The organism is Streptococcus sp. HMSC072D03 (assembly GCF_001812855.1).
In the GTDB taxonomy this organism is placed as follows: Bacteria; Bacillota; Bacilli; order Lactobacillales; family Streptococcaceae; genus Streptococcus; species Streptococcus salivarius_D.
The window spans coordinates 1-57,671 of record NZ_KV810679.1 but is presented as its reverse complement, the minus strand read 5'-3'; the positions used below and the strand labels follow the sequence as shown (position 1 = coordinate 57,671).

General features: G+C 40.3%; 46 protein-coding genes and 3 pseudogenes (1 of these 49 running past the window's edge). 45 read left to right on the top strand and 4 right to left on the bottom strand.

Annotation, left to right across the window (positions count from 1 at the left end; all coding sequences use genetic code 11):
- From HMPREF2877_RS07145 to mprF, 4 genes are all read left to right on the top strand, one after another.
- Positions 1 to 378, top strand: partial view of an ABC-F family ATP-binding cassette domain-containing protein gene (locus tag HMPREF2877_RS07145; RefSeq protein ID WP_014633287.1) — the 3' portion only. The gene continues 1,542 nt to the left of window position 1, outside the view; the window shows 378 of its 1,920 coding nt (coding positions 1,543-1,920); the start codon falls outside the window, past its left edge; it ends in the stop codon at positions 376 to 378.
- Positions 379 to 513: 135 nt separating this feature from the next.
- The gene (locus HMPREF2877_RS07140) at positions 514 to 726 is read left to right on the top strand and encodes a YiaA/YiaB family inner membrane protein (RefSeq protein WP_014633286.1); all 213 of its coding nucleotides are present in this window, start codon (positions 514 to 516) and stop codon (positions 724 to 726) included.
- A gap of 194 nt (positions 727 to 920) precedes the next feature.
- The gene (locus HMPREF2877_RS07135; protein ID WP_013990774.1) at positions 921 to 1,640 is read left to right on the top strand and encodes an alpha/beta fold hydrolase; all 720 of its coding nucleotides are present in this window, start codon (positions 921 to 923) and stop codon (positions 1,638 to 1,640) included.
- The gene (gene mprF / locus HMPREF2877_RS07130; protein WP_014633285.1) at positions 1,637 to 4,192 is read left to right on the top strand and encodes a bifunctional lysylphosphatidylglycerol flippase/synthetase MprF; all 2,556 of its coding nucleotides are present in this window, start codon (positions 1,637 to 1,639) and stop codon (positions 4,190 to 4,192) included. The genes HMPREF2877_RS07135 and mprF overlap by 4 nt, the downstream gene beginning before the upstream one ends.
- 52 nt (positions 4,193 to 4,244) lie before the next feature.
- On the opposite strand, the gene gatD is transcribed toward mprF, so the two are convergent.
- Positions 4,245 to 5,033 carry a lipid II isoglutaminyl synthase subunit GatD gene (gene gatD / locus HMPREF2877_RS07125; RefSeq protein WP_004182704.1) on the bottom strand — a complete coding sequence of 263 codons (789 nt, stop codon included), beginning with the start codon at positions 5,031 to 5,033 and terminating at the stop codon, positions 4,245 to 4,247.
- The gene (gene murT, locus HMPREF2877_RS07120) at positions 5,033 to 6,376 is read right to left on the bottom strand and encodes a lipid II isoglutaminyl synthase subunit MurT (protein ID WP_070579417.1); all 1,344 of its coding nucleotides are present in this window, start codon (positions 6,374 to 6,376) and stop codon (positions 5,033 to 5,035) included. The genes gatD and murT overlap by 1 nt, the downstream gene beginning before the upstream one ends.
- Positions 6,377 to 6,477: 101 nt before the next feature.
- On the opposite strand from murT, the gene cdaA reads away from it, so the two are divergent.
- The 35 genes and pseudogenes from cdaA to HMPREF2877_RS06950 all read left to right on the top strand — a co-directional run bounded on the left by cdaA (position 6,478) and on the right by HMPREF2877_RS06950 (position 36,909).
- Positions 6,478 to 7,329 carry a diadenylate cyclase CdaA gene (gene cdaA / locus HMPREF2877_RS07115; protein WP_070579414.1) on the top strand — a complete coding sequence of 284 codons (852 nt, stop codon included), beginning with the start codon at positions 6,478 to 6,480 and terminating at the stop codon, positions 7,327 to 7,329.
- A complete protein-coding gene (locus HMPREF2877_RS07110) occupies positions 7,326 to 8,291 on the top strand; it encodes a CdaR family protein (protein ID WP_004182701.1) in 966 nt (321 codons plus the stop codon). The genes cdaA and HMPREF2877_RS07110 overlap by 4 nt, the downstream gene beginning before the upstream one ends.
- A 220-nt stretch (positions 8,292 to 8,511) precedes the next feature.
- Complete coding sequence (glmM, locus tag HMPREF2877_RS07105) at positions 8,512 to 9,864, top strand: phosphoglucosamine mutase (RefSeq protein WP_004182700.1); 1,353 nt, start codon at positions 8,512 to 8,514, stop codon at positions 9,862 to 9,864.
- 2 nt (positions 9,865 to 9,866) lie between these two features.
- Positions 9,867 to 10,307, top strand: coding sequence for a GtrA family protein (locus tag HMPREF2877_RS07100; RefSeq protein ID WP_037605588.1), 441 nt, complete (start codon positions 9,867 to 9,869; stop codon positions 10,305 to 10,307).
- Between the two features lie 98 nt (positions 10,308 to 10,405).
- Complete coding sequence (locus HMPREF2877_RS07095; protein ID WP_070579411.1) at positions 10,406 to 11,092, top strand: tRNA (adenine(22)-N(1))-methyltransferase; 687 nt, start codon at positions 10,406 to 10,408, stop codon at positions 11,090 to 11,092.
- Positions 11,082 to 11,870, top strand: a complete 789-nt coding sequence (locus HMPREF2877_RS07090) for a Nif3-like dinuclear metal center hexameric protein (RefSeq protein ID WP_070579407.1) — start codon at positions 11,082 to 11,084, stop codon at positions 11,868 to 11,870. The genes HMPREF2877_RS07095 and HMPREF2877_RS07090 overlap by 11 nt, the downstream gene beginning before the upstream one ends.
- 12 nt (positions 11,871 to 11,882) lie before the next feature.
- Positions 11,883 to 12,711 (top strand): annotated as a pseudogene (locus HMPREF2877_RS07085) (ZIP family metal transporter).
- Between the two features lie 64 nt (positions 12,712 to 12,775).
- Positions 12,776 to 13,864, top strand: a complete 1,089-nt coding sequence (locus HMPREF2877_RS07080) for an NAD(P)/FAD-dependent oxidoreductase (protein ID WP_070579405.1) — start codon at positions 12,776 to 12,778, stop codon at positions 13,862 to 13,864.
- A gap of 184 nt (positions 13,865 to 14,048) precedes the next feature.
- Positions 14,049 to 15,395 carry an acyl-CoA thioester hydrolase/BAAT C-terminal domain-containing protein gene (locus tag HMPREF2877_RS07075; protein WP_070579402.1) on the top strand — a complete coding sequence of 449 codons (1,347 nt, stop codon included), beginning with the start codon at positions 14,049 to 14,051 and terminating at the stop codon, positions 15,393 to 15,395.
- Positions 15,396 to 15,608: 213 nt separating this feature from the next.
- Positions 15,609 to 16,478, top strand: a complete 870-nt coding sequence (rfbA, locus tag HMPREF2877_RS07070) for a glucose-1-phosphate thymidylyltransferase RfbA (RefSeq protein WP_002883992.1) — start codon at positions 15,609 to 15,611, stop codon at positions 16,476 to 16,478.
- Entirely contained in the window at positions 16,478 to 17,071 is a 594-nt protein-coding gene (locus tag HMPREF2877_RS07065; protein ID WP_004182693.1) for a dTDP-4-dehydrorhamnose 3,5-epimerase family protein, read from the top strand. Before rfbA ends, HMPREF2877_RS07065 begins: the two co-directional genes overlap by 1 nt.
- 269 nt (positions 17,072 to 17,340) lie before the next feature.
- Positions 17,341 to 18,387: a dTDP-glucose 4,6-dehydratase gene (gene rfbB, locus HMPREF2877_RS07060; protein WP_002884100.1), complete on the top strand. Its 1,047-nt coding sequence runs from the start codon at positions 17,341 to 17,343 to the stop codon at positions 18,385 to 18,387.
- Between the two features lie 64 nt (positions 18,388 to 18,451).
- Positions 18,452 to 19,537 carry a hypothetical protein gene (locus HMPREF2877_RS07055; RefSeq protein WP_070579400.1) on the top strand — a complete coding sequence of 362 codons (1,086 nt, stop codon included), beginning with the start codon at positions 18,452 to 18,454 and terminating at the stop codon, positions 19,535 to 19,537.
- A 210-nt stretch (positions 19,538 to 19,747) separates the two neighbouring features.
- The gene (locus HMPREF2877_RS07050; RefSeq protein ID WP_070579425.1) at positions 19,748 to 20,488 is read left to right on the top strand and encodes a hypothetical protein; all 741 of its coding nucleotides are present in this window, start codon (positions 19,748 to 19,750) and stop codon (positions 20,486 to 20,488) included.
- Positions 20,489 to 20,583: 95 nt separating this feature from the next.
- Positions 20,584 to 21,720 carry a radical SAM family heme chaperone HemW gene (hemW, locus tag HMPREF2877_RS07045; protein ID WP_070579397.1) on the top strand — a complete coding sequence of 379 codons (1,137 nt, stop codon included), beginning with the start codon at positions 20,584 to 20,586 and terminating at the stop codon, positions 21,718 to 21,720.
- The gene (locus HMPREF2877_RS07040) at positions 21,721 to 22,464 is read left to right on the top strand and encodes an acyl-ACP thioesterase domain-containing protein (RefSeq protein ID WP_045768869.1); all 744 of its coding nucleotides are present in this window, start codon (positions 21,721 to 21,723) and stop codon (positions 22,462 to 22,464) included.
- Position 22,465: 1 nt separating this feature from the next.
- Complete coding sequence (locus HMPREF2877_RS07035) at positions 22,466 to 23,239, top strand: TIGR01457 family HAD-type hydrolase (RefSeq protein ID WP_070579394.1); 774 nt, start codon at positions 22,466 to 22,468, stop codon at positions 23,237 to 23,239.
- Entirely contained in the window at positions 23,229 to 23,873 is a 645-nt protein-coding gene (locus HMPREF2877_RS07030; RefSeq protein WP_045772108.1) for a TIGR01906 family membrane protein, read from the top strand. Before HMPREF2877_RS07035 ends, HMPREF2877_RS07030 begins: the two co-directional genes overlap by 11 nt.
- A gap of 8 nt (positions 23,874 to 23,881) precedes the next feature.
- A complete protein-coding gene (locus HMPREF2877_RS07025) occupies positions 23,882 to 24,616 on the top strand; it encodes a PHP domain-containing protein (protein WP_070579420.1) in 735 nt (244 codons plus the stop codon).
- 23 nt (positions 24,617 to 24,639) lie between these two features.
- Positions 24,640 to 25,902, top strand: coding sequence for a tryglysin-associated MATE efflux transporter WgkD (locus HMPREF2877_RS07020; RefSeq protein ID WP_045772107.1), 1,263 nt, complete (start codon positions 24,640 to 24,642; stop codon positions 25,900 to 25,902).
- 81 nt (positions 25,903 to 25,983) lie between these two features.
- Positions 25,984 to 26,340 (top strand): annotated as a pseudogene (locus tag HMPREF2877_RS07015) (peptidylprolyl isomerase); the annotation flags it as partial.
- 155 nt (positions 26,341 to 26,495) lie between these two features.
- Entirely contained in the window at positions 26,496 to 27,419 is a 924-nt protein-coding gene (locus tag HMPREF2877_RS07010) for a phosphodiester glycosidase family protein (RefSeq protein ID WP_070579391.1), read from the top strand.
- The gene (locus HMPREF2877_RS07005; protein ID WP_045772105.1) at positions 27,400 to 27,789 is read left to right on the top strand and encodes a hypothetical protein; all 390 of its coding nucleotides are present in this window, start codon (positions 27,400 to 27,402) and stop codon (positions 27,787 to 27,789) included. Before HMPREF2877_RS07010 ends, HMPREF2877_RS07005 begins: the two co-directional genes overlap by 20 nt.
- Before the next feature lie 771 nt (positions 27,790 to 28,560).
- On the top strand, positions 28,561 to 29,613 hold the full coding sequence (hisC, locus tag HMPREF2877_RS07000; RefSeq protein WP_070579388.1) for a histidinol-phosphate transaminase: 1,053 nt from the start codon (positions 28,561 to 28,563) through the stop codon (positions 29,611 to 29,613).
- The gene (locus HMPREF2877_RS06995; RefSeq protein ID WP_070579385.1) at positions 29,610 to 30,590 is read left to right on the top strand and encodes an ATP phosphoribosyltransferase regulatory subunit; all 981 of its coding nucleotides are present in this window, start codon (positions 29,610 to 29,612) and stop codon (positions 30,588 to 30,590) included. Before hisC ends, HMPREF2877_RS06995 begins: the two co-directional genes overlap by 4 nt.
- Entirely contained in the window at positions 30,583 to 31,233 is a 651-nt protein-coding gene (hisG, locus tag HMPREF2877_RS06990) for an ATP phosphoribosyltransferase (protein ID WP_002883998.1), read from the top strand. The genes HMPREF2877_RS06995 and hisG overlap by 8 nt, the downstream gene beginning before the upstream one ends.
- Positions 31,230 to 32,513, top strand: coding sequence for a histidinol dehydrogenase (hisD, locus tag HMPREF2877_RS06985; protein ID WP_004182681.1), 1,284 nt, complete (start codon positions 31,230 to 31,232; stop codon positions 32,511 to 32,513). The genes hisG and hisD overlap by 4 nt, the downstream gene beginning before the upstream one ends.
- A gap of 19 nt (positions 32,514 to 32,532) precedes the next feature.
- A complete protein-coding gene (gene hisB / locus HMPREF2877_RS06980) occupies positions 32,533 to 33,117 on the top strand; it encodes an imidazoleglycerol-phosphate dehydratase HisB (RefSeq protein ID WP_014633264.1) in 585 nt (194 codons plus the stop codon).
- A complete protein-coding gene (gene hisH, locus HMPREF2877_RS06975; RefSeq protein ID WP_002884066.1) occupies positions 33,114 to 33,722 on the top strand; it encodes an imidazole glycerol phosphate synthase subunit HisH in 609 nt (202 codons plus the stop codon). The genes hisB and hisH overlap by 4 nt, the downstream gene beginning before the upstream one ends.
- A gap of 48 nt (positions 33,723 to 33,770) precedes the next feature.
- Complete coding sequence (gene hisA, locus HMPREF2877_RS06970; protein ID WP_070579382.1) at positions 33,771 to 34,490, top strand: 1-(5-phosphoribosyl)-5-[(5-phosphoribosylamino)methylideneamino]imidazole-4-carboxamide isomerase; 720 nt, start codon at positions 33,771 to 33,773, stop codon at positions 34,488 to 34,490.
- Position 34,491: 1 nt separating this feature from the next.
- Positions 34,492 to 35,250 (top strand): imidazole glycerol phosphate synthase subunit HisF, encoded by a 759-nt coding sequence (hisF, locus tag HMPREF2877_RS06965; protein ID WP_070579379.1) that lies wholly within the window; start codon positions 34,492 to 34,494, stop codon positions 35,248 to 35,250.
- Positions 35,247 to 35,585: a phosphoribosyl-AMP cyclohydrolase gene (hisI, locus tag HMPREF2877_RS06960; RefSeq protein ID WP_070579376.1), complete on the top strand. Its 339-nt coding sequence runs from the start codon at positions 35,247 to 35,249 to the stop codon at positions 35,583 to 35,585. Before hisF ends, hisI begins: the two co-directional genes overlap by 4 nt.
- Positions 35,586 to 35,593: 8 nt before the next feature.
- Positions 35,594 to 35,908 (top strand): phosphoribosyl-ATP diphosphatase, encoded by a 315-nt coding sequence (hisE, locus tag HMPREF2877_RS06955; protein WP_002884043.1) that lies wholly within the window; start codon positions 35,594 to 35,596, stop codon positions 35,906 to 35,908.
- A 205-nt stretch (positions 35,909 to 36,113) separates the two neighbouring features.
- Complete coding sequence (locus HMPREF2877_RS10980) at positions 36,114 to 36,260, top strand: hypothetical protein (RefSeq protein WP_004182676.1); 147 nt, start codon at positions 36,114 to 36,116, stop codon at positions 36,258 to 36,260.
- Complete coding sequence (locus HMPREF2877_RS06950; protein ID WP_070579374.1) at positions 36,250 to 36,909, top strand: hypothetical protein; 660 nt, start codon at positions 36,250 to 36,252, stop codon at positions 36,907 to 36,909. The genes HMPREF2877_RS10980 and HMPREF2877_RS06950 overlap by 11 nt, the downstream gene beginning before the upstream one ends.
- A 135-nt stretch (positions 36,910 to 37,044) precedes the next feature.
- On the opposite strand, the gene HMPREF2877_RS06945 is transcribed toward HMPREF2877_RS06950, so the two are convergent.
- A complete protein-coding gene (locus tag HMPREF2877_RS06945; RefSeq protein ID WP_004182674.1) occupies positions 37,045 to 37,728 on the bottom strand; it encodes a DUF4956 domain-containing protein in 684 nt (227 codons plus the stop codon).
- Positions 37,721 to 38,500, bottom strand: coding sequence for a polyphosphate polymerase domain-containing protein (locus HMPREF2877_RS06940; RefSeq protein WP_004182673.1), 780 nt, complete (start codon positions 38,498 to 38,500; stop codon positions 37,721 to 37,723). The genes HMPREF2877_RS06945 and HMPREF2877_RS06940 overlap by 8 nt, the downstream gene beginning before the upstream one ends.
- 489 nt (positions 38,501 to 38,989) lie before the next feature.
- On the opposite strand from HMPREF2877_RS06940, the gene HMPREF2877_RS06935 reads away from it, so the two are divergent.
- From HMPREF2877_RS06935 to HMPREF2877_RS06910, 6 genes and pseudogenes are all read left to right on the top strand, one after another.
- Positions 38,990 to 40,252 (top strand): carbohydrate-binding domain-containing protein, encoded by a 1,263-nt coding sequence (locus HMPREF2877_RS06935; protein WP_070579371.1) that lies wholly within the window; start codon positions 38,990 to 38,992, stop codon positions 40,250 to 40,252.
- Between the two features lie 33 nt (positions 40,253 to 40,285).
- Positions 40,286 to 41,308, top strand: a complete 1,023-nt coding sequence (locus HMPREF2877_RS06930; RefSeq protein ID WP_070579369.1) for a glycosyltransferase — start codon at positions 40,286 to 40,288, stop codon at positions 41,306 to 41,308.
- 264 nt (positions 41,309 to 41,572) lie between these two features.
- Positions 41,573 to 46,048, top strand: a complete 4,476-nt coding sequence (locus HMPREF2877_RS06925) for a glycoside hydrolase family 70 protein (RefSeq protein WP_070579367.1) — start codon at positions 41,573 to 41,575, stop codon at positions 46,046 to 46,048.
- 429 nt (positions 46,049 to 46,477) lie between these two features.
- The gene (locus tag HMPREF2877_RS06920; protein ID WP_070579366.1) at positions 46,478 to 51,034 is read left to right on the top strand and encodes a glycoside hydrolase family 70 protein; all 4,557 of its coding nucleotides are present in this window, start codon (positions 46,478 to 46,480) and stop codon (positions 51,032 to 51,034) included.
- 209 nt (positions 51,035 to 51,243) lie between these two features.
- The gene (locus tag HMPREF2877_RS06915; RefSeq protein WP_070579362.1) at positions 51,244 to 56,043 is read left to right on the top strand and encodes a glycoside hydrolase family 70 protein; all 4,800 of its coding nucleotides are present in this window, start codon (positions 51,244 to 51,246) and stop codon (positions 56,041 to 56,043) included.
- 140 nt (positions 56,044 to 56,183) lie between these two features.
- A pseudogene (locus HMPREF2877_RS06910) lies at positions 56,184 to 57,353 on the top strand (FtsW/RodA/SpoVE family cell cycle protein); the annotation flags it as partial.
- Positions 57,354 to 57,671: the final 318 nt, after the last annotated feature.

The following is a 57,671-nucleotide window of genomic DNA, read 5'->3' as shown; positions in this document are numbered from 1 at the left end:
GAGGATGGAGCAACCATTTATCTTGGAGACTACGATTACTACCTTGAGAAGAAGGCGGAGCTTGAAGAGTTAGCACGTCTTGAGGCAGAGGAAAATCAAGTATCAGAGGAAGTCCAAGTGGCTTCAGCGGGTGCTAGTGATTATCAAGCTCAAAAAGCCAATCAAAAAGAGATGCGTAAACTAAGTCGACGCATTGAGCAAATTGAAAATGAGCTAGAGACAATTGAGGAACGCTTGGAGGAAATTTCTGCTGCCATGCTTGAAACAAATGAAGTGGTGGAATTGTCTGACTTGCAGAAAGAGCTGGATGACTTATCAGTTTCTCAAGAAGCTCTGATGGAAGAGTGGAGTGATTTATCAGAACAATTGGAAGGTTAAGGGATGATGAGAACCTTTTCATGTTTTGAGTTGTGAAAGGCTTACATGTTGGTATAATAGTCTTAGTATATAAAAGGAGACTAACTTTATGAACAAAGTAAAGAAAAAGTGTATCGTAACACAACATCTTTCAACATGATGGCATGGGGATCATTTGCCTTCTTCGTAATCTTGATGTTGGTAGGCCTCTATACCCTTAAAGAGCTTTTGATGGTTAAGGGTTACTACCTCATGGGATGTGTAGGATTGATTTCATCATCATTTACAGTATCTAAGGTTGTCCGTGATAACCAAGAAGATGAAGAAAACTATAACAAACTCATCGCTCAACAAACTTTCGAACAATAAGAAGAGAAGCCTGAAAAGGCTTTTTCTTTTTGCAGAAAATGCACAAATATTCTGACTCTTTCCTAGTGGAAGTGTTATAATGGAGTGAAGAGGGTTAGATGATTTTGGAATGAGTAAGTCCAATTCATCAGCCTCAATGCCTTATAAGACTAATTATCGTATAAGAATGCGTTAGTGAAAAGGTAGGTAATATTATGGAATTCAAAGTGAAAGATGGTCAAATCATCTATTATCGTGATCTCGGTAAAGGCTTTCCAATTGTTTTTTTGCATGGCAATAATTTGTCAGGAAATTACTTTGGTAAGCAAGGAATTCTGTATCGAGACTATCGTTTAATTTTCATTGATAGTCGTAATCACGGCAGGTCCAGTCGTCAAAGTGTTAAGATGACCTTTGAACAGATGGCTGCCGATTTGGAGGAAATTTTGCAATATTTGAATATCAAGAAGGCCTTATTTGTCGGTCATAGTGACGGTGCCAATTTGGCTATGGTTTATGCTAGTCGTTATCCTGACCGGATTGCAGGGCTCTTGCTTAATGCGGGAAATATGACCTTTAATGGGTTGACGAGACGCTCAAGATTCGCGGTCTATATACAATATCTTTGCTTAAAAGCCTTGTCACCATTTTCATCTAAAATGGATATCATGGCTCAGGTAACGGGGCTTATGCTTCATGACTTGCCACTAGATAGGGAACGTCTACATCAGGCTGCCTATCCTGTTTGGGTAGTTATGGGGCAAAGGGATGTTATCAGTATCAGGCATTCTAGGGAGATTTCGGAACTCTTTCCAATTCATAAGCTTTATGTCCAACGTCGAGAAGGGCATCGTCTAGCTCAACGTAAATATAAGATTTTCAATCAAATGATTCGTGAGCTTGTGAGAATTAGTCGAAAAGAGGTGGTGGCATGAAGCGTCTTTTAGAGAGACTTCAACCTTTAAAAGCGGCCGTTAAATCTATCTTCTTTATCTCGATTACGGTTCTTGTCGTCATAGAATTGGTTCGCCTCAAACGGACCATCACTTTAGAGTCACTTGAGTCAGCTCTGGGCGGTTTGTCTATTTGGCATCTTGTTTTGATGGCTATCATCGGACTAGTCGCTGTCTCCCCTATGCTCTTTTATGACATTATACTGAATAAGGAGCTAGAAACGGATTATTCCAAATCCTATATCTTAGAAACTAGTTGGGCTGTTAACACCATTAATAATTTAGCTGGTTTTGCTGGTTTGGTCGATGTGGGTCTGAGATATTCCTTTTATTCTGAGGATGGGCAGGAAAAGACGGGTGTTAAGGCACTTTCTCGTTTATTGCCTTACTTTATGTCGGGCCTATCCCTTTTAAGTGGTTTGGTATTCGCTGTCTTTTGGTTCTTCCCTCTAAGTCCAGATTTAAGAAAGTATTGGTTACTGTTATTGGGGATTTTCCTTTATCTGCCTTTTATTTTCTTTGTTTCTAGTCGTGAAAAATTAGCCTATTTTGGTCAAGTACCATTGAAAACGAGGCTAAGTCTTCTTTTAGCTTCGACAGCTGAATGGGGAACGGCCCTTGGAAGCTTTGTAAGTGTAGCTTATTTAATGGGCTTGCATGTTCCTCTTTATAATTTGATTCCTCTTTATTTCCTAGCAGTTATTATTGGTATCTTCTCTATGATTCCGGGTGGGATTGGTAGTTTCGATTTGATTGTGATTACCGGTCTGACCTCTATGGGGGTTAGCAATGCTCTAGCGGTTAGTCTGCTCTTGCTCTTTCGTTTAACCTACTACATTATTCCTTTCTTGTTAGGTGTTGTCTTCTTTTTCAAACACATGGGAGGGCGTATCAACGAGAAATACTTCAAACTTTCTTCACGAGTATTTGGTGGAAGTCTCCACCGCTTTCTTGTGTATTTGCTACGTTTTTCAGGGATTTTCTTGATTTTGTCAGCCTTAATCCCAGAACGCTTGGCAAATGTCTACTTTATTAGCCGTTTTAATCCTATTCAGGAACAGTTGATTTGGCAATTCCCAAGTATCCTATTTGGAACTCTATTCATTTTCATGGCTCGGCTCATCAGGCGTCGGGTTAAGGGAGCTTTCATTACTTCCTTAATAACCTTTGTCTTGACCTTGATTTATGTCAATCTCAATGGTATTTCTTGGGCCATGTCTTTCCTAATTGTACTCTCTTTGGTGCTTATGTTGATCATCAGAAAGAGGTTGTATCATCGTTACTTTGTTTATAGTTGGGAAGACAAAACAAAGGATTTCCTTTTCCTAGCCTTTACTATTCTGGTTCTTCTTGTTCTGGGTGGCAGCGGTTTTTGGTCTCATTTATTGCCACCTAAGAACCGGGATGTTCTTGGACATTTTGTTCATATTTGGTTTGATATTTTACTGGCATCAGTTATCATTGCAACTATTGTTTGGGGAGTCTTGAGAATTTTGGCACCCCGCAGGACTTTTGGTCAAAGTATGGATGATGAGCGCTTCACAGCTCTCCTTGAGAAATATGGGGGTGCATCAGAAAGTGCCTTGGCTTATTTACATGATAAACGCCTCTTTTGGTATCGTGTCGATGGACAAGACCAGGTAGTTTTCCAATTTGCACAAACCAGCAATAAGTGTGTGGTTATGGGAAATCCAATTGGTAATGAAAATTATTATCGTCCAGCTTGGGAATCTTTCTTGAAGACACTATCAGATTGGAATTTACAAGCCTTGTTTTATGAGGCAGACGAGAGTATTACCCTGATGCTTCATGATTATGGCTTTGATTTTATGAAATTTGGGGAAAACGCCATGGTTGATTTGACGACATTCTCTGTCGATGGTAAGCATGGTAAGAAGTTCCGTAAACCAACCAATCGTGTCGAAAAAGCAGGTTTCCAGTTTAAGTTACTTGATCCTCCATTTTCAGAGACTCAGATGCAAGAAATGAAGGCTGTCTCAGATATTTGGCTTAACGGTCGTAAGGAGAAGGGGTTCTCTCTTGGTTTCTTTGATGAAGCTTATCTGCAGCAGGCACCGATTGCTATTGTTGAGAGTGAGGATGGAGAAATTGTAGCCTTTGCTAATATCATGCCAACCAAAAACAAACGGGTGGCGACGATAGACCTTATGCGTTATGATTTTGAAAAGGCACCTGAAGGTATTATGGATTACCTCTTTGTCAAACTCTTCCAGTATTTCCAAGCAGAAGGAAAGCAATACTTTGATATGGGGATGGCTCCACTCGCGAATGTGGGTACTGAAGAAGATAGTTTCTTGGAAGAGAAGGTTGCCAATTTGGTCTATGTCTTTGCGCAGCGTTTTTACTCTTTTAGTGGGCTCCAACGTTATAAGGAGAAGTTTTCTCCAATATGGTCTCCAAAATACATTGTTTATCCTAAACGAACTTGGCTCTTGTTTGATATGATTGCCATTTTAAGGATTGATAATCGTAAAATTGAAGACAGATTGAAGAAAAGACGTCTTTGGAAATAGATATAAAAAATAGCGAAACCCCAGGGTTTCGCTATTTTGCTATGTTCTAAAATTATTTCTCAAATTCTGCTTTTGATTTAGTATCTGCGTATTCTTCAGCAATCTCACTTGAGAGAATGTCATCGTAACTTGGCAATTCAATGTCTTGGCCATATTTGTTACGAAGGGCAGTTGTAACCAAACGGTAGGCAAGGTTGGCGTTACGAGAAAGAATTGGTCCATGGAAGTAGCTACCATAAACATTTTTATAGTGGACACCCTCAGTACCATCTTCCTTGTTATTACCATTACCGTAGACCACTTTGCCAAGTGGTTTTTCATCATCAGAAAGGAAGGTACGCCCTTGGTGATTTTCAAAACCATAGTAAGTTTCATCAAACTCTTCGTTATGGATTTTGATATCACCAATGTAACGGTTATTTTCTTGATTAAGGGTGTAGTGACCCATGACGCCGATACCATCAATACGGACACCGTTAGCCTGGATGTAATATTGTCCAAGAAGTTGGAAACCACCACAGATGGCTAGGATTACTTTATTATCTTGGATGAATTGACCAATGGCATCACGTTTAGAGGGGAGATCTTTGGCAACGATAGATTGTTCGTAGTCTTGACCACCTCCAAAGAAGACCATGTCGTAGTGGTCCTTGTCGAAGTCATCACCAACTGAAACGATGTCGAAGGTCATCTTAGCACCAAGTTTTTCACCCACATATTTGATCATAAGGACATTACCGTTGTCACCGTAGGTATTGAGCAGATTACCATAAAGGTGGGCAACATTTAGGTCATAGGTGTAGTCACGATTTTCTGGAGATTTGAGTGAAGTATAGGTCATTAGTTCATCTCCTTTCCGACAGCATGACGTTGAGCAAGAATATCACGGAATTCAAGCATGGCAGTATAGGTCGCCAAGATATAGGCATGATCGCAATCTTGTTTTTCAATCAAGGCCATAATATCTTCAAGTTTTTCTGCTTGCGTAATCTTATCCTCTGGATAGCCAGTCACACGAAGGCGGCGGGCAATTTCAGAATGGCGTACACCACCAGCATTAATCTCAGGGATATCCATTTCGAGAATACTTTCAAAGTTGGCATCCCAAATCCAGCTGGTGTCAATGCCATCAGCATAGTTAGCATTAAGTAGGACTGACAAGCTAAATGGATAATCGGCAAGTTTAATCATGTCAAGAGCTTGGCTGGCTCCTACGGGATTCTTAATTAGTACGAGGGTACATGATTTGTCACCAATCTTAAAGGTTTCTTGGCGTCCAAAGACAGCACGACTCTTATCAAAACCAGCTTTGATTTGCTCTGGAGCCACTCCGAAGAATTCAGCGACAGAAACAGCAGCAAGGGCATTGTAGATGTTATAAAGACCACCGACATTAATCTTGTAATCTTGTCCATCAATGACAAATTCAGAAGTAGTGTTGGTGATTTTAGTCAACTCTGTCAGCTTATAATCTAATTCTGGACGGTGGAAGTCGCAGTTAAGGCACACATAGTCTCCCAAGTTAGCGTAAGTATTAAGGCGATACTGAAGAATACTCTCACATTTAGGGCAGACAATACCTTCAGTATTATAATGAGCCAGCTCTGGATCATGTTTTTCAGTGTCAAAACCGTAGAAACGCACGGGATTGACTACCTCTTTAGAATTGAAAAGAGGACTGTCTCCATTAGCCAAAATAGTAGCCTCAGGCGCCTTAGCAGCACCATCTAAAATCATCTGATAAGTGGTATAGATTTCACCATAGCGGTCCATTTGGTCACGGAAAATATTTGTGAAAACAAAAAGACTTGGAGTGATGTATTCAGTGATTTTTGGAAGGCTGGCCTCGTCAATTTCCAAGACAGCAATTTTCTTACCAGACTTGGCTTTTTTAGCTGTTAGGAAAGTAGAAGTGATCCCTGTGATCATGTTGGCCCCACTAGGATTGGTCACAATCTCACCAAAAGCTTCTTTAAGAATACCTACTGTCAAAGCTGTTGTCAGAGTCTTACCGTTGGTTCCAGTGACAACGACAATCTCGTAGTTCTTGGCTAAAGTGTCTAAAATATCTTTGTCAAATTTAAGGGCAATTTTTCCAGGCAGGGTTGAACCACGTCCCAATTTTGAAAGGACGAAATGGCTAGCTTTACCCGCCAGAATTCCCATGGTAGTTTTCATAGTCATGAATTTATTTTATCACAAAAAGTAGTGATTGTAGTCTCAAAATAGTTAGAATTCGTGGTATAATAGAAACTGTTTAAAAATTAAAAGAAAGTGTGATATGTATGGGAATACTTTCGTCCATTGATATTGATTTTTGGCGGTCACTCTTCGATAGTCCGCTGAAAGTTATCGTCAATAGTTTGGACATATTGATTGTTGCTTTTTTAATTTATCGCTTTATTAGGGCCCTACGAGGGACAAAAATTATGACCCTTGTTCAAGGGGTTGTCTTATTTATTTTTGTCAAACTGATTTCTGATTTTATAGGCTTCACGACGATTTCTTATTTGATGAATCAGGTCATCAACTATGGAGCCATTGCGGCGGTTGTGATCTTTGCGCCAGAGCTTCGTTCTGCACTTGAAACCTTTGGGCGTACGCCTCAGCATTTTTTGCAAAGTAAAGAGGTTAGTTCAGACGAGAAGTTGGTTCAAGCCTTTGTTAAAGCTGTTAAGTACATGAGTCCTCGTAAGATTGGGGCCTTGGTTTCTATTGAACAGACTCAGACCTTACAAGAGCAGATTGCGACGGGGATTCCGCTTGATGCGGTGGTGACTGGGGAACTATTAATTAATATTTTCATCCCAAATACACCGCTTCATGATGGAGCAGTTATCATCAGAGATAACAAGGTTGCGACGGCTTGTTCTTATCTGCCATTGACGGAATCTAATAAGATTTCCAAAGAGTTTGGAACTAGGCACAGAGCTGCCATTGGTCTTTCAGAACAAACAGATGCGCTTACCTTTGTTGTTTCCGAGGAGACTGGTGCGATTTCCATTGCTTACAAGGGAAATTTCATACACGATCTCTCCGTTCAAGAATTTGAAGAAGAGTTGAGTCTTATCTTGTTGAAAGAACAAGAACCACGTCAGTCATTCTTCCAACGTTGGATTGGAGGTAGCAAAAAATGAAGTGTTTTGTAAATTTCTTTAAAAACGATCGTTTATGGCAGATACTAGTTGCACTCTTCTTTGCTGTAGTACTCTTTTTCACAGCCTGGTCGGGGAACGCGCAAAATAAACAGAATAGTTCAAGTGCATCTAATACCTTTACACAAACCATTGAGTCGGTTCCTGTGGATATAAAATATGATAGTGATAAGTACTTTATCAGTGGTTATTCCTATGATGCCGAAGTCTATTTGACGGCGACAACACAGCTGGCTTTAACGACTGAGACAAGTAGTGATACACGTCACTTTAAATTAGTTGCTGATTTGTCAAATTTAGGCCAAGGAACCAGTCGAGTACCTATTCAGGTTAAGGATCTTCCAGCCGGAATGTCTGCGCAGGTATCTCCATCAACCTTGACGGCAACTATTGGCAAAAAAGCCAGCAAGACCTTTGATGTAGTAGCTAATATTACATCAGATAAGTTGGCAAATGGTTATGAAGTGAAAAAAGTTAGCCTGGATGAAACCAAGGTAGAAGTGACGTCGAGTGAAGATATCATTAACCAGATTGACCATGTTCAAGCAGTATTGGAAGGTGATTCCAACCTGTCTGAAGATTATGATGGTAACCTGGTTCTTCAAGCCGTTTCGGCAAATGGAACAGTCCTAGCAAGTTCTATCTCACCAGCTAAGGTACACGCCAAGATTAATTTGAGAAAATTAAGCAAATCTGTTCCTGTCAAGGTTGAACTGACTGGAGATAAGGCTAGCAATGTGTCTAATATCAGCTATAGCTTTGATCGTGGGCATGTGACTATCGTTGGTAGCCAAGAAGCTATGGATAAGATTGATAGCATCACAGTCCCTGTGGACATTAGCCAAGTGACTAAGGATACTTCAAAAACAATAGACCTTAAGGCAGAAGGTGTTACGGTTCAGCCTGGCACTGTTAAGGTTAACTTAAAAGTCACGCAAAAATAGGGGAGTTACATTTTCCCCAAATTCATGTATAATGGATGGGACTGAGAGGGCCTAATCTCATAAAAATGTAACCAATTAAAAATGTTTAAAATCAAGGGTTGAAAATATTGGCGAAATCTTATAAAGTTAGATTATCTAGATAGATTTCACTAGATTGACTCTTGCTAAACAGCATCACAGTTTAAGGAGGATTTAGTGCTCAAGCACTAATAATAAAATTATGGGTAAATATTTTGGAACAGACGGTGTTCGTGGAGAAGCAAACGTTGAACTTACGCCTGAATTGGCCTTTAAATTAGGTCGTTTTGGTGGTTATGTGCTTAGCCAACATGAGACTGGCCGTCCTAAAGTTTTTGTGGCACGTGATACACGTATTTCTGGTGAGATGTTGGAATCTGCCTTAGTAGCAGGTTTGCTCTCAGTGGGTATTGAAGTCTACAAACTTGGAGTACTTGCAACACCTGGTGTCTCATATTTGGTTCGTACAGAAAATGCAAGTGCCGGTGTTATGATTTCAGCCAGCCATAATCCAGCTCTTGATAATGGCATCAAGTTCTTTGGTGGTGATGGCTTTAAATTGGATGATGCGCGTGAAGCGGAAATTGAAGCCCTTCTCGATGCTGCAGAAGATACGCTTCCACGCCCTTCAGCTGAAGGACTTGGAACCCTTGTGGATTATCCAGAGGGTCTTCGTAAATACGAAAAATTCTTGGTGGCTACAGGTGTTGACCTTGGTGGCATGAAAGTTGCCTTGGATGCGGCCAACGGTGCGGCTGCGGTATCTGCACGTAACATTTTCCTTGATTTGAACGCAGAAATCGCTGTCATTGGTGACCAACCTGATGGCCTTAACATCAATGCTGGTGTTGGTTCGACACACCCAGAGCAGTTGCAAGCCTTGGTTAAAGAAACTGGCTCAGCTATCGGTCTTGCCTTTGATGGTGACAGTGACCGTCTCATCGCTGTTGATGAAAATGGTGATATTGTTGATGGTGACAAGGTGATGTACATCATCGGTAAACATTTGTCACAAAAGGGCGAGTTGTTTAAAAATACCATTGTGACAACAGTTATGTCAAACCTTGGTTTCCACAAGGCACTTGACCGTGAAGGTATTAACAAGGCAGTGACTGCTGTTGGTGACCGTTACGTTGTCGAAGAAATGCGTAAAAACGGCTACAACCTTGGTGGTGAACAATCTGGACACGTTATTATCATGGATTACAACACAACTGGTGATGGCCAATTGACAGCAATCCAATTGACTAAAGTCATGGTTGAAACAGGTAAGAGCTTGTCTGAATTGGCTTCAGAAGTGACTATCTATCCACAAAAATTGGTTAATATCCGTGTGGAAAATAGCATGAAAGATAAGGCTATGGAAGTTCCTGCAATTGCGGCTATCATTGAAAAAATGGAAGCTGAGATGGCTGGAAATGGCCGTATCTTGGTTCGTCCAAGTGGTACAGAACCTCTCCTTCGTGTTATGGCAGAAGCACCAACAGATGATGAAGTGAATTACTACGTTGATACGATTGCTGATGTTGTTCGTGCAGAAATTGGATTGGACTAAGTATGATAGCTAAACTGAGAGCCTTCATGGCTACCGAAGTTTTCAAGTACCTTTTCTTTGGTGTCTTGGCAACTTTGGTCTATATGGTTAGTCGTACTTTGATTTTCCAGTTTACTCAACAAGGAGCACTTTCAGCAGTCTTAGCAAATGCGATTGCCATTATCTTTGCCTTTTTTACAAATGACATGTTTGTCTTTAATCAGGAAAAGACAGGTATGGTCACGCGCTTTGTTAAGTTCGTGGGAGCCCGCCTCTTGACCTTGGTCTTGGATTTGGCTCTGGCCTATTTCTTGGTTGATACCTATCCAGAAATTATTGGTCAATTTGTTGGTCATAGTCATGCTTGGGTAAATGGTATCGAGAGTTTGTTCTCTCAGGTCCTTATCATTGTATTGAACTACATTATTTCTAAATTTTTCGTCTTTACAGGCGAGAAAGTATAAACAAAAAGGAAGTTGTTAGGAAATGTGTTAAAAGCATTTCTTACCAACCTCCTTTTTTGATATAATTGAAGAGACTTAAAAAAATAGAAAGATGAAACATGTACGTACAATTATCTCAACGCCTCAAGGACGTAGCAACCTACGTTCCCAAAGGCGCAAAACTCTTGGATGTAGGCAGTGATCATGCCTATCTTCCGATTTATTTACTTGAAAAAGGTTTGATTACTTCAGCTATTGCTGGTGAAGTGGTAAAAGGCCCTTATGAATCTGCTCTTGCTAATGTCTCAGCTTCTGGTTTCCAAGATAAAATCGACGTGCGCTTGGCTAATGGCTTGGCTGCCTTCGAACCTGCTGATGAGGTAACAACTATCACGATTTGTGGCATGGGAGGACGTCTTATTGCGGATATCCTAGATGCTGGAAAGGAGAAACTCAAGGGAGTAGACCGTCTGATTTTACAACCAAATAATCGTGAAGATGATCTCCGTATTTGGTTGATGGAAAATGGCTTTAAGATTGTTGCCGAATCCATCATGACTGAAAATGGCAAATACTACGAAATAATGGTGGCAGAAGCTGGACATATGAGCCTTTCAGACAAGGAAGTGCGTTTTGGTCCTCATCTCATGAAAGACCAATCTCAGGTTTTCCAGCTCAAATGGCAGAGAGAAATCAATAAACTAGAGATTGCTTTAGGCTCCATTCCTCTTGCCAATCAGACTGACCGTGCAGCTATTGAAGATAAAATTCAAACCATTAAGGAGGTTTTGAACCATGTTAGCTAGTGAACTTATCAAGACTTATGAAGAATTTTGTCCACAGGAGCTTTCCATGGAAGGTGATGTGGTTGGTTTACAGATTGGCAGTCTGGACAAGGAAATTCAGAAGGTCATGGTTACCTTGGATGTTCGTGAAAATACAGTAGTTGAAGCTATTGAAAAAGGTGTGGACCTCATCATTGCTAAACATGCTCCAATTTTCCGTCCAGTTAAGGATTTGGTGTCTTCGCCTGACCGAGATATTTTGCTCGACCTGGTTAAGCATGATATTGCAGTCTATGTGAGTCATACTAATATTGATGTCGTTAATGATGGCCTTAATGATTGGTTATGTGACTTACTTGACATTAAAGACACCACATATTTAACGCAGACTTCTGAAAATCATGGAATTGGTCGAGTGGGTGATATCGTGCCACAGACCATTGAAGAACTTGCTCTTAAAGTAAAAGCAGTTTTTGGCTTGGACAGTGTTCGCTTGGTGCGTTATGACCATGATAATCCTCTTGTTAGCCGTGTGGCTATTTGTGGGGGTAGTGGTCAAGGATTTTACAAGGATGCTTTGAAAAAGGGCGCACAAGTCTTTATCACTGGTGATGTTTACTACCATACAGGGCAAGAAATGATTACTAATGGTCTCTTGGCTATTGACCCTGGGCACCATATTGAAGCCCTCTTTATCTCAAAGATTGCTGAAAAACTTGAGGCTTGGAAACGTGAGCATGATTGGAATGTGACCATACTTGAGAGTCAGTCCTCAACTAATCCTTTTGATCATTTGTAGGAGGATGTGTCTTTGACTTGGCTTTTACATCAAAATGTGGTCTTTTTGGCCTTACTTGCAGGTCTTTTTACTTGGGGCTGTACCATTGTCGGTTCGGCCATTGTTTTCTTCTTCAAGAATATTAGTCGTAAATTGTTAGATATCATGATGGGCTTTGCGGCTGGTGTCATGATTGCGGCCTCTTTTTGGTCACTTTTGGATCCCTCTTTAACCTATGCGACTCAAAATGGCTATGGGAAATGGTCCTGGTTCCCTGCAGCAGCTGGCTTCTTGCTTGGTGGTGTTGCCCTCCGTTTAATTGATGCCGTCGTTCCTCATTTGCATTTAGGAAATGACATCTCAAAAGCAGAAGGGATTCAACCTCGTAAGAAAAAGTTGTCTAAAACAGCCCTGCTCTTTTTGGCTATCACAATCCATAATTTTCCAGAGGGATTAGCCAGTCGGTGTGACTTTCGGAGCCTTGGCTGGCGGTAATATGACACTTGCAGGTCTCATGGGAGCCATTGGTCTAGCTATCGGTATTGGTTTGCAGAATGTCCCTGAAGGTGCAGCCCTCTCTATTCCTATTCGAGCAGATGGAAAATCTCGTATCAAGGCCTTTTATTGGGGATCTATGTCAGCCATCGTGGAGCCTATAGGGGCTGTTATGGGAGCTGCTCTTGTTATGTGGATGATGGCGATTATTCCTTATGCTTTGGCTTTTGCGGCTGGTGCCATGATCTTTGTGGTAACGGAGGAATTGATTCCTGAATCACAAACCAATGGTAATACTGACGTCGCCACCTTAGGACTCATGGTTGGCTTTGTCGTCATGATGGTCATGGACGTGGCCTTAGGTTAAAAATACTAGAGAGCTGTGCCTATTGATATAGGACTCAGCTCTTTTCAAATAGATGGAGTAAAAAATGAAAATAGCAATTGTTGGTGCAGGTATCGTCGGTTCAACGGCTGCCTACTACTTATCAAAAGAAAAAGACGCAGAGGTTACAGTATTTGATCATGGTCTCGGGCAAGCCACCAAGGCGGCAGCAGGGATTATCAGCCCCTGGTTTTCCAAGCGTCGTAATAAAGCCTGGTATCGAATGGCCCGTTTGGGAGCCGATTTTTACCAAGATTTAGTTTCAGATCTTGAAAATGATGGTTATGACACGAGCTTCTATGATCAGTCTGGTGTAGCCCTTCTCAAGAAAGATGATAGTAAGTTGGACGGTTTGTATCAGCATGCAGAAACTAGGCTAGAAGAATCACCCATTATTGGTGAACTCTCTATAAAAAATGCTGCCGTCCTCCCTGAATTTACTGGATTTGACCGTTATCTCTATGCTTCTGGAGGTGCCAGAGTGGAGGGTGCAGAATTGACAGCTACTTTGATTGAGGCCTCAGGTTTTGAAAAGGTAGAGGGGCCAGTCACACTATCTCCTCTTGACAATGGCACTTACGAGATTAATGGTCAAACTTTTGATAAGGTCATTCTCGCTTGTGGTGCCTGGCTAGGTCAAACGCTTGAACCCCTTGGTTTTGAAGTAGATGTTCGCCCCCAAAAGGGGCAATTGCGCGACTACTTCTTTGAGGGCATGGATACTGGTAGATTACCTGTTCTGATGCCAGAGGGCGAATTGGATGTCATTCCTTTTGCTGGTGGAAAGATTTCGGTAGGGGCCAGCCATGAAAATGACCAAGGCTTTGATTTGACAGTTGATGAGACTGTACTTGCAAGTCTGGAGGAAGAGGCTAAGACCTATTTCCCTGATTTAAGTACTGCCAAGTCCTTCTCAGAACGTGTGGGAACTAGAGCCTACACGAGTGATTTCTCACCTTTCTTTGGAGAAGTTCCAGAGCTTGAGGGTGTTTTTGTCGCCTCTGGTTTAGGATCTTCAGGACTTACGACAGGGCCACTTATTGGAAAAAATTTGGTTGATTTGGTTATGAACCGATCTGGTAGTTTGGACAGTGCAGATTATCCAGTGGCTCAGTACGTTAAGAAAAAAGACTAATAGTATTAAAGCCCTCCAATATATTAAGATTTATGAATCAGTTAGCTATTTCTCCTTATTTAGGGATGCTAGCTGATTCTTTTTATTAGAGTTTCTTTGTATCTATTTCTTATTTAATTAGAAAATGATAAAATAGTAACTGTTCATCGATTGTAGGTGAGTACTAATAAAAAGGGGAGGGACTATGTTCCAAAAAGTTAAAGTTTATGTGACAGTCATTGTTACTTTGCTAGCCATAAGTTTAGGCCTGTCTGTCAAAGCAGGGGCAGCAGAAGACTTGGCTGTGACAAAGACAAGTATTGTTCTAGAAAGTTATGAGTTTGGACCGGCTGTAACCAAAGTCATTTTTGAATTTAATCAGAAGGTCACGCCAGAGGTTGTCCACAGCTCAACTCAGGTTACAACAGCAGGGGTCAGTCGTCAGGTAACGAACTCTTATGTTTCTGATGATAAGGGGCATGTGGTCTATTATGACAATAGCAAGTACGTGACGCTTGAATTGAGCCTACCGTCTTATAACCGCTACAACATGGGTGGGAATGCTGAACCTATGTATTTCAACCTTTCTACTTGGACTAACCAATGGCTGGAAAGTTACATGGTATCAATGAAAGACTTGTCAGTAGTGGCAGAAGGTAGTAGTCAGTCACAGATGGTTTCATCTGAACAAGATGCTATCAACAATCGTTTGATGCCAACGACGGAGGTTTTCGACGAGCGCGGACAGGTAGGTAACATGCAGTATGCGGCTTATAGTGCCCAGACTGGTACTGGGAATAGCACCAAACCATTGATTGTCTGGCTACACGGCATTGGTGAAAGAGGGACAGACATGAATATTCCGCTTCTTTCAAATGACGTCTATGCGCTTACCCAGCCTGATATTCAAGGCCATTTCTTAACAACTGGTGATCAGGCGCGTGGGGTTAATGTTCTAGCTGTTCAAACGCAGACACCTTGGGGGTCGGATAACGCAGCCCAACTCAAAGAGACCATTGATACCTACCTAGCTAATCACCCTGAGGTAGATAAGGGACGAATCTATCTTGCGGGAGTTTCAAATGGTGGTGGTATGGTCTTGACCATGGGAGCAACCTATCCAGATTATTTTGCAGCTCTCATTCCAATTGCTGCTCCCTTAACTGTTGACCAATCTGGAATTGATAAACTGAAGAACCAGCCTATGTGGTTGATTCACACAAAGGCAGACGCAACAGTCCAACCAGAAAATAGTGTCTTGCCTTTATATAAGAGCTTGATTACCTCTGGAGCTACTAACAAGTGGTTCTCATACTTTGAAACAGCTACTGGGACTGATCTTCCTGGGACAGAGTATGATGGGCATTGGGCTTGGATTTATTTCTTCCATGACCAGGTGATTGGCGTTCAGCATCCTGAAAATACGAAAAATTGGGACGGTTACAGCGGTATGGTAGCCACCGATCCAACTAATGGAGGTGGCTCTCGTGCCAGTGTCAATGGACAAACTTATAACAGTATCTTTGACTGGATGAGTGCACAAAGACACTAAGAGGATGATAATCACACTCCCCAAAGGGAATATTACAAGATATTATCCTCAATCTAAAGGGGTTTCAATCGAAATCCTTTTTTAGATTGGATTAAGAAAATGGGCACTTGTGATTTTCTTAATGAAAGCTTAAGAACATAGGGTTTACCGTGACAAGAGGGCTGAAAAATGCTAAAATATAGATAATATATTAGAGAAAAAAGGAGCCTTCTTATGAAAGGTATTATTCTTGCAGGTGGTTCAGGGACACGTTTGTATCCATTGACACGTGCTGCATCAAAACAACTGATGCCGATTTACGATAAACCAATGATTTACTATCCACTCTCAACGCTTATGTTGGCTGGTATTAAGGAAATTCTCATCATCTCAACGCCACAGGACCTTCCACGTTTTGAAGAGCTTCTTGGTGATGGTTCTGAGTTCGGTATTTCACTTTCTTACGCAGTACAACCAAGCCCAGATGGATTGGCTCAAGCCTTTATCATTGGTGAAGACTTCATTGGTGACGATAGTGTTGCACTTGTCCTCGGGGATAACATTTTCCATGGCAATGGTCTTTCTGCCATGCTTCAACGTGCTGAAGCTAAGGAAAAAGGTGCCACAGTCTTTGGTTATCAAGTTAAGGACCCAGAACGTTTTGGAGTTGTTGAGTTTGACGACAATATGAATGCCATCTCTATCGAGGAAAAACCTGAGCATCCAAAATCAAACTTTGCTGTAACTGGTCTTTATTTCTATGACAATGATGTTGTGGAAATTGCTAAAAACATCAAGCCAAGCCCTCGTGGCGAACTTGAAATCACGGATGTTAACAAGGCTTACCTAGAACGTGGAGACCTCTCTGTTGAGCTTATGGGACGTGGCTTTGCTTGGTTGGATACAGGCACTCACGAAAGTCTCTTGCAGGCTGCTCAGTACATCGAAACAGTTCAACGTTTGCAGAATGTCCAAGTAGCTAACCTTGAAGAGATTGCCTATCGCATGGGTTATATCACTAAAGAACAGGTTCTTGAATTGGCACAACCACTTAAGAAAAATGAATACGGACAATATTTGCTCCGTTTGATTGGAGAAGCATAATGACTGAACAATTTTTTGGTAAAGAATTAGCTGCACGCAAGATTGATGCCATCCCAGGTCTGCTTGAATTTGATATTCCTGTTCATGGAGATAACCGTGGATGGTTCAAGGAAAACTTCCAAAAGGAAAAGATGTTGCCACTTGGTTTTCCAGAATCATTCTTTGCAGAAGGAAAATTGCAAAATAACGTTTCTTTCTCACGTAAAAATGTTTTGCGTGGCTTGCACGCCGAGCCTTGGGATAAATACATCTCAGTGGCAGATGAAGGAAAGGTTCTTGGAACTTGGGTTGACCTCCGTGAAGGCGAAACGTTTGGGAATACTTATCAAACTGTTATTGATGCCTCAAAAGGAATCTTTGTTCCTCGTGGTGTTGCCAATGGTTTCCAAGTTCTGTCTGACAAAGTATCATACAGCTATCTCGTAAACGATTACTGGGCACTTGAACTTAAACCTAAATATGCCTTTGTCAACTATGCTGACCCAAGCCTTGATATCAAGTGGGAAAACTTGGAAGAAGCAGAAGTCTCAGAAGCAGATAAAAATCACCCATTGCTCAAAGACGTTACCCCCCTCAAACCAGAGGATTTGTAAAAATATAGCTCTTGAAACAATTAAGAAAATCATTATATAGTTTTTAGCTTTGTTATAAACGAGCGAAGCGAGCTATATGATTAGCTTTCCGCCGTGAGAAAAGCACCTGAATCATTGTGTTTCAGGTGCTCGGAAGTTTTGAGACATCAGGCTCAAAACTTAGTCATGGAACTTCTTCGAAGTTCGCTGACGTCCGTACTCACCTAAGGAAAGCTAAAAAAGATTGATTTAAGGAACGATTAAGAAAAATAATATTTTTTGGAGAAAAAATGACTGAATATAAAAATATCATCGTAACTGGTGGCGCAGGTTTCATCGGTTCAAACTTCGTACACTATGTCTACAACAACCATCCAGACGTACATGTGACTGTCCTTGACAAACTCACTTACGCTGGTAACCGTGCCAATATTGAAGAAATCCTTGGTGACCGTGTTGAATTGGTTGTTGGTGATATTGCTGATGCTGAATTGGTTGATAAATTGGCTGCTAAGGCTGATGCTATCGTTCACTATGCGGCTGAAAGCCACAATGATAATTCATTGAACGACCCATCACCATTTATCCACACAAACTTCATTGGTACTTACACACTCTTGGAGGCTGCTCGTAAATACGATATTCGTTTCCACCACGTGTCAACAGACGAAGTTTATGGTGACCTTCCATTGCGTGAAGATCTTCCTGGACACGGTGAAGGTCCTGGTGAAAAATTCACAGCAGAAACAAAGTACAACCCTTCATCACCATACTCATCAACTAAGGCTGCTTCAGACCTTATCGTTAAAGCATGGGTGCGTTCATTTGGTGTTAAAGCAACTATTTCAAACTGCTCAAACAACTATGGACCTTACCAACACATCGAAAAATTCATTCCACGTCAAATCACCAACATCTTGTCAGGAATTAAACCAAAACTTTATGGTGAAGGTAAAAACGTCCGTGACTGGATTCACACTAACGACCACTCAACTGGTGTTTGGGCTATCCTCACTAAAGGCCGTATCGGTGAAACTTACTTGATTGGTGCCGATGGTGAAAAGAATAACAAGGAAGTTCTTGAACTCATCCTTGAAAAAATGGGGCAACCAAAAGATGCTTACGACCGTGTCACAGACCGTGCTGGTCATGATTTGCGTTACGCTATTGACTCAACAAAATTGCGTGAAGAACTCGGTTGGGAGCCACAATTTACAAACTTTGAATCAGGTTTGGAAGAAACAATCAAGTGGTACACAGATCACCAAGACTGGTGGAAAGCCGAAAAAGAAGCTGTTGAAGCTAACTACGCTAAGACACAAGAAGTGCTTAAATAATTGGAAAATCTATCACTTCCAAGCTAGTGATAGATTTTTCTATTAAGAAATCTTAGGAGAGATGATGAATAGAAAAGAATGGATTGAATATTTTGAAGCGATTAATAATCGTAAACCCACTATTCAGGAGTGTCAGCAGGCCCTTCTAAATGGTGAATTTGTTATGGAAGGAAAACAAGCTACTTTTTCCAACAATGGAAATTCCGTGACTGAAGGAGCCATGCCTTTTCCAAATCAAATGACTGGTCAAATGGTCAACCCAGCTTATTCACAACAAATTGTCTTTGTTAAGAAGAAAAAGTTTGGCAAGAAGACTTTTCTTGGTCTTGGGATTGCTTTATTTCTTGTTGTAGCAACAAGTCTTGGCCTCTTTTTGTTTTCTTCCAAAGGAACAAACTTGGGTGGCTTGTGGGTAAATGGTAATAATGACGGGCTTGTTTATGATTTAAAAGAAAAGAATTCAAAACTTTTTACTGGCTATACGGAAGATAATATTAAAGAAGTTGCTCTCGGTAAGAAGGTTCGACAAGAGTTTGAAAGAAGCATAAAGGCGGTAAGTGATTCAAAACTAAAATTTATTGCTGATTTTGACAAGAAGTACCAATTTCATACAAAAGAGGTCATACTGGTTAAGACTGAACGATATGGCTACTATAATCTGGTTCAGAAGGATGGAACAAATGTCATTTTAGACATAGGCTTATCAGAAGTATTTTCCCACGGATCAAACACTAAAGAATTTAAAAAGAGATGTCTTTTTTATAAGGCGGAGGTTCCAAAAGCCTTTGTTGGTAACTGGAAGAAATTTGATGAGGATGATGACGCCGAAGGAAAAGCTACTATCTCTGAAAATGGTGTTATTTCTACAGATTCCGATGATACAGATATCTTAATTGCTAAACCTTTAAGAGAATATCTGGTGAACAAATCAGGTAAAGTAGATAATGATAAGGTGCAGAAAGAATTTGATAAAATACAGAAGTCTCTTAAGTCACATGGTTATCAGGCTAAGAGTGTTAATGATATCTACCACGATGAGAGAAGTTCCTACTATTTTGCAGTTGTAGATGGTGGCAAGCGCATTGTTATCTTAGAGGATAGCTATGGAGATCTCTATTCAGGTTATATCGAAAGACAAGACAAAGATTAATCACGATACCTCTAGCAGATAAAAAGTGGTTAATAATATCCCAAAGTCTATCATTCCTCTAGGAGTGATGGACTTTTTTTACTTGTAAATACGACATTAACTTATGAAAACGATACAATAAATTACATAAATGTTACAAAAGTTACGCAATATACTTTATTTTTGTAACAAAATAGATATAATAGAAATATAGAAAAGAGGTTTATGAAAATGAAAATGAAAAGTAAAGTTATCCGTGTTTGTTCCCTTGTTTTGTTATCTGTAGCTGTTTCTACAGCACTTGTCGGATGTGGCTCTAAGTCAGAAAAAGACACTACAGCATCATCTACAACGTCAACTTCTAAAGTAATGAAGTCATCTGCTAAAACAAAAACATCTGAGAAGAAGTCTGCTAAAAAGTCAAAGACAGAAGCTTCATCTTCAAAGGATTCTCAAGGTCAAGAAGAAGCGAGTGCTCCTGGAGCTAGCTCTTCAAAAAATCAAGCCTCAGCTGGAAATGATGCTCAAGCAGGGACAAATGGTAGTGTTGCTTCTGAGTCAAACAAGTCTAGTCAAGCAACAGCTGATACCCAAAGTGACGCTCCTGTCCCAGCAGCTTTGGTTGGAACTTGGACTGGTACAAGTCCTCAAGCAACGGACATTAGTTTTACAGTTGATGCTGATGGCAACATCACTTCAAAGGCAAATTTCAATGTCGATTACGAACCCTATCGTCAAAGCTCTACAACTGCAAAAGCTGTTCAAATTTCTGGAAATCTCTACGTTTGGGAGGGTGGCGATTTTTCTACCTTGCTTCCTGGTATTACAGGAATAGGGGGAGCTGGTTTTCAAGCTAAGCCTGGCTTTATTCTTGAAAATGGAACTTACACGCCAGTTCAATTCATCTCTGACTTGGGACCAACCTTTGATTATAGCAACTATAATGCTTTCCCATTCTCATTAACAAAATAAAGAATAGAAGCTATCTGGAGAGATGGCTTCTTTTTTGGCTCAAACTCTTATCATTCGAGGTCTCATTTCTGTTTAAAAAATGGTAGAATAGTTACATGCAAACAAAACCAACGTCAGCCTATGTGCACATTCCATTTTGCACACAAATTTGTTATTATTGTGACTTTTCCAAGGTCTTTATTAAAAATCAGCCCGTTGATGACTACCTACGGGCTTTGATTCGTGAGTGGGAGCTTTTAGATATCAAGGAGCTTCGCACCCTTTATATTGGTGGTGGGACACCGACAGCTATTTCTGCGGAGCAATTGGACTACCTTTTAAGCAATCTTCAGAAAAATTTGGATTTGTCTAAGTTGGAGGAGTTTACCATTGAGGCCAATCCTGGGGATTTGACGGTTGATAAGATTGAGGTGCTCAAAAAATCAGCTGTAAATCGCGTATCTTTAGGGGTTCAGACCTTTGATGACAAGCACTTGCGTCAAATTGGTCGCAGTCACAATCAAGCACAGATTTATGAAAGTATTGATAGCTTAAAGGCTGCTGGTTTTCATAATATTTCCATTGACCTTATTTATGCACTACCTGGTCAAACTATGGATCAGGTCAAGGAAAATGTGAGAAAGGCACTGGAACTGGATATTCCACACCTAAGTCTCTATAGTTTGATATTGGAACATCATACGGTCTTTATGAATAAGATGCGTCGGGGTAAGCTCAATCTTCCGACTGAGGACTTGGAAGCAGAGATGTTTGACTATATTATCAAAGAGTTGGAAGACAATGGTTTTGAGCACTACGAGATTTCAAACTTTACCAAACCTGGGATGGAGAGTCGACATAATCTCATGTATTGGAATAATGATGAGTATTATGGTGTGGGTGCTGGAGCCTCTGGTTATGTCAATGGTGTTCGTTATCGCAATAGAGGGCCTATCCAGCATTATCTAAAGGCTATAGCTGAGGATGGTCATGCTAGACTTCACGAGGAGCATCTGACTAAGGCGGAGATGATGGAAGAGGAGTTCTTCCTTGGCTTGCGTAAAAAGTCGGGAGTGTCCATCAAACGTTTTGAAGAGAAGTTTGGCTTGTCATTCGCGGATACTTATGGAGACATTGTGAAAAAACTACAGGAAGATGGGCTCTTGGTCAAGGATCCAGAGGTGGTTCGTATGACCAAACGAGGACTCTTTTTGGGTGATAGTGTCGCTGAGCAATTTATCTTGGAGGATTAGATGGGATTAAAATTTAGTATTTCTTATCAGATTCCGTTTTATGAGACGGATATCACGCATCAGGTGAAATTACCGCACTTATTGGCGTTTTCATTGCAAGTATCTGGTATGCAGTCAGAATCTCTGGGAAATACGGATAAGGACGTTTTTGATAAGTACGGTCTGGTTTGGATTGTGACAGACTATGCGATTGAGATTGACCGTCTGCCTCGCTACAATGAAAAGGTGACCATTACAACGGAAGCTATTTCCTATAATAAGATTTTCTGTTACCGTAATTTTTACATCACAGATGAAACTGGTCAGCAAATTATGCTCTTTAAGACTACCTTTGCTCTCATGGATTATGAAACGCGTAAGGTAGCAGAAGTACCAGATGAGGTGGTAGCACCTTATGGAGCTGATAAGACTAAAAAGTTGCTTAGAGGACCTCGCTATAATGCTTTGGAAAATCCAATTGAGACTTTATATCGTGTGCGTTATTTTGACCTAGACATGAATGGCCACGTTAATAATAGCAAGTACTTGGAGTGGATGTTTGATGTTTTCGATTTGGATTTTTTGATCAAGTACACACCAGCCCATATTGACCTCAAGTATGTTAAGGAAATTCATCATGGATCAGAGATTTATTCAGGCTATGAGTTTGACCAAGAAAGTTTGAGCAGTCAACATCAGATTTGTGTTGATGGCAATATTCATGCTCAGGCCATTATCCAATGGAAAGAAATAGGAGACGAGTAAGATGACATATAAAGGTTATTTGATTGATTTAGATGGAACCATTTACAAGGGGAAGGACCGTATTCCTGAGGGAGAAGCCTTCGTTAAGGAGTTACAGAAGCGTCAGATTCCCTATCTTTTTGTGACTAATAATAGTATGCGTACACCAGAGATGGTGCAAGAGCTTTTGCGTAATCAGTGTGAATTGGAAACACCTCTTGAGACCATTTACACAGCTACTTTGGCGACAGTTGACTACATGAACGATATGAATCGTGGCAAGACGGTTTATGTTATCGGTGAGACTGGGCTTAAATCTGCTATTGCGGATGCAGGTTATACGGTAGACGAAGAAAATCCTGCCTATGTTGTGGTGGGCTTGGACCGTGAAGTCACTTATGAAATGTTGGTTAAAGCAACGCTTGCCATCCATAAAGGAGCTATGTTTATTGGGACAAACCCAGATTTGAATATCCCAACAGAACGCGGCCTTCTTCCAGGTGCCGGTTCCCTCTTAGCTCTTATCGAGGCGGCTACCCGTGTGAAACCAATCATTATTGGTAAGCCTAAAGCTATTATCATGAACAAGGCTCTTGAAATCCTTGGGACAGAACGTAGCCAAACTATCGTAGTTGGTGACAATTACTTGACTGATATTACAGCTGGCATTAAAAATGACTTTCCAACACTTCTTGTGACAACTGGATTTACCAAGGCAGAAGAGGTTGCGAATTTACCAGTAAAACCAGACCATGTGCTTTCTAGTTTAGCGGAGTGGGATTTTGATGCGAACTAAGATTGAGGCTATTCTGACTCCGATTTGGCTCTTGGCCCTGTCTATCCTAGTGACGATTTATCTGGCATGGGGCTTTTATTATTTTGATATTGATTGGATGCATCTTTTGGACTATGTCATTCTTGGCAAGACAGAGCTCTGGCATAATTTCAATATCCTCATGAAGTACCTGACCTTTCCTTGGGTTGGTCATCTGTCCATGCCTGATTTTCCATCGTCGGAGAGTGGGCTTAAGCATTTCCATGATGTAAAGTGGCTCTTTCATTTGGTACAGGGGCTTGTTATTGTACTAGCTTATCCAGCAGTAACCTCTCTTTGGTGTAATGTGAAGAAAGGGACCTTTGGTCTTTACGTTAAACTTTATATGAGTCTAGCACTCTTGCCGGTCCTTATTGGGGTTGTAGGGCTTTTTCTCGGATTTGATGAGTTTTTTACGCTCTTTCATGAAGCCCTCTTTCCTGGGGATAGCAGTTGGCTCTTTAATCCAATGTTGGACCCGATTATCAATGTTTTGCCAGAAGAGTACTTTCTTCAGTGCTTTGTGATTTTCTTTATTATTTATGAGGGAATCATGGTGAGTCTGACCTGGTTGGCCCGTAAGCAGCTTAAAATGTATTTGAAAAATAAGGAGTAGTTATGTCTATTCGTGATAACCATTTGCATACCCATCATTCCTATGATTCGGATGCGAACTTTACTGACTATTTGACACATTTTGATGGGGAGATTGTAACGACCGAACATTATGATCTCTCTAATCCTTATACCAAACAGGATGATGTGCCCGAGTATGAGGCCTATAGTCGTGAGATTGAAAGTCTTAATCGTAAGTATGGCAATCGTATTAAACGGGGTATCGAGATTGGTTATTATCAGCCTAGGGAAAGGGATATTTTAGACTTTCTGGATGGTAAGGACTATGATCTCAAACTTTTATCTGTTCACCATAATGGGGTCAATGATTATCTTGATGATGAGGTGGCTGATATGGACAAGGCAAGCATTATTCAAGAGTATCTGGACAAGTTGGAGTACGCTATTGGTCGTGTGGACGCAGATGTTTTGGCCCACTTTGACTATGGTTTCCGACTGTTTGACGTGACTGTTGATGAGCTAAAAGCTTATGAAAAACAACTCAAACGTATTTTCCAGAAAATGATTGCTAATGATTTGGCTTTTGAGCTGAATGCAAAGAGTATGTATCTCTATCATCACGAAGACCTCTACCGTTATGCCTTAGGCCTTGTTAAGGATTTGGGATGTCGCAAGTATTCTATTGGGTCTGATGGTCATAAGTTGGAGCATTTCCGTCTGAACTTTGATAAGATTCAGGAGCTCTTGAGAGAATTTGATATTACAGATGATATGATTATCTAGCGTAGACAGCTTAGGGAGCAATAATGATAGATTCAAAAGAAGTGAACAGATTTGCAGGGCCACTAGTTTTGACTAACATTGGTCAAATTATTATTGGACAGCTGGCTTTACATTTTGCTGTGAATAACTCATCAATAATTTTATCGGGAATATCTATTATTCAGAATATGCTATTTGCTTTTGGTGGTCTTTTAGGGGCCTTTAGTCTGTCTTTTAATATTAAAAGTTCTAAGGCTTATTCTAATCGACAATACAGCAGGTTTAACGATTTGTTGAAATCAAATTTAATCATAAATTTGATTATTGGAACAGCATTTGCTTTTTTTGTAATTTTTTACGGAGAAACTATGTTGAGTGGACTTTATGGATTTAGAGGTAGCTTATTAGCATTAGCAACAAATTATTTAGTTATTACGTCCCCCTATATAATTTTGACACTATTAAATTTTTCACTTACTAATCTATTGAGAGTTCAAAAGGAAACAAGACCAATTATGTGGATCGGATTGGCAAGCTCAGTATTAGATGTATTATTGAACTATGTATTGGTACCACTATTAGGAATTAGAGGAGCTGCTATATCAACGATTATATCTTTGTGTTTTGTTTCTTGTAGCTATTTATACATGGTTTATCCAATGATTTGGAAGTCTCTATTTGTGAAGTCTACAACGAAATTAGAGTTAGTAAAATTTGGTATCCCATTAGTTGGTCAAGAGGTTCTAGAAAGTGTGTTATTTATTATAGTGTTTGATGCATTTATGGCAAGACTGGGTTTGGAGATACTTACGATTTATGCTGTTATTAGTCAGCTACTTTCAATTATTCGTGTCCCTTCTTTTGTATATTCGACAACAGTTTCCGTCTATTTGCCGGAAGCAGAGAAAATGGGACATGTCAAAGAATTTTTGAAAACTATATTTAAAAATTCATATATTGCTAGTATGTTACTTGCTTGTCCTGTTGTGTTATCATCAAATATTCTATCTCACTTTCTTTCTGATGAAATCACAACAAATATTGTACCTATTACTTTGTATACATTTTTAGCTATGGGGCTATCTCCTATTTACGAAAGTTCTAAAATGTTACTACAAAGCTTTGGAAATGAAAAATTTGTTTTGCATACATCTATTTTAATAAATCTTGCTAGTGTTATGATTCTAACCATACTACAATTCTTAAACGTTCAAACCTATTGGTCGTTATATTTCATATATGGGTTGAATTTATTTGTTTTGTCCCTGATATTTTTACGACATGCTTCTTCAGAAAAAATTATATAAAAGAAAGAGATTTAGTTTTAAATTATGCTAAATCTTTTTTTGTGATAACTTTTCCAAGTCCATTTTGTTATGATGGTGTTATCTTATAAGGAAGAAGTTGCTCGTCAAGAAGAATCGATCAACCAAGTCTATAAGGATTATATGTTGGATTATCGCTTCGAATCTGCTCAAATCTATGTCAATACAGAAGACAATGAAGTTCTGGCAGAGGTTACTTATCAAGTTGTTTATGTGTCTGATGTCAGCGATAAGGCTCAGAAAAGTACACAGACAGAAACGACCTCTCTTAAACTCTCATATGCCAAAATGTCAGATAAACTCCTTGTCAATCAGGTAACTATTTAGAATAGGAAGTTAGAGGAGTTAAAAGAAACTTCTGATGGAGTTAACTCAAGCATTCCAAAGATTCAAGGCACTAATACAAGTGAGACCAACTAGCAGGAGTTACTCTTCTGCTTTTTTTCTTAAGGAAAACTTAAAGAAAAGGCGTAGTTGTAGGAATTATAGAAGATTTTAAGCTTTTCTTGTTATGCTAATGTCAAGTAAAAGGAACTTATGGTTTCAATCTTATCTTTCAAAATTGGAGGTCTTCTATGAAATTTCTCAAAAGGCATGCCTATGCCTTAGTTTTTACCCTTTTTCTGATGGGGGCAAATGTCTACTCTCTCTTAAAGGTCTTTGTCATTCCCTCAGCGGTCTCAACGGTTTCAGCCAATACGACTAGTTCAACCACAGCTTCATCGACGGCATCTACCAGCACTGGTAAGGTGACTAAGACGGATACGACTTATAAAGATGACAATATGGATATCAAAATCACGACAGGTAAAACCAGTGATACCACTTACTATGTGGCTGATATCCAGCTTTCAAGTGCAGATTACCTTAAAACGGCTTTGGCACAAAATACCTATGGGACCAACATCACCGACACTACTTCAAGTATTGCCCAGCAGAATAATGTCATCTTTGCCATCAATGGTGACTATTATGGAGCTAATCAGTCGGGCTATGTGATTAAAAATGGTCAAGTCTATCGTGATACTGATCGAAACAGTGACTACGAGGACCTTGCAGTATACTCAGATGGTAGCTTCAAGACCTTTAAGGAGAGCGATACAACAGCTCAAAAATTGGTCGATTCAGGTGTGGTGAATACCTTTGCCTTTGGTCCAACCTTAGTTGAAAATGGCAAGATAGCTGTATCGGAAAATGAAGAGGTTGGTCAAGCCATGGCTGACAATCCACGTACAGCCATCGGAGTCATCGAAGAGAGTGATGGTACTGTGCACTATATTGTCATTGTCTCTGATGGTCGTACCAGTGAATCGTCAGGGTTGACCCTCTATGAAATGGCAGAGTTGATGAAATCATATGGTGTGACGACAGCCTATAACCTTGACGGTGGTGGCTCATCTACTATGTACTTCAATGGTCAAGTCATTAATAAGCCAACCACAAACGGAAACAAAATTTCAGAAAGGGCGGTGAGCGATATTGTTTACATCGGTTACTAAAAAATCAGCCAGCAAACACTTTTTCACTTACATTGCTTTAACTATTTTCAGCCTTCTATTTACCTTTGTCTATGAACGCTTTTCTTATGGGGAATCGTCCATGTTTATGCGTATGATGTTTTTTGCCCCATTGGCTGGAGCACTTATCTATCTGCTAACAGGAGTGGGAATGTCTTGGGTGAAAACACGTCTTTCAAAACTTCTCTTTAATTCGTCTATTGCAGTTGTTGCTAGTGCCTGTCTGGTTAAGGGAATCGTTGAGGTTTCAGGTCGTACGACTAGCGTGGATATGCCTTATTGGTATGTTGCTGCAGGGCTGCTTTGTTTGAGTATTATGGCAGGATTTATCAGACCTAGAAAATTGGCATAAAATAAAAGCTTGGAGCTGTGCTTCAGGCTTTTTGTCTTGCTTTGAAAAAATATTTAGGATAAATATACAAACCATAATAGGAAGAAATTATTTAAAACTGGGAATTTGCCTAAAGAAATTTTCATAAAAAATAAACTGAGCATGATTTTTTTTGTGGTAGGAATTTAGATAGAACGAGACTGTCTATAGTGATGGAAGTGCCTGAATCTATCGTATTTCCGGTGCGAGGAACTTTTGAGATATGAGGTCAAAACTTAGTCATGGAATTTCTTGGATAGCTAGAATTATCCACCGAATCATTTCACCCGCGTCCGTCATCACCTAAGAAAAGTCTTAAAAGGCTTGTTTCTGCTATTAAATATACATGATTTTCAACTTTTTATAAAAATATACAAAAAAGACTTGCTTTGTTCTGAATTTTCAGGTAAAATAAATTAAAATCGAAATCGTTGATAGAAAAAGTCAGATCGTTTCACAGAGAATGCGGGAAGCTGAGAACGCATGAGATCAAAGACGACACATTCTTGAGAGCGTATGCGAACTCTGGATGACAGTAGTGTACGACGGGTGGTTCCGTTAGAGACTAGGAGTTACAAGAGAGACCTTGTGACTTCATGAGGAAGAGGGGGTGACCCCTGTTCGAATTAAGGTGGAACCACGTGCCAACGTCCTTGCAAAAGTTGTTTTTGCGAGGGCGTTTTTTGTTACACTTGCTTTTAGTATTTGTAGCTAGACGTACACTTGGTTGGAGTTGAACAGAAAGGATAAACTATGGAAATCAAAGGATTACGAAAGATTGAACCCTATGTGGCAGGTAGCCAGCCTGCTGAGAAAAATATCATTAAGTTGAATACTAATGAAAATGCCTATGGACCAAGTCCAGCAGTCCATCAAGCTTTAGCATCCTTTGATGCCCATCAGTTACGCAATTATTCGACTTTGGATCAAGAGGCTTTACGTCAGGCCTTATCTAAACAGTTGGGTGTTCCTGCCAATCAAGTGATTATTGGAAATGGGTCAGACGATATCTTGTCAATGGCTTTTCTAGCTTTCTTTAATAGCGAGGAAGAAGTCTTGTTTCCAGATTTGACCTATGGTTTTTACAAGGTATGGGCAGATTTGTATCGCATCCCATTTAGAGAAGTGTCCTTGAACTCTTCATTTGAGATTGATACTCAAGATTATCTGGTTGAAAATGGTGGGATTGTCCTCACTAACCCAAATGCGCCAACAGGTATTTATAAACCTCTCAATCAAATTGAAGAAATCGTAAAGGCTAATCAGTCAGTAGTTGTGATTATTGACGAAGCCTATATTAACTTTGGTGGGGAGACTGCCTTACCTCTCCTAGAAAAGTATGACAATGTGTTTATCACAAGGACCTTTTCTAAGGACGCCTCACTTGCAGGCTTGCGTGTCGGCTATGGCATCGGAAGTCCAAAGCTAATGGCTGTAATCAATGCCGTCAAGAATTCGGTCAATCCCTATAATGTGGATAGCATCGCAGAAGTCTTGGCGACTGCAGCCGTTAAGTCTTGGGATTATTATGAAGATAGCTGCGCTAAGATTATGGCCACACGTGACTGGTTTAGCCAAGAATTGAAGGCTATTGGCTTTGATGTTCTTCCTTCAAAAACCAATTTTGTTTTGGTCAAACCACACGGAGTGACTGCAGGCCAATTGTTTGACTATCTCCAAAGTAAGAAAATTTATGTCCGTTATTTTCCAAAAGTGGAGCGTATTTCCGACAGACTACGCATCTCGATTGGAACTCAGGATGAGATGGAGCGCGTACTAATGACAATACAGGAGTTACAAGCATGAAAAAAACGACATTAGCCTTAGGAATGCACGATAAACTTTTCAAACGTGCCCGTACCATGTATCAGATTGAGCATCGTATCTGTGACTTGTTGATGACAAAGGGTTTCCTTCGAATTGAGACACCAACCTTGGAGCATTTCGAAGTCTTTAGCGATCTTGTGGATAATGGTAACTATAATTTCTTTGATAAAAATGGAGATCTTGTTAGCCTACGTCCTGATATTACCAGCCAAATTGGGCGCGTGATTGCTTCGACACAAGTTCATACACCCATTAAATTTTCTTACTCTGGAAAAGTCTTTAACTACAATGAGGAGATGCGTGGCCTATCCAATGAGCATACGCAAGCTGGTATTGAGATCATAGGATTCCCTGTTCACCAGGCCATGGAAGAAGCTGTGATATCTGCTAAAGAGGCTCTGGATGCTGCCGGTGTCAAAAATTACAAGTTTGAGTTTTCACATGCTCGTCTCTTGCAACTCATTTTTGAAGAATTAGACCTTCCAGCTGTAAAAGAAGCAGAGTTGGCCGCCTATATCCGTGACAAATCAATCACAGGCCTCAAGGAATTCACCAAAGAAAATCCAAGTCAATATGACAAGGTCTTGGAACAGTTGCCCTTCCTCTTTGGTGAGACCAAGGCTGTTTTGACCAAGGCTAGACAGTTGACAGACAGTGAAGCCTTTTTGACGGCCTTGGATAGTTTGGAAGTCTTAACCAATCGCTTATCAGATAGTTTCCCAGAGACGACGCTTGATTTGGCTCAATTGCCAGCAGTGCCTTACTACACAGGCATGATGTTTAAGGTCTTCGGTGATAAGGTGCCGGATGCCTTTGTATCAGGTGGCCGCTACGATAAACTATTTGAACGCTTTGGTGCTACCGAGTTAACAGCGGTTGGTTGGGCCATTGATGTCGATTCGGTCTATCAAGCAGTGCATGATGATGTGGAATTTGGAGGTGACTTAGATGACTAGCAATCAAATCACAATTGCCTTAACCAAGGGGCGAATTGAGAAAGATACAGTTAAATTACTAGAAAAAGCTGGCTTTGACATGTCCTTCATGGCTGATAAGGGCCGTAATTTGATTTTCGAAAGTCCTGACAAACGTTTCCGTTTTCTATTGGTCAAGGCTCCAGATGTGACCACCTATGTCCGACACGGTGTCGCAGATATTGGGATTGTTGGGAAGGATGTTCTAGTTGAACATCCGACAGGCTATTTGGAAATGTTAGACCTTAATTTTGGCCTTTGTAAATTCTCCGTAGCATCAACAGAAGACTATAATCCTGATGACCATAAGCGTAAACGTATCGCCACCAAGTATCCAACCATTGCGACGGACTATTTTAATCAAAAGGGTGAGGATGTTGAGATTATTTCAATTCAGGGGAGTGTTGAGATTGCCCCGGTCATTGGTCTAGCGGATGCCATTGTCGATATTGTGGAAACAGGGAATACCCTTGTTGCTAATGGCTTAAAAGTTTATGAAGATATTTGCAGGATTTCAGCACGCATGATTGTTAATAAGGCTTCTTTGAAAAATAACAAGGAAGTTCTACCATTCATTTGTAAGATTGAATCACTTGTAGGGAACGAGGAGGTACCGTTCGAATGAAACGATTAACTGGAACAAATAAAGAAATTGCGGAGCTTCTTTATCAGGAGCAATTGGAACTGTCAAAAGAAAATAGAGACGTTGAAAGCACGGTTCAAGCCATTATTGAAGACGTTAAAAAACGTGGAGACGAGGCCCTTCGTGACTATTCAGCTAAATTTGATAAGGTTGACTTGACTGATTTTGAAGTTGGACAGGACTTGATTGATCAAGCCTTTAAAGAGATTGATCCAGAGGTTTACCAAGCCCTAGTTAATGCTAAAGAAAACATTGAATCTTATCACAAACATCAGTTGGAGACTGGTTTTGAGGACCAACCAAGTGAGGGTGTTATTCGTGGTCAATTGATTCGTCCTATCAATCGTGTGGGTGTTTATGTTCCTGGAGGCACTGCGGCTTATCCGTCATCAGTTCTTATGAATGTTATTCCTGCTAAAATTGCTGGGGTTAAAGAGATTATTATGATTACGCCGCCTCAAGAACACTTTGTTCCTGCGATTCTAGTAGCTGCAAAATTGGCTGGTGTGGATAGCATTTACCAAGTCGGTGGGGCTCAAGGGGTTGCGGCCTTGGCCTTTGGTACAGAAACGATTCCAAAGGTGGACAAGATTACAGGTCCTGGTAATATTTTCGTGGCGACTGCTAAGAAACAAGTTTACGGTATTGTCGGTATTGATATGATTGCAGGGCCATCAGAAATTGGTGTCATTGCTGATAGTAGTGCCAATCCAACCTATGTGGCAGCTGACCTCTTGTCTCAAGCGGAGCACGATACACGCGCACGCGCCATTTTGGTCACAGATTCTGAAGCCTTGGCTGATGCGGTTGAAAGTGAGATTGAACGTCAACTCAAGCTTTTGCCACGCGAGGCGATTGCTCGTCCATCTGTCGAAAATAACGGTCGTATTATTATTGCCAATGATACAGATGCCATGTTCGAACTTATGAACTTGGTTGCGCCAGAACATTTGGAAATTGCTATGGACAATGCTTATGATTACTTGGAAAAAGTGGAAAATGCTGGTTCCGTCTTTCTTGGTCACTTTACTAGTGAACCAATTGGCGACTACTATGCAGGTGCCAACCACGTTCTTCCGACGACAGCGACTAGTCGCTTTTCATCAGCTTTAGGCGTGCACGATTTTGTCAAACGTATCCAATATACACAATACGACAAGGCAGCAGTCAATAAAGCTCAGCATGATATCACAACCTTGGCTTATGCGGAAGGTTTGCAGGCCCACGCCAAGGCAATTGAAGTCAGAAACGACAATAATTGAGAGAGTAGAGGAAGAAGTTATGAGACAAGCAGAAATTGAACGTAATACCTTTGAAACCAAAATTAAGTTAAGCCTCAATTTAGATGCTCAAGAACCAGTAGACATTCAAACAGGTATCGGATTTTTTGACCACATGTTGACCTTGTTTGCCCGCCACGGTCGTATGTCTTTGGTGGTTAAGGCTGATGGCGACCTTTGGGTTGATAGTCACCACACTGTTGAAGATGTCGGTATTGTCCTTGGTCAAGCTCTTAAAGAGGCCTTGGGCGATAAAGCAGGAATCAACCGTTATGGAACGGCTTTTGTACCTATGGATGAAACCCTCGGAATGGCAAGTTTAGACTTGTCTGGACGTAGCTTCTTGGTCTTTGATGCTAGTTTTGATAATCCAAAATTGGGTAATTTTGACACAGAACTGGTTGAAGAATTTTTCCAAGCCTTGGCTTTCAATGTTCAAATGAATCTCCACCTCAAGATTCTCCACGGAAAAAACAATCACCACAAGTCAGAAAGTCTTTTCAAGGCTACAGGACGTGCCTTGCGTGAGGCAATCACAATCAATCCTGACATTCACGGCGTAAACTCGACAAAGGGGATGCTATGATTATTGTCATTGATTACGATGCGGGGAATACTGCAAATGTTCTGCGTGCCCTTGAAAAGATTGGTGTGACTGCAGAATTGTCTGCCGATAAAGAAAAAATCCTAGCGGCAGATGGTTTGATTTTACCTGGTGTAGGTGCTTATCCAACGGCTATGGCAGAGTTGGAGCGAAGAGGTTTGGTAGCTGTTATCAAAGAGGCTGTCGCACAGGGAGTTCCACTTTTGGGAATTTGTTTAGGCATGCAGATTTTAACAGAAAAAGGACTGGAACATGAAGAAACAGATGGTCTTGGCTTTATTCCAGGTGTCTGCCGTCCTATTCCAGCCAGCAAGGAGCAACCTGTCCCACATATGGGGTGGAATGATTTGGCTGTTAAGCAAGCCAGCCCTTTGACAGATGGTTTAGATGGACAAGCTGTCTACTTCGTTCACAGTTATTTCACAGATGTCCCTAGCCAATACATTGATGTTACCGCAGATTATAGTATTGAAGTGCCAGCCATGATTCATAAAGATAATGTTTATGGGGCCCAATTTCATCCCGAAAAATCAGGGGATATTGGCTTAGGTATTCTTGAAAAGTTTGCAGGGTTATGTAAAGCCTAGAAGCTAGTGAGAGCAAAGACTTTTTAGTTAGAAAGGATGGTAGGGGAGATGCAAATTCTACCAGCAATTGATATTAAGGATGGACAGGCTGTTCGTCTCTTTAAAGGAGATTTCAACCAACAAACCGTTGTCAATCCAGATGTTATTGAGCAGGCAAAGACCTTTAAGGATGCGGGCATTCAATTTATTCATGTCGTCGACTTGGACGGTGCCCTAGATGGTCGTGCCACTAACCGTGACTTGATTGCAGAGGTCAAGAAGGTTTCTGGACTTGGCATCGAAGTTGGTGGCGGTATCCGTACCTTGGAGCAGATTCGTGACTATTTGGAAGTTGGCATCGACCGTATCATTATCGGTTCAATGGCCGTTAAAAATCCTGACTTCGTTCGAGCAGCTTTAGAGGAATTTGGTGCCGATAAAATTGTCGTAGGTATTGATGCCAAGGCAGGGTTTGTCGCTACCGAAGGTTGGTTGGAAACCAGCAATGTGGACTACATCACCTTAGCTAAGGAAATGGAAAAGATGGGCGTAACCCTCTTTGTCTATACTGATGTTGATCGAGATGGCACACTGACAGGACCCAATCTTGATCACTACAAACGTTTGGTATCTGAACTCACAACCGCCAAAGTCATTGCTTCAGGTGGGATTGCAGAAGTAGCTGACTTAAATCACCTAGAAGAGATTGGTGTGGCAGGAACCATTGTCGGCAAAGCCTACTATAACGGCAACATCACATTAGACCAACTCAAGTCTTTCGGAGGTTAATATGCTTAAGAAACGTATTATTCCCTGTTTGGATGTCAAGGATGGCCGTGTCGTCAAGGGGGTTAATTTTGTGAATCTGACAGATGTTGGAGACCCTGTTGATTCTGCGCGTGCCTATTATGAAGCTGGTTGTGACGAACTTGTTTTCTTGGACATCACAGCGACCTCAGATAATCGTGAAACAACGGTTGACATGGTGCGTCGTGTTGCCGATCAGGTCTTTATTCCTTTCACGGTTGGGGGTGGTATCCGTTCAGTTGAAGACATGAACAAGATGCTTAAAGCCGGTGCTGACAAGGTTGCCGTCAATTCCTCAGCCCTTGCCAATCCACAACTAATCGCTGATTGTGCTCAAAAATTTGGGAATCAGTGTGTAGTGGCTGCGATTGATGCCAAAAAGATGGCTGATGGGAGTTGGCATGTTTTTGTTGCGGGCGGCCGTAAGGATACAGGTAGGGACCTTATCCAATGGGCTCAAGAAGTCGTCGCCTTGGGGGCTGGAGAAATTCTCTTAACTAGCATGGACAAGGATGGCACTAAGTCTGGTTTTGATTTGGAAATGCTTAATCGTGTGGCAGAAGTCGTCGATGTTCCGATCATTGCCTCTGGAGGTGCAGGAAATATTGAGGATATTGTAGAAGTCTTTGAGAAGACAACAGCGACGGGTGCTCTGGCAGCCTCTATTTTCCACTTTGGTGAGGTAAATATAGGCGAAACCAAACAAGTCTTGGCAGATGCAGGAATCGAGGTGAGACAATGACAGAGGTTAAACTTGATTTTGACAAACAAGGCGGACTGGTACCAGTTATTGTGACAGACTACAAGACCGGGCAGGTGCTCATGTTGGCCTATATGAATGAGGTGTCCTATCAGTTGACGCTTGAGACCAAACAAATGCATTACTGGAGCCGTTCTAGAAATGAGCTTTGGCATAAAGGTGCCACATCTGGTCATTTCCAACATGTCAAAAGCATCAAGACAGATTGTGATCAGGACACCTTGCTTATCGCTGTGGAACAAGAAGGAGCAGCCTGTCATACAGGAGCCTACAGCTGTTTCTTTACGGATATATATGATGACAATCAAGATAAATAGGAGTAGCTATGTTAGAAACACTTTATAAGGAAGCCTTAGATCGTAAAAAAAATCCCAAAGAAGGATCTTATACCAATTACCTTTTTGACAAGGGGCTAGACAAGATTCTAAAAAAGGTTGGCGAAGAAGCAACAGAAGTTGTTATCGGAGCTAAAAATGCTGATAAAGAAGAAATTGCCAACGAGACAGCAGACGTCCTCTATCACCTAGCAGTCATGCTCGTTGAAACAGGAGTCAGCCCTGAAGACGTTGAAGCCGTACTTAAAGCCCGTCAAGGCAAACAAAGCAATGTCCATGACCGAAAAGAAGTAACGGATTATTAAGGATTATATCAATCGATTTGAACTAAGATGAAAAGCCTGAAGTGATATTCAGGCTTTTTTGCTGGATACATCCTAATCTTTTATCCTTCTAACCACCATAAGAAAGCGCTTTAAAATGCTATAATAGGAGTGAAGAAAGCTCGTTTTATTTGAAGGATTTGGTGTGCTTATTTATACAAATCATTGAGGAAAGGAAGGATGTCCTATGAAGAAAAATACTCCTAATATTTTAAAGCTTTCTTGCTTAGCTATTCTCCTCCTCTGTTCTAGTCTTTTAGTTGGTTGTAAAGTTGTACTGCCAAATTCTTACTTCAAGGCTAGGGGAAAAAACGCAAAAAATCTTGGCTCATAATGGTTTTAAGGGAAAGGTCCAAGTTAAGCTTATCAAAAAGGTGTTTCTAGATTCAGATGGTATTTATGTTGATTATACCTATTCAGAGGAAACCTACGATAATCAAACCATATCATTAGATTCACAAATTACTTTTAACCTGGACTGGACAGTTAATGGTGAAGAATATAAGACCCCTGGTCATTACTGGGAAAGCTACTTACAACAAAAATCTGTAAAAAAAGAAGAGCAGAAACTCTTTAAGGAGCTTAAAAAGCAATCTTTAGGACTTGATATCGAAGATTTCTCCTTCAGAGATAATACCCTGATAGATCAAGAGGCTTCTGATAATTTAGTACGCATAGCCAAAGAAAACCGTAAAAATGGCAAGCATGATTTTTATGGCTATTATCAAATTCCCTATCAAACAATGATTGATGAACATATTGTTACTATGTCAATAAGAGTAAGTGATACAGAAAATACTAGTAAGAAAGATTTAGAAGAGGCCACAACTAAACTGGATGCTAGCAAGCTACCAGACGGAGAGTACGAATTTTATTTTTTCACAACTGATAAAGATAATTCTGCTAACTATGACAATTCCGGATATATTAGCTATACCTTTAACATTCAAGATGGTAAGGTTGTCCAAGATGACGATGATTAGATGATACTTTGATTCCTGCGATAATCTCGCACTCCATACTGGTGGCATAGAAGTATAGGCTACAGCTAAGTGAAAATGTTAACCTCAAAACATGTAAAAACATCTCCGAAAATCAGTCGGAGATGTCTTTTTGTCTTACAAATTCTTTTTCTTCTTAGCCTTTTTGGTTAGGGCAAGGTCACAATTTTCAATACTTGAGATAAGATGATTAGTCAATTGGAAGTCGTCCACTTGGGGATTCAAGTCCACTTCGTAGACCAGTTGCATGGTCTCGCCTCCACCTGTGGTATTAAGGGAAATCAAGTCGCATTCACTGGTGAAATTGAGCAGGGCTTTAGTGATTTTTTGATCAATCAGGTCTTGGTAGGAGACGTTAATGGTCAGGAGTCTACGACGTTGGTTGTCGGTACGACTTTGACGATTTTCCAAAAGAAGCCAAACAGCTAGAAGGAAAATGGTAAAGAGGACAGCCAGTAAGAGATATCCTGTCCCAGATGCCAGACCAATAATCATGGCCATAAAGACGGCGATTAGCTCTCTGGAACCACTAGTCGCTGAACGAAAACGAATGAGACTAAAGGTCCCTGCCACGGCGATAGAGGTCCCCAAACTGCCATTGACAAGGAAGATAACTAGGGTCATCAAACATGGAAGCAGGGTCAAACTAATGACAAATTCTCTGGTGTAGAGGGTTCGGTATTTATAAGTCCAGGTTAGAGCCAATCCTAAAACAAGGCTGACCAGTAAGGCCAGCATGAGTTGAAGAGGGCTAGCGGTTGCGGTAGCATCGTTAAAGATAGAATTGAAAAGATTAGACATAGGCAGTAGCTCCTTTTTCTTGTGCTGGACGTGGTCCGTAGTCTAGACCTTGAGATTTATGGTAGGCACAGCTGTATTTTGAGAACTTTTGCTCTTCCAAACCATGTTTGTCTAAGATAGCTTGAAGCCAGTCTGGCTTTTGCCCAGGTGCCTTAATTTCCATGATAATTGTATCTTCATCAAGAAGGGGAAAACCATGATTTCCCTTAAAGAGACTGACGTCTTCATCACGGTAAGTCAGATTTTGATCTAGGGTAACACGAACTTTATTGTAGGTATGGCCTTGGATAGTCTCTTTTTCTTTCATAGAAAAACGGTCGTAGTAGATATACATACGAGGTTTAAGCCCCTCATCATATCGTTGACGTAAGTGGTGGATATCCTGTAATAGCTGGCGGTCAGTGATTTGACCATGATTCTTACCGTCTGTCATCAAGTTAGTGATGGCAAGCGGTGTTGAAACGAGACGAAACTTATGACCGATTCCTTCATCATCTTTGGCCTTTACCTCTAAAAAGACCTTACTATCAATTTTGGGATTGGCTAGATAGGTACGCATACGGATTTTCTCTTGACGGTGATTACCATCTAAGGCATCTTGGATGACGTCAAAATTATCCGTATCAAAGTAAATATTTGAAATGGTAGATGTCGGATAATCATCCTCTACCAAATACTCCTTAAGATCAGTGAGCAGGTCTTCAAGATTGTTCTTTGAGACCACATATTTTGTTTCAATACGTTTAAAACGTGTTTCCAATTGTTTAACCATGAAAAAACTCCTTTTTTAGATAAGATACAAAGCCGTAAAGCAACTCCCAGGAAAATAGGGGGACCAGCCGCAGGAGTTTATCTCCAAGCAGGGCCCATCTTTTTCCCCAGAGTTGTAGGCGAGTTCAATTAGATAAGATACAAAGCCGTAAAGCAACGCTCAGGAAAAGAGGGGGAACAGTCGAAGGAGTTTAACTCCAAGCAGGTCCCATCTTTTCCCACGAGTTGTAGGCGTGTTCACTTAGATAAGATACAAAGCCCTCACTTCAAGATTTGGCTTTTTTTAGTAGAAAATTAAATTGAGAGCAAAAGTACTACTATATAAAGTATTCATTTGCTTGCCTACTAGTCTATGGGACTTTTCTGAAAGTTTTCCTAAATCAAACTTTCACCAAACTTAACTTAAGATAAGTTTCAGTTATCCTTTAGAAATGTTTTAGGTAAGTCCCGTAAACTGTAATCATCCAAACGAACCCGGGAGGAAAAATATATGAAATCAAAAAAACTAAAAAAATGGACGACTTTATTAACCTGTGCGACAGCCCTAACAGTCATGACGGCTTGTAGCCAATCAAGCAGTCAGTCAACTGGGACGACGTCAAGCACGACTTCAAAAACAAGTGCTGTAACAGCAACGACCAGTAAGAAAACAAATAAGAACAACAGCAACTATTTTACTTCAAAAGATTCAGACACATCTTATGATGAAAGTTCTGCCTCTAAGATTAAGTTGTCAGGCTCATCTGCGGATGTTTCAGGTGATGGCGTAGCCGTGTCAGGTTCAACCGTAACCATCTCCAAAGCTGGTACCTATGTGATTTCTGGAAAATCTGATGGTGTGCAAATCAAGGTTGACGCTGGCGATTCAGATGATGTCCATATTGTTCTAGATGGTGTTACCATGACGAATACAAATGCAGCCATCAATGCCACAAAGGCTGGTCATGTCTATCTGACCCTCAAAGATGGCACTACAAACACACTTTCTGATTCAAGTTCTAATAGTGATGAAGATGCGGATGCCGTGATTTTCTCTAAAGGAGATTTGACCATTAACGGTTCAGGTACTCTTAACATTGATGCCAAGAAAAATAACGGTATTAAAGCCAATGACAGCCTTCATATGACTGGTGGTACCTATAAGATTACCTCAGTTGGTGATGCCTTCAATGTCAATGATGAACTCAACATCACGGGAACAACCATGACCATTGAGGCTGAGGAAGATGCTGTTAAGGTCGACAATGATGACGACACTTCAGCAGGTACCATGTATCTATCTGACAATACCATGACCATCAAGGCTGGTGACGACGGTATCCATGCGTCCGGCGACCTGATTATTGATAGTGGTACTTACAAGGTTGAAAAATCAACTGAAGGTATCGAAGGTAAATCTGTGACCATCAATGGCGGAGACATCGATGTCTATGCAACGGATGATGGTGTCAATGCGGCCAATGCTAATGCCAGTCAAAGTGAGATTTTCTTCAAGATGACCGGTGGAACCCTAAATGTTGAGGTTGGCCAGGGCGATACCGACCCAATCGATTCTAACGGCGATATTATTGTATCGGGTGGAACAATCAATTTGACTGGTCAGTCTGGCTTTGACTTCGATGGTTCAGCGACCTATACCGGTGGTGACATTACTATCAATGGTGAGAAACAAACTAAGATTGAAAACTCAATGCCTGGTGGCGGTGGTCCCCAAGGTGGTGGACAACCAGGTGGCTTTGGAGGAGGTCACTAAAGAGTCATAGGATGAAACAGAAAGGAAGTGCCTATGTATATTATTATTCCAGCTTATGAACCAGACAAACGCCTGATTCAGGTGGTTCAAGATATTACCATAAAACTCCCTAAAGCCCGTATTATTGTTGTTAATGATGGGAGTGGCCCAGGCTATAACGACTATTACGACGAAACGGCTTTTATTGGAGCGACTGTCCTAACTCATCCGATTAATAAAGGAAAGGGAGCTGCTCTTAAGACTGCTTTCGCTTATATTCAAGAAGAAGTAGTCGGTCAGCACCTTTCGGCTCAACCTATAGTCACAGTTGACAGTGATGGTCAGCACCTGATTAAAGATATTGTCCGTGTGGCCAAGGCAACCGAGGAAAATCCAAGCCATCTTATCTTAGGTGCGCGTGCCTTTGTTGGTAAGGTACCAGCACGTAGTCGCATCGGCAACAAGGTGACTGCAGGGCTCTTCCATCTGGTAACTGGTCAGAAGGTAACAGATACTCAGACAGGACTTCGAGGCATGTCAACCGACCTGATTCCATGGCTTCTTAACCTGGACGGCAATCGTTTCGAGTATGAGTTTAATATGTTGCTTGAAGCCAAAAAATCAGGCCACCAAATCTCTGAAGTCCCTATCGAAACCGTTTATCTGGAGGAAAATAAAAGTTCGCACTTTCGGCCCATTCGTGATTCCATCCGTATTTACAGCCCTTTTTTAAAGTTCTCTGGCACGGCCGTCTTGGCCTCAGTCATTGATGCAACAGCCTTATTTGTGCTCTTTGCCTGGACGAAAAATCTGCTCCTTTCGGTCGTGCTAGCTCGTGTGATTTCGGCTTCCAGCCAGTGTTTGCTGAACGCCAATGTGGTCTTCAATCCGACAAGCTCTCTCTTTAGATCGAGTGTTCGTTACTTTATGTTGGTCTTGGTCCTCCTGGCCTGTAACTATTTCTTACTTAGTAGTCTAGTTGCTATTGGTTTAGGACTGGTTCTGGCAAAATTAGTCACAGAAACCTTGCTCTTTTTAGTTAGCTACAGGGTCCAACATAACGTCGTTTTTGCTTAATAGCTGACTTTTAAATTGCTACTGATTGAATAGAGATAGCTTATTAAATTACCTCTAAAAACTTTCCTAAAAATAGAAAAAGACTACCGTTTTCTACATTCGGTAGTTTTTAATATTTGTCGAAATGTTAATCAATTTACAATATGATTAAAAAATGAAATGATTTGATAAAGACTCTGGTTGACTGAAAAAAATATGCTATAATGAAATTGTTTGAATTATGTAGATTTTATTCAAACTAGGAAAATGAAATGAGGACCTAAAATGGGAAAAAAGGTACATTATAAGCTTCACAAAGTTAAGAAGCAGTGGGTGACGATTGCCGTCACTTCGGCAGCACTTGCCTCTATCGTAGGTGGTGCTACAGTTGCCAATCAAAAAGTTTCAGCTGATGAAACAACTAAACCAGTTGCCTCTACGACAGCTGAAAGCGATGTTGTCGTTGAAACGCATGAAGTAGCCGCTCCTGCAGCAACTGCTACGACAGATGCGACAGCAACAACAACTGACAAGGCTGCTGATGCTGCAACAGTCGAAACTCCTGCGGCAGCAACCACTGCAGCAGATACAACTACTAATACTGCAACACCAGTAACAACAGATCGTGCAGCAGTAGCAAATGGTGCGACAACAGAAACACCAGCTGCAACAGCGACAGATACAACGCTTACAGTAGCTGAAAAACCAAAATCTGGTGTTACTGAAAAAGAAGAAACAGCAGCGCTCTCTTTGAACAACATCAAACAAGTTGATGGTAAATACTATTATGTCAAAGAAGATGGTTCATACAAAACAAATTTTGCTGTTTCAGTTAATGGCCAGTTGCTTTACTTCGGTAAAGACGGTGCTTTGACAAGCACATCAACACACTCATTCACACCAGGTACAACTAATCTAGTTGATGCTTTTTCTTCACATAACCGTGCTTACGATTCTAAGAAGGAAAGCTTCGAGTTGGTAGATGGGTACTTGACACCAAACAGCTGGTACCGTCCAGTCACTATTTTGGAAAATGGTGAAAAATGGCGTGTGTCAACTGAGAAAGATTTCCGTCCACTTTTGATGGCATGGTGGCCTGATGTAGATACACAAGTAGCCTACCTCAATACTTTCTCTAAACACTTTAATCTTAACGCAACTTATTCAACCAGCCAAAGTCAATCTGAATTGAATGCAGCTGCTAAGACAATTCAAATTAAGATTGAACAAGAAATTTCAGCTAAAAAATCAACTGAATGGCTTCGTCAAGCAATTGAGTCTTTTGTAAAAGAACAAGACCAGTGGAATACTACAACTGAAAACTATACCCTTGCTGACCACCTTCAAGGGGGAGCTCTTCTTTATGTCAATAATGACAAGACACCTTGGGCAAATTCTGATTACCGTTTGCTTAACCGTACACCAAGTAACCAAGATGGTTCTCTAAATGGTACAGGAAGATACTTGGGTGGTTATGAATTCCTACTTGCCAATGACGTTGATAACTCAAACCCAGTTGTGCAAGCTGAGCAGTTGAACCAAATTCACTATCTTGTGAACTGGGGATCAATTGTTATGGGTGATAAGGATGCTAACTTTGATGGTATCCGTGTTGATGCAGTTGATAATGTCGATGCAGACCTTCTCCAAGTTTATACAAACTACTTCCGTGCAGCCTTTGGTGTGGATAAATCTGAAGCAAATGCACTTGCTCACATTTCTATCCTTGAAGCTTGGGATTTAAATGATAATGCTTATAATCAAAAACATGATGGTGCAGCCCTTGCCATGGATAATAACCTTCGTTATGCAATTATGGGTGCACTTTATGGATCTGGATCTTCATTGAAAGATTTGATTACTAGCAGTTTGACAGACCGTACAAATAATAGTAAGTACGGAGATACACAAGCTAACTATATCTTTGCGCGTGCTCATGATAACCTTGTTCAAGATATCATTCGTGATATTGTTCAAAAAGAAATCAATCCAAAATCAGATGGTTATACCATGACTGATGCTGAATTGAAACGTGCCTTTGAAATCTATAATGAAGATATGAAGAAGGCAGAAAAACGTTATACTATTAACAATATTCCAGCCGCCTATGCTTTGATTCTTCAAAATATGGAGCAGGTAACTCGTGTTTATTATGGAGATCTTTATACGGATAACGGCCAATATATGGCTACCAAGTCTCCTTACTATGATGCTATCACAACACTCTTGAAGAACCGTATGAAATATGTTTCAGGTGGACAATCGATGAAAGTCGACACGTTCAATGGAAAAGAAATCTTGTCATCTGTTCGTTACGGTAAAGATATTATGACTGCTGACCAAACTACGGGTGTAGCAGAAACAAGTAAACATTCTGGTATGTTGACCCTTATTGCCAATAATCAGGATTTCTCATTGGGTGATGGTACTTTGAAAGTTAACATGGGTAAACTTCATGCTAACCAAGCCTACCGTCCATTACTTCTTGGTACTGATAAGGGAATTGTCACTTACGAGAATGATGCAGTTGCAGCTGGAAAAATTAAATACACCGATGCTGAAGGGAACTTGTCTTTCAGTGGGGATGAAATCAAGGGATATCGAACTGTTGATATGAGAGGTTATCTTGGTGTATGGGTACCAGTAGGCGCACCTGATAACCAAGATATCCGTGTTAAAGGTTCAGATAAGAAACTGGATAAGACATTCTCAGCTACTGAAGCATTGGACTCACAAGTTATCTATGAAGGTTTCTCAAACTTCCAAGATTTTGTTGAAAAAGACAGCCAGTATACCAATAAATTGATTGCAGAAAACGCAGAACTCTTCAAGTCATGGGGAATCACATCATTCGAGATGGCTCCTCAATTTGTATCGGCTGATGACCGTACCTTCCTTGATTCTGTTATCCAAAATGGCTATGCCTTTACTGACCGTTATGACCTTGCTATGAGTAAGAATAACAAATACGGTTCTAAAGAAGATCTTCGTGATGCCCTTAAGGCGCTTCACAAGCAAGGTATTCAAGCAATTGCTGACTGGGTTCCAGATCAACTTTACCAATTGCCAGGACAAGAAGTTGTAACAGCAACACGTGCAAATAGTTATGGTACTCCAAAGGCCAATGCTTATATCAATAACACTTTATATGTTGCAAATTCTAAATCATCAGGTAAGGACTTCCAAGCTCAATATGGTGGTGAGTTCCTTGATGAGCTCCAAAAGAAATATCCACAGTTGTTTGAAGATGTGATGATATCAACTGGTAAGAAGATTGATCCATCTGTTAAAATCAAGCAATGGTCTGCTAAGTACATGAATGGTACTAATATCCTTGGTCGTGGTAATCGTTATGTTCTCAGTAACGATGCTACTGGTCGCTATTATCAAGTTACTGATAATGGCATCTTCTTGCCAAAACCTTTGACAGACCAAGGTGGTAAGACAGGTTTCTACTATGATGGTAAGGGTATGGCCTACTTTGATAATAGTGGTTTCCAAGCTAAGAATGCTTTCATTAAATATGCTGGAAATTACTATTACTTCGATAAAGAAGGTTATATGTTGACTGGTCGTCAAGATATCGATGGTAAGACTTATTTCTTCTTGCCAAATGGTGTACAGCTTCGTGATTCTATTTATCAACAAGATGGTAAATATTATTACTTTGGTAGCTTTGGTGAGCAATACAAAGATGGTTACTTTGTATTCGATGTACCGAAAGAAGGTACTTCAGAAACAGAAGCTAAATTCCGTTATTTCTCACCAACTGGAGAAATGGCTGTTGGCTTGACTTATGCTGGTGGAGGATTGCAATACTTTGATGAAAATGGCTTCCAAGCTAAAGGTACTAAGTATGTGACTCCAGACGGAAAACTCTACTTCTTTGATAAAAATTCAGGTAATGCCTACACAAATCGTTGGGCAGAAATCGATGGTATCTGGTATCAATTCAACGATCAAGGCTATGCACAAGCTAAGAAGGGTGAATTCTACACAACAGATGGCTCAACATGGTTCTACCGTGATGCAGCTGGTAAAAATGTGACAGGTGCCCTTACTTTGGACGGTCACGACTATTACTTCCGTGCAAATGGTGCCCAAGTTAAAGGTGAATTTGTTACTGAAAATGGCAAGATTAGCTACTACACTGTAGATAATGGTTACAAGGTTAAAGACAAGTTCTTCGAAGTGAACGGCAAGTGGTACCATGCTGATAAGGATGGTAACCTCGCTACAGGTCGTCAAACGATTGACCACCTTAACTATTACTTCAATGCTGATGGAAGCCAAGTCAAATCTGATTTCTTCACTCTTGATGGTGGTAAGACATGGTACTACGCCAAAGATAATGGTGAAATCGTGACAGGTGCCTATAGTGTTGGTGGTAAAAACTATTACTTCAAAGAAGATGGTAGTCAAGTCAAAGGCGACTTTGTTAAGAATGCTGACGGATCACTTTCTTACTATGACAAAGATTCAGGTGAGCGTCTCAATAACCGTTTCTTGACAACTGGTAACAATGTTTGGTACTACTTCAAAGATGGTAAGGCTGTAACAGGACGCCAAAATATCGATGGTAAAGAATATTACTTTGATAATTTGGGACGTCAAGTTAAAGGTAGCCCAATCAGCACACCAAAAGGAGTAGAATACTACGAATCAGTTCTTGGAGAACGTGTGACAAACACATGGATTACTTTCCAAGACGGTACGACTGTCTTCTTCGATGAAAATGGTTATGCTGATTTTGATAAATAAATAATCAATCAATCTAATCTTAATCTGAGAGATTAAGTGAAAAACGATATGATTTGACATGAATTTATAGGTGAAATTTCTTGAAAACGAGAATCGTTTAAAGAAATTTTGCCTTTTTATGCTCCTTAAAGAAAAAATCTGACAAATATCAATTTTGAGTCAGAATCATTGTAAAAGCTATTGTATCAAGGACTTTGGCGGCTTTTATGAAAAATAGTTTTAGTTATCAAATGATATGAAAATGAGAATTGAAAACCTATGAAATAGGTGTGTTACAAAGTTTTTCTAATATTAATGTTATGTAATATATATTTTATAAAAAAACAATTAATTCGAGAAATAGTTAGAAAATAATGATATAATATAACTGTTTGAAATCGGATAGATTTCAGTCTGATTTTGACAAATAAAATCACGGGGAAAATTATAATGGAAAATAAGATACACTATAAGCTTCATAAAGTTAAGAAGCAATGGGTTACAATTGCAGTTGCTTCTGTAGCACTTGCTACTGTCTTGGGAGGATTGTCTGTAACAACATCTTCAGTTTCAGCGGATGAAACTCAAGATAAGACAGTAACTCAATCAAATTCAGGTACAACAGCTTCTTTAGTTACTTCTCCTGAAGCAACCAAAGAAGCCGATAAACGTACAAATACAAAAGAAGCAGATGTTTTAACACCTGCTAAAGAAACAAATGCTGTAGAAACAGCGACTGCAACGAACACACAAGCAACAGCTGAAGCAGCTACAACAGCAACAACAGCTGATGTAGCAGTGGCAGCTGTTCCAAATAAAGAAGCAGTTGTGACAACAGATGCACCAGCTGTTACAACTGAAAAAGCAGAAGAACAACCAGCAACAGTGAAGGCTGAAGTTGTTAATACAGAAGTTAAGGCGCCAGAAGCTGCTTTGAAAGATTCAGAAGTAGAAGCTGCGCTTTCCTTGAAAAACATCAAAAACATTGATGGTAAATATTACTATGTTAATGAAGATGGTTCACACAAAGAAAACTTTGCCATTACTGTAAATGGTCAATTGCTTTACTTCGGTAAAGATGGTGCTCTTACAAGTTCATCAACATACTCTTTCACACCAGGAACAACAAATATTGTTGATGGTTTCTCAATAAATAACCGTGCCTACGATTCATCTGAAGCTAGCTTTGAATTGATTGATGGTTATTTGACTGCAGATAGCTGGTACCGTCCAGCTTCTATCATCAAAGATGGTGTAACTTGGCAAGCATCAACTGCAGAAGATTTCCGTCCACTTTTGATGGCTTGGTGGCCAAATGTAGATACACAAGTTAACTACTTGAACTACATGTCTAAAGTATTTAACTTGGATGCTAAATATTCAAGTACAGATAAGCAAGAAACTTTGAAAGTTGCTGCTAAGGACATTCAAATCAAGATTGAGCAAAAGATTCAGGCTGAAAAATCAACACAATGGTTGCGTGAAACTATCTCTGCCTTTGTTAAGACACAACCACAATGGAACAAAGAAACTGAAAACTACTCTAAAGGTGGCGGCGAAGATCACCTTCAAGGTGGTGCCCTTCTTTATGTGAATGATTCACGTACACCATGGGCGAATTCTGACTATCGTCGTTTGAACCGTACAGCAACTAACCAGACTGGTACAATTGATAAATCAATTCTTGATGAGCAATCAGATCCAAACCACATGGGTGGTTTCGACTTCTTGCTAGCTAATGACGTAGATTTGTCAAACCCAGTTGTTCAAGCGGAACAATTGAACCAAATCCACTACCTTATGAACTGGGGTTCAATCGTTATGGGTGACAAGGATGCTAACTTCGATGGTATCCGTGTCGACGCGGTAGATAATGTCGATGCAGACATGCTTCAACTCTACACAAACTACTTCCGTGAGTACTATGGTGTTAACAAATCTGAAGCAAACGCTCTTGCTCACATCTCAGTCCTTGAAGCATGGAGCCTTAATGACAACCACTACAATGACAAGACAGATGGCGCTGCGCTTGCTATGGAAAACAAACAACGTTTGGCTCTCCTCTTCTCATTGGCTAAACCAATCAAAGAACGTACACCAGCTGTAAGTCCTTTGTATAACAATACTTTCAACACGACACAACGTGATGAAAAGACTGATTGGATTAACAAAGATGGAAGCAAGGCCTATAACGAAGACGGAACAGTTAAACAGTCTACAATCGGTAAATATAACGAGAAATACGGAGATGCGTCAGGAAATTACGTCTTTATCCGTGCCCATGATAACAACGTTCAAGATATTATTGCTGAAATCATCAAGAAAGAAATCAATCCAAAATCAGATGGTTTCACGATTACTGATGCTGAAATGAAGCAAGCCTTTGAGATTTACAACAAAGACATGCTCAGCAGCGACAAAAAATATACGCTTAACAACATCCCAGCGGCTTACGCGGTTATGTTGCAAAACATGGAAACTATCACTCGTGTCTACTATGGAGACCTTTATACAGATGATGGTCACTACATGGAAACTAAGTCTCCATATTACGATACCATTGTTAACTTGATGAAGAGTCGTATCAAGTATGTATCTGGTGGGCAAGCACAACGTTCATACTGGTTGCCAACTGATGGTAAGATGGACAATTCAGATGTTGAACTTTACCGTACAAATGAAGTCTACACTTCAGTACGTTATGGTAAAGACATTATGACAGCTAATGATACAGAAGGTTCTAAATACAGCCGTACTTCTGGTCAGGTAACACTTGTAGCTAACAATCCAAAATTGAATTTGGATCAATCAGCTAAACTTAATGTTGAAATGGGTAAAATCCATGCCAACCAAAAATACCGTGCTTTGATTGTTGGTACAGCTGATGGTATCAAGAACTTTACATCTGATGCAGATGCAATCGCAGCAGGTTACGTTAAAGAAACAGACAGCAACGGTGTCTTGACTTTCGGTGCTAATGACATCAAGGGTTATGAAACATTTGATATGTCTGGTTTCGTAGCAGTTTGGGTTCCAGTTGGAGCTTCAGATAATCAAGATATCCGAGTAGCGCCTTCAACAGAAGCTAAAAAAGAGGGTGAATTGACTCTTAAAGCGACTGAAGCTTATGATTCACAATTAATCTACGAAGGCTTCTCTAACTTTCAAACTATTCCAGATGGTTCAGATCCTTCAGTCTATACTAACCGTAAGATTGCTGAAAATGTTGATTTGTTCAAATCATGGGGTGTAACATCATTTGAAATGGCACCTCAATTTGTATCTGCTGACGATGGTACCTTCCTTGACTCAGTTATCCAAAATGGTTATGCCTTTGCAGACCGTTACGATCTTGCCATGAGTAAGAACAATAAATACGGTTCTAAAGAAGATCTACGTGATGCTCTTAAAGCACTTCATAAGGCTGGTATTCAAGCAATCGCTGACTGGGTTCCAGACCAAATTTACCAATTGCCAGGTAAAGAAGTTGTAACAGCGACTCGTACTGATGGTGCTGGTCGTAAGATTGCGGACGCTATCATTGACCACTCACTTTATGTGGCTAACTCTAAGTCATCAGGCAAAGATTACCAAGCTAAATACGGTGGTGAATTCTTGGCTGAACTTAAAGCTAAGTACCCTGAAATGTTCAAGGTAAACATGATTTCAACTGGTAAACCAATTGATGATTCTGTTAAATTGAAACAATGGAAGGCTGAATACTTCAACGGAACAAACGTTCTTGAACGTGGTGTTGGCTATGTACTTAGCGATGAAGCAACTGGTAAGTATTTCACTGTCACTAAAGAAGGTAACTTCATTCCTCTTCAATTGACAGGTAAAGAAAAGGTTATTACTGGATTCTCAAGTGATGGTAAAGGAATCACTTACTTCGGTACAAGTGGTACACAAGCTAAATCTGCCTTTGTAACCTTCAATGGTAACACTTACTACTTTGATGCTCGTGGTCACATGGTTACTAACAGTGAATACTCACCAAATGGTAAAGACGTTTATCGTTTCTTACCAAATGGTATCATGTTGAGTAATGCCTTCTACATTGATGCTAATGGTAATACCTACCTTTATAACTCTAAAGGTCAAATGTACAAGGGTGGTTACACTAAATTTGATGTTTCTGAAACTGATAAAGACGGTAAAGAATCTAAGGTTGTGAAATTCCGTTACTTCACTAATGAAGGTGTCATGGCCAAAGGTGTTACGGTTATTGATGGTTTCACACAATATTTTGGAGAAGACGGTTTCCAAGCTAAAGATAAGTTAGTAACCTTTAAAGGTAAAACTTATTACTTTGACGCACACACTGGTAATGGTATCAAGGATACTTGGAGAAATATCAATGGTAAGTGGTACTACTTTGATGCAAACGGTGTTGCTGCTACAGGTGCACAAGTCATCAATGGTCAAAAACTTTACTTCAATGAAGATGGAAGCCAAGTTAAAGGTGGCGTTGTTAAGAATGCAGATGGTACTTACAGCAAGTACAAAGAAGGTTCTGGAGAGCTAGTGACTAACGAATTCTTCACAACTGATGGCAATGTTTGGTACTATGCAGGCGCTAATGGTAAGACTGTTACAGGTGCACAAGTCATCAATGGCCAACACCTATACTTTAATGCAGACGGAAGCCAAGTTAAGGGTGGTGTTGTTAAGAATGCAGATGGTACTTATAGTAAGTATAATGCTTCAACAGGTGAACGCTTGACTAATGAGTTTTTCACAACAGGCGACAACAACTGGTACTACATTGGTGCTAATGGTAAGTCAGTGACTGGTGAAGTTAAAATTGGTGACGATACTTATTTCTTCGCTAAGGATGGTAAACAAGTAAAAGGTCAAACAGTAAGTGCTGGCAATGGTCGAATTAGCTATTACTATGGTGATAGTGGTAAGAGAGCTGTTAGCACATGGATAGAAATTCAACCAGGAGTTTACGTTTACTTTGATAAGAATGGTCTTGCTTATCCACCTAGAGTGCTAAACTAATTGATTTAAAAAGGAGGACTTTGGTTCTCCTTTTTATATTTTATGGGAACGAGTCTTTTTTATGACAAAATTATAATCTATTATTAATGTGATAAAAATATCATTAAAATAAGTTTTATTAACTTTTTTTGATAATAAAAAATGATATAATAAGTAAGTCTTTAAGATGTAGATTTTAAGACAAAAAATATATTGGGGAAAAATTGAATATGGAAAATAAAGTACGCTATAAACTGCACAAAGTGAAGAAGCAATGGGTTACTTTAGCGGTTGCTTCAGTAGCCTTGGCTACCATTGTTGGTGCTAGTGTTACCACGTCTTCACTTGTTTCGGCAGAAGAAATAAATAATACTAATGGATCACCTTCAACAACTACAGTCGGGGAAAATACAAATCCTGTGGTTGAAAAAGAGGTAGGCACAACAACAGAGGTGGCAAATACTTCAAATGCCACAACAACAGACCGAGCAGCAGTTACTGCTGACAAACCAGCTGGAACGACAGTTCAACCAAATTCAGGAACAACTAGTGATAGAGCTGCAGCAGTAGAGGTTGAAGCCAAACCTGAAACGACTGCTAAGCCAGAAGTTGCTACTAAACCAGAAACAGCTACAACATCAGAAGTCGCTGCAAATGCTGGAGTAGCTGCTCCAACGACTGAGAAGTCTAAAGAGCTTTCTGAAGCCGAAATTAAGGCTGCAGTCTCACTCGATAATATTAAAAAAGAAAAAGATGGTAAATATTACTATCTTTTAGAAGATGGATCACACAAGAAAAACTTTGCCATTACTGTAAATGGTCAGGTCCTTTATTTTGATGAAAATGGTGCCCTTTCAAGCACATCAACGTATTCATTTACACAAGAAACAACAAATCTAGTCACTGATTTTACAAAAAATAATGCTGCCTACGATTCAACTAAAGCAAGCTTTGAACTTGTTGATGGTTATTTGACAGCAGACAGTTGGTACCGTCCAAAAGAAATCCTTGAAGCTGGTACAACTTGGAAAGCGTCAACTGAAAAAGATTTTCGTCCACTTTTGATGTCTTGGTGGCCTGATAAGGATACTCAAGTAGCTTACTTGAATTACATGACTAAGGCTCTTAGCAACGGTGAAGAAACAAAAGATGTCTTTACGATTGAAAATTCTCAAGCTAGCTTGAATGCCGCAGCTCAAATCCTCCAACGTAAGATTGAAGTTAAGATTGCTGCTAATAAGTCAACAGACTGGTTGCGTCAGTCAATCGAGGCTTTTGTTAAAGACCAAGATAAATGGAACATTAATTCTGAATCGCCAGGTAAGGAACACTTCCAAAAAGGTGCGCTTCTTTTTGTGAACAGCGATTCAACTAAATGGGCTAACTCTGATTATCGTAAGCTTAATCAAACGGCGACAAGTTATATTAAAAATCATAAGATTGTTAATGGTAGCGATGGTGGTTATGAATTCTTGCTCTCAAATGACATTGACAACTCTAATCCAGTCGTTCAAGCAGAAATGCTTAACCAATTGTATTACTTTATGAACTGGGGACAAATCGTCTTTGGTGATAAGGACAAGGATGCTCACTTTGATGGTATACGTGTTGATGCTGTGGATAATGTTAGCGTTGACATGCTTCAATTAGTGTCTTCATACATGAAGGCTGCATACAAGGTTAATGAGTCGGAAGCTCGTGCCCTTGCGAATATCTCTATTCTTGAAGCATGGTCACACAATGACCCATATTATGTGAATGAGCACAACACAGCAGCTCTTTCTATGGATAATGGTCTCCGTTTGTCAATTGTTCACGGATTAACTCGTCCAGTAACTAATAAAGGTACAGGTGCACGTAATGCATCAATGAAGGACCTTATTAACGGAGGTTATTTCGGTCTCTCAAACCGTGCAGAAGTCACTTCATATGATCAACTTGGTTTTGCAACCTACCTCTTTGTTCGTGCACATGACTCAGAAGTTCAAACGGTTATCGCAGACATTATCAGTAAAAAAATTGATCCTACAACAGATGGTTTCACTTTCACATTAGATCAATTGAAACAAGCTTTCGATATTTATAATGCTGATATGTTGAAAGTTGATAAGGAATATACGCATTCAAATATTCCTGCTGCCTATGCTTTGATGCTTCAAACAATGGGTGCGGCAACACGTGTTTATTATGGAGATTTGTATACTGATAATGGTCAATACATGGCTAAGAAATCACCATACTTTGATCAAATCACAACTCTTCTTAAAGCGCGTCCTAAGTATGTAGCTGGTGGTCAAACATCTTATATCCACAACCTTGCTGGTGATGGGGTATCATCTGCTAAAGACAATAAAGAAGTTCTTGTCTCTGTCCGTTATGGTCAAGATTTGATGTCTAAGACAGATACAGAAGGTGGAAAATACGGTCGCAATTCAGGTATGTTGACCCTTATTGCTAATAACCCGGATTTGAAATTAGCAGATGGTGAAACTATTACTGTAAATATGGGTGCAGCCCACAAGAATCAAGCTTATCGTCCACTCTTGCTTGGTACGGAAAAAGGTATTGTGTCATCATTGAATGATTCAGATACTAAGATTGTTAAATACACAGATGCACAAGGAAATCTTGTCTTCACAGCTGATGAAATCAAAGGCTTTAAGACTGTTGATATGAGTGGTTACCTTTCAGTTTGGGTACCAGTAGGTGCGACTGACGATCAAAACGTTCTTGCTAAACCATCAACAAAAGCCTATAAAGAAGGGGATAAGGTTTATAGCTCTTCTGCAGCACTTGAAGCACAAGTGATTTACGAAGGCTTCTCAAACTTCCAAGACTTTGTCAAAGAGGATAGTCAATACACTAACAAATTGATTGCAGCTAACGCAGACCTCTTCAAGTCATGGGGTATTACGTCATTTGAGATTGCACCTCAATATGTCTCATCTAAGGATGGCACTTTCCTTGATTCTATTATTGAAAATGGTTATGCCTTCACAGACCGTTACGACTTTGCCATGAGCAAAAACAATAAATACGGTTCAAAAGAAGACCTTCGTGATGCCCTCAAGGCTCTTCACAAACAAGGTATTCAGGTCATTGCTGACTGGGTTCCAGACCAATTGTACACCCTTCCAGGTAAAGAAGTAGTGACTGCTACGCGTACTGATACACATGGTAAGGTCCTTGATGATACTAGCTTGGTTAATAAACTTTATGTGACAAATACCAAGTCATCAGGTAATGATTTCCAAGCCCAGTACGGTGGTGCCTTCCTCGACAAACTTCAAAAACTTTATCCAGAAATCTTCAAAGAAGTTATGGAAGCGTCTGGTAAGACAATTGATCCATCTGTGAAGATTAAACAGTGGGAAGCTAAATACTTTAACGGTACAAACATCCAAAAACGTGGTTCTGACTATGTTCTCAGCGATGGTAAATTGTACTTCACCGTTAACGATAAAGGTACCTTCCTCCCAGCAGCCTTGACTGGTGATACAAAAGCTAAGACTGGTTTTGCCTATGATGGTACAGGTGTAACTTATTACACAACATCAGGTACTCAAGCTAAGAGTCAGTTTGTAACTTATAACGGTAAGCAATACTACTTTAACGATAAGGGTTACCTTGTAACTGGTGAACAAACTATCGATGGTTCTAACTATTTCTTCTTGCCAAATGGTGTCATGTTTACTGATGGTGTCAGAAAAAATGCCAAAGGTCAATCATTGGTTTATGGTAAGTCAGGTAAATTGACGACTCAAACTGGTTGGAAAGAAGTTACCGTTAAAGATGATAGTGGTAAGGAAGAGAAATTCTACCAATACTTCTTCAAGGGTGGTATCATGGCTACTGGTTTGACTGAAGTAGAAGGTAAGGAAAAATACTTCTATGATAATGGTTACCAAGCTAAAGGTGTCTTCGTTCCTACAAAAGACGGCCATTTAATGTTCTTCTGTGGCGATTCAGGTGAACGTAAGTACTCAGGCTTCTTTGAACAAGATGGTAACTGGTACTACGCTAATGATAAGGGCTATGTTGCCACTGGATTTACTAAGGTAGGTAAACAGAACCTTTACTTCAATGAAAAAGGTGTTCAAGTTAAGAACCGCTTCTTCCAAGTTGGTGATGCCACATACTATGCAAATAACGAAGGTGACGTTCTTCGTGGTGCGCAAACCATCAATGGAGACGAACTCTACTTTGATGAATCAGGTAAACAAGTTAAAGGTGAGTTCGTGAACAATCCTGATGGTACGACTTCATACTACGATGCAATCACAGGTGTGAAACTTGTTGATACATCACTAGTAGTTGATGGTCAAACCTTTAATGTCGATGCTAAGGGTGTTGTGACTAAGGCACATACACCAGGCTTCTATACTACTGGGGACAACAACTGGTTCTATGCAGACTCATATGGACGTAATGTCACAGGTGCTCAGGTCATCAATGGTCAACACCTCTACTTTGATGCTAATGGTCGCCAAGTTAAGGGTGGCTTCGTAACGAACACTGACGGTAGTCGTTCATTCTACCACTGGAATACCGGTGATAAATTGGTATCAACCTTCTTCACTACCGGTCATGATAGATGGTATTATGCTGATGATAGAGGTAATGTCGTTACAGGAGCTCAAGTTATCAACGGTCAAAAACTCTTCTTTGATACTGATGGTAAGCAGGTTAAAGGTGCTTTCGCAACAAATGCGAATGGTAGTCGCTCATACTACCACTGGAATACTGGTAATAAGTTAGTATCAACCTTCTTCACTAGTGGAGATAACAACTGGTATTATGCAGATGCCAAGGGTGAAGTTGTTGTTGGCGAACAGACGATCAACGGTCAACACCTTTACTTTGACCAAACTGGTAAGCAAGTGAAGGGGGCAACTGCTACGAATCCTGATGGCTCAATCTCTTACTATGATGTTCATACAGGGGAAAAGGCTATTAATCGTTGGGTTAAAATTCCTTCAGGGCAATGGGTATACTTCAACGCTCAAGGAAAAGGCTACGTGTCAAATTAAGAGTAATGAATGAAAGAAGTCAATCACTTTTGTGGTTGCTTTTTTCGTAAAAAATTGTCTAACTTTTATACATTCAGGTCATTTGTCTGGGTAAAAAAGTGGTATAATAACTCTTGCTAAATCTTTATTTTGGAGTACACATGGCTAAGTCAAAAAATACTATTGAAAGTCGGATAGATTACTCGATTCTCCTGCCAGTTCTCATATTGCTACTGGTTGGTTTGGTTTCGATATTTATAGCGACAAATTTTGATTACCCAAAGAATCTTGTGCAAGTCATGTCTCAGCAAGTACTATGGATTTTTCTAGGTTCAGTACTTGCTTTTGTTGTCATGTTATTTAATACAGAGTTTCTTTGGAAGGTAACCCCCTGGCTCTATATTTTCGGTCTGGGGCTTATGGTTCTACCTCTTGTTTTCTATTCTCCTGCTTTGGTTGCCTCAACAGGAGCGAAAAACTGGGTAAGCATTGGATCAGTCACCCTTTTCCAACCATCTGAATTTATGAAGATATCCTACATTCTCTTTCTATCGAGAATAGGTGTTTGGGCTAAGCAAGGTAAGGAAGTGACCAACCTTCAGGATGACTGGTTATTGCTCTTCCAATATGTTGCAGTCACGCTCCCTGTTTTAGGTTTACTAGTTCTTCAAGGAGATATGGGGACTGCCTTAGTCTTTCTGGCTATTTTAGCCGGTATCGTAGTGGTTTCGGGGATATCCTGGCGTATTATCTTGCCGGTAGTTCTAGCTTTTGCAACAGGGTTAGCCTTGTTTGTAATGATATTTACCACAGATTGGGGTAAGGAAGCTATGCTCAAGATGGGGGTACAAACCTATCAGATTAACCGTATCTCAGCTTGGTTGGATCCCTTCACTTATGCAGATGGTATCGCCTTTCAACAGACACAAGGGATGATTTCGATTGGTACTGGAGGAATCTATGGTAAAGGCTTTAATCATCTGGAGTTGAACGTACCGGTTCGTGAGAGTGATATGATTTTCACAGTCATTGCGGAAGATTTTGGTTTGGTAGGTGGTGGATTGGTTCTTCTAACCTATCTCTTCCTTATTTACCGCATGTTGCGAGTGACGTTCAAATCTAACAACCGTTTTTATACCTTTATTTCGACAGGCTTTATCATGATGATTGTCTTCCATATTTTTGAAAATATTGGGGCAGCAGTTGGAATTCTTCCTTTGACAGGTATTCCTTTGCCCTTCATTTCTCAAGGGGGATCATCGCTCATCTCTAACTTGATTGGTGTTGGTTTGGTGCTTTCAATGGCTTATCAGACTAACCTCAACGAGGAAAATAAAATTCTCCTGGCTATGTCTCGTCGTATGCGTACGTCTGGAACTAGTCAAGTGAAACCTGTTTCTAAGAGCAAGTCTAAGAAAAACAAGCCTTCGAAGAGTGTTACCAAGGCCTCTCAAGAATTGGTCAAGGCTAAAGATAAGGTTGATAAGGCCACTGAGAAAATGCGTCAAACCATTTCTCAAAATACGCCAAGCATTCATCAAGGCAAGCGTCGTAAGGGTTCGAAAAAGAAACCGACACGTAAACATTAAGAGAAAACAAGTTGGTTAATCCAACTTGTTCAGAATGAAGACAAACATCGTTTTTGATGT

Coding starts and splice junctions, on each gene's coding strand:
- HMPREF2877_RS07140 (WP_014633286.1), top strand. CDS start 514: ATGATGGCATGGGGATCATTTGCCTTCTTCGTAATCTTGATGTTGGTA.
- HMPREF2877_RS07135 (WP_013990774.1), top strand. CDS start 921: ATGGAATTCAAAGTGAAAGATGGTCAAATCATCTATTATCGTGATCTC.
- mprF (WP_014633285.1), top strand. CDS start 1,637: ATGAAGCGTCTTTTAGAGAGACTTCAACCTTTAAAAGCGGCCGTTAAA.
- gatD (WP_004182704.1), bottom strand. CDS start 5,033: ATGACCTATACTTCACTCAAATCTCCAGAAAATCGTGACTACACCTAT.
- murT (WP_070579417.1), bottom strand. CDS start 6,376: ATGACTATGAAAACTACCATGGGAATTCTGGCGGGTAAAGCTAGCCAT.
- cdaA (WP_070579414.1), top strand. CDS start 6,478: ATGGGAATACTTTCGTCCATTGATATTGATTTTTGGCGGTCACTCTTC.
- HMPREF2877_RS07110 (WP_004182701.1), top strand. CDS start 7,326: ATGAAGTGTTTTGTAAATTTCTTTAAAAACGATCGTTTATGGCAGATA.
- glmM (WP_004182700.1), top strand. CDS start 8,512: ATGGGTAAATATTTTGGAACAGACGGTGTTCGTGGAGAAGCAAACGTT.
- HMPREF2877_RS07100 (WP_037605588.1), top strand. CDS start 9,867: ATGATAGCTAAACTGAGAGCCTTCATGGCTACCGAAGTTTTCAAGTAC.
- HMPREF2877_RS07095 (WP_070579411.1), top strand. CDS start 10,406: ATGTACGTACAATTATCTCAACGCCTCAAGGACGTAGCAACCTACGTT.
- HMPREF2877_RS07090 (WP_070579407.1), top strand. CDS start 11,082: ATGTTAGCTAGTGAACTTATCAAGACTTATGAAGAATTTTGTCCACAG.
- HMPREF2877_RS07080 (WP_070579405.1), top strand. CDS start 12,776: ATGAAAATAGCAATTGTTGGTGCAGGTATCGTCGGTTCAACGGCTGCC.
- HMPREF2877_RS07075 (WP_070579402.1), top strand. CDS start 14,049: ATGTTCCAAAAAGTTAAAGTTTATGTGACAGTCATTGTTACTTTGCTA.
- rfbA (WP_002883992.1), top strand. CDS start 15,609: ATGAAAGGTATTATTCTTGCAGGTGGTTCAGGGACACGTTTGTATCCA.
- HMPREF2877_RS07065 (WP_004182693.1), top strand. CDS start 16,478: ATGACTGAACAATTTTTTGGTAAAGAATTAGCTGCACGCAAGATTGAT.
- rfbB (WP_002884100.1), top strand. CDS start 17,341: ATGACTGAATATAAAAATATCATCGTAACTGGTGGCGCAGGTTTCATC.
- HMPREF2877_RS07055 (WP_070579400.1), top strand. CDS start 18,452: ATGAATAGAAAAGAATGGATTGAATATTTTGAAGCGATTAATAATCGT.
- HMPREF2877_RS07050 (WP_070579425.1), top strand. CDS start 19,748: ATGAAAATGAAAAGTAAAGTTATCCGTGTTTGTTCCCTTGTTTTGTTA.
- hemW (WP_070579397.1), top strand. CDS start 20,584: ATGCAAACAAAACCAACGTCAGCCTATGTGCACATTCCATTTTGCACA.
- HMPREF2877_RS07040 (WP_045768869.1), top strand. CDS start 21,721: ATGGGATTAAAATTTAGTATTTCTTATCAGATTCCGTTTTATGAGACG.
- HMPREF2877_RS07035 (WP_070579394.1), top strand. CDS start 22,466: ATGACATATAAAGGTTATTTGATTGATTTAGATGGAACCATTTACAAG.
- HMPREF2877_RS07030 (WP_045772108.1), top strand. CDS start 23,229: ATGCGAACTAAGATTGAGGCTATTCTGACTCCGATTTGGCTCTTGGCC.
- HMPREF2877_RS07020 (WP_045772107.1), top strand. CDS start 24,640: ATGATAGATTCAAAAGAAGTGAACAGATTTGCAGGGCCACTAGTTTTG.
- HMPREF2877_RS07010 (WP_070579391.1), top strand. CDS start 26,496: ATGAAATTTCTCAAAAGGCATGCCTATGCCTTAGTTTTTACCCTTTTT.
- hisC (WP_070579388.1), top strand. CDS start 28,561: ATGGAAATCAAAGGATTACGAAAGATTGAACCCTATGTGGCAGGTAGC.
- HMPREF2877_RS06995 (WP_070579385.1), top strand. CDS start 29,610: ATGAAAAAAACGACATTAGCCTTAGGAATGCACGATAAACTTTTCAAA.
- hisG (WP_002883998.1), top strand. CDS start 30,583: ATGACTAGCAATCAAATCACAATTGCCTTAACCAAGGGGCGAATTGAG.
- hisD (WP_004182681.1), top strand. CDS start 31,230: ATGAAACGATTAACTGGAACAAATAAAGAAATTGCGGAGCTTCTTTAT.
- hisB (WP_014633264.1), top strand. CDS start 32,533: ATGAGACAAGCAGAAATTGAACGTAATACCTTTGAAACCAAAATTAAG.
- hisH (WP_002884066.1), top strand. CDS start 33,114: ATGATTATTGTCATTGATTACGATGCGGGGAATACTGCAAATGTTCTG.
- hisA (WP_070579382.1), top strand. CDS start 33,771: ATGCAAATTCTACCAGCAATTGATATTAAGGATGGACAGGCTGTTCGT.
- hisF (WP_070579379.1), top strand. CDS start 34,492: ATGCTTAAGAAACGTATTATTCCCTGTTTGGATGTCAAGGATGGCCGT.
- hisI (WP_070579376.1), top strand. CDS start 35,247: ATGACAGAGGTTAAACTTGATTTTGACAAACAAGGCGGACTGGTACCA.
- hisE (WP_002884043.1), top strand. CDS start 35,594: ATGTTAGAAACACTTTATAAGGAAGCCTTAGATCGTAAAAAAAATCCC.
- HMPREF2877_RS10980 (WP_004182676.1), top strand. CDS start 36,114: ATGAAGAAAAATACTCCTAATATTTTAAAGCTTTCTTGCTTAGCTATT.
- HMPREF2877_RS06945 (WP_004182674.1), bottom strand. CDS start 37,728: ATGTCTAATCTTTTCAATTCTATCTTTAACGATGCTACCGCAACCGCT.
- HMPREF2877_RS06940 (WP_004182673.1), bottom strand. CDS start 38,500: ATGGTTAAACAATTGGAAACACGTTTTAAACGTATTGAAACAAAATAT.
- HMPREF2877_RS06935 (WP_070579371.1), top strand. CDS start 38,990: ATGAAATCAAAAAAACTAAAAAAATGGACGACTTTATTAACCTGTGCG.
- HMPREF2877_RS06930 (WP_070579369.1), top strand. CDS start 40,286: ATGTATATTATTATTCCAGCTTATGAACCAGACAAACGCCTGATTCAG.
- HMPREF2877_RS06925 (WP_070579367.1), top strand. CDS start 41,573: ATGGGAAAAAAGGTACATTATAAGCTTCACAAAGTTAAGAAGCAGTGG.
- HMPREF2877_RS06920 (WP_070579366.1), top strand. CDS start 46,478: ATGGAAAATAAGATACACTATAAGCTTCATAAAGTTAAGAAGCAATGG.
- HMPREF2877_RS06915 (WP_070579362.1), top strand. CDS start 51,244: ATGGAAAATAAAGTACGCTATAAACTGCACAAAGTGAAGAAGCAATGG.